The sequence below is a fragment of the Bradyrhizobium sp. genome (assembly GCF_004799445.1).
Taxonomy (GTDB): domain Bacteria; phylum Pseudomonadota; class Alphaproteobacteria; order Rhizobiales; family Xanthobacteraceae; genus Bradyrhizobium.
Window position 1 is genome coordinate 1 of record NZ_SSNA01000084.1, and the last position, 54,114, is coordinate 54,114.

General features: G+C 62.9%; 56 protein-coding genes. 23 read left to right on the forward strand and 33 right to left on the reverse strand.

Annotated features, from left to right (window positions below; genetic code table 11):
- The 6 genes from E8A46_RS11365 to E8A46_RS11390 form a co-directional block, all read right to left on the reverse strand.
- On the reverse strand, positions 1-1,080 hold a 1,080-nt coding region (locus E8A46_RS11365), incomplete at its 3' end, for a tetratricopeptide repeat protein (RefSeq protein ID WP_291560506.1).
- A gap of 352 nt (positions 1,081-1,432) precedes the next feature.
- Positions 1,433-2,509 carry a peptidyl-alpha-hydroxyglycine alpha-amidating lyase family protein gene (locus tag E8A46_RS11370; RefSeq protein ID WP_291560508.1) on the reverse strand — a complete coding sequence of 359 codons (1,077 nt, stop codon included), beginning with the start codon at positions 2,507-2,509 and terminating at the stop codon, positions 1,433-1,435.
- Positions 2,510-2,824: 315 nt separating this feature from the next.
- Positions 2,825-4,114: a phosphoribosylamine--glycine ligase gene (purD, locus tag E8A46_RS11375; RefSeq protein WP_291560511.1), complete on the reverse strand. Its 1,290-nt coding sequence runs from the start codon at positions 4,112-4,114 to the stop codon at positions 2,825-2,827.
- 285 nt (positions 4,115-4,399) lie between these two features.
- The gene (locus E8A46_RS11380) at positions 4,400-4,705 is read right to left on the reverse strand and encodes a transcriptional regulator (RefSeq protein ID WP_291560514.1); all 306 of its coding nucleotides are present in this window, start codon (positions 4,703-4,705) and stop codon (positions 4,400-4,402) included.
- 3 nt (positions 4,706-4,708) lie between these two features.
- Positions 4,709-5,269, reverse strand: a complete 561-nt coding sequence (locus E8A46_RS11385) for a hypothetical protein (RefSeq protein ID WP_291560517.1) — start codon at positions 5,267-5,269, stop codon at positions 4,709-4,711.
- Positions 5,266-6,255, reverse strand: coding sequence for an alpha/beta hydrolase (locus tag E8A46_RS11390; RefSeq protein ID WP_291560623.1), 990 nt, complete (start codon positions 6,253-6,255; stop codon positions 5,266-5,268). Before E8A46_RS11390 ends, E8A46_RS11385 begins: the two co-directional genes overlap by 4 nt.
- Before the next feature lie 141 nt (positions 6,256-6,396).
- Between E8A46_RS11390 and xseA the strand changes: the two genes are divergently transcribed.
- Positions 6,397-8,010 carry an exodeoxyribonuclease VII large subunit gene (xseA, locus tag E8A46_RS11395; RefSeq protein WP_291560519.1) on the forward strand — a complete coding sequence of 538 codons (1,614 nt, stop codon included), beginning with the start codon at positions 6,397-6,399 and terminating at the stop codon, positions 8,008-8,010.
- A 226-nt stretch (positions 8,011-8,236) separates the two neighbouring features.
- Here xseA and E8A46_RS11400 read toward each other — a convergent pair whose 3' ends face one another.
- Positions 8,237-9,073 (reverse strand): dienelactone hydrolase family protein, encoded by an 837-nt coding sequence (locus E8A46_RS11400; RefSeq protein ID WP_291560624.1) that lies wholly within the window; start codon positions 9,071-9,073, stop codon positions 8,237-8,239.
- Positions 9,074-9,265: 192 nt separating this feature from the next.
- Between E8A46_RS11400 and E8A46_RS11405 the strand changes: the two genes are divergently transcribed.
- Positions 9,266-9,484 carry a DUF2093 domain-containing protein gene (locus E8A46_RS11405; protein WP_291560522.1) on the forward strand — a complete coding sequence of 73 codons (219 nt, stop codon included), beginning with the start codon at positions 9,266-9,268 and terminating at the stop codon, positions 9,482-9,484.
- Between the two features lie 108 nt (positions 9,485-9,592).
- Here E8A46_RS11405 and lpxK read toward each other — a convergent pair whose 3' ends face one another.
- From lpxK to E8A46_RS11435, 6 genes are read right to left on the reverse strand one after another with little or no spacing between them, the layout of a single operon-like run.
- Complete coding sequence (lpxK, locus tag E8A46_RS11410) at positions 9,593-10,615, reverse strand: tetraacyldisaccharide 4'-kinase (RefSeq protein ID WP_291560524.1); 1,023 nt, start codon at positions 10,613-10,615, stop codon at positions 9,593-9,595.
- Entirely contained in the window at positions 10,608-11,945 is a 1,338-nt protein-coding gene (locus E8A46_RS11415; RefSeq protein WP_291560526.1) for a 3-deoxy-D-manno-octulosonic acid transferase, read from the reverse strand. Before E8A46_RS11415 ends, lpxK begins: the two co-directional genes overlap by 8 nt.
- Positions 11,905-12,621, reverse strand: coding sequence for a lysophospholipid acyltransferase family protein (locus E8A46_RS11420; RefSeq protein WP_291560528.1), 717 nt, complete (start codon positions 12,619-12,621; stop codon positions 11,905-11,907). The genes E8A46_RS11415 and E8A46_RS11420 overlap by 41 nt, the downstream gene beginning before the upstream one ends.
- Positions 12,618-12,866 (reverse strand): DUF4170 domain-containing protein, encoded by a 249-nt coding sequence (locus E8A46_RS11425; RefSeq protein ID WP_291560529.1) that lies wholly within the window; start codon positions 12,864-12,866, stop codon positions 12,618-12,620. Before E8A46_RS11425 ends, E8A46_RS11420 begins: the two co-directional genes overlap by 4 nt.
- A gap of 60 nt (positions 12,867-12,926) precedes the next feature.
- Positions 12,927-13,736 (reverse strand): 3'(2'),5'-bisphosphate nucleotidase CysQ, encoded by an 810-nt coding sequence (locus E8A46_RS11430; RefSeq protein ID WP_291560531.1) that lies wholly within the window; start codon positions 13,734-13,736, stop codon positions 12,927-12,929.
- Positions 13,723-15,123: a TldD/PmbA family protein gene (locus tag E8A46_RS11435; RefSeq protein ID WP_291560534.1), complete on the reverse strand. Its 1,401-nt coding sequence runs from the start codon at positions 15,121-15,123 to the stop codon at positions 13,723-13,725. The genes E8A46_RS11430 and E8A46_RS11435 overlap by 14 nt, the downstream gene beginning before the upstream one ends.
- A 295-nt stretch (positions 15,124-15,418) precedes the next feature.
- Here E8A46_RS11435 and E8A46_RS11440 point away from each other — a divergent pair, with 295 nt between their 5' ends.
- Complete coding sequence (locus E8A46_RS11440) at positions 15,419-15,943, forward strand: DUF6101 family protein (RefSeq protein WP_291560536.1); 525 nt, start codon at positions 15,419-15,421, stop codon at positions 15,941-15,943.
- Between the two features lie 163 nt (positions 15,944-16,106).
- Here the strand turns inward: E8A46_RS11440 and ubiA are convergent, their stop codons facing one another.
- Positions 16,107-17,045, reverse strand: coding sequence for a 4-hydroxybenzoate octaprenyltransferase (ubiA, locus tag E8A46_RS11445; protein ID WP_291560537.1), 939 nt, complete (start codon positions 17,043-17,045; stop codon positions 16,107-16,109).
- A 49-nt stretch (positions 17,046-17,094) separates the two neighbouring features.
- The gene (locus E8A46_RS11450) at positions 17,095-17,754 is read right to left on the reverse strand and encodes a hypothetical protein (protein WP_291560539.1); all 660 of its coding nucleotides are present in this window, start codon (positions 17,752-17,754) and stop codon (positions 17,095-17,097) included.
- A 207-nt stretch (positions 17,755-17,961) separates the two neighbouring features.
- Here E8A46_RS11450 and E8A46_RS11455 point away from each other — a divergent pair, with 207 nt between their 5' ends.
- The 6 genes from E8A46_RS11455 (at position 17,962) to E8A46_RS11480 (ending at position 24,116) form a co-directional block, all read left to right on the forward strand.
- Entirely contained in the window at positions 17,962-18,723 is a 762-nt protein-coding gene (locus E8A46_RS11455) for a 16S rRNA (uracil(1498)-N(3))-methyltransferase (protein WP_291560541.1), read from the forward strand.
- A gap of 149 nt (positions 18,724-18,872) precedes the next feature.
- Positions 18,873-20,048, forward strand: a complete 1,176-nt coding sequence (locus E8A46_RS11460) for an ATP phosphoribosyltransferase regulatory subunit (protein ID WP_291560543.1) — start codon at positions 18,873-18,875, stop codon at positions 20,046-20,048.
- Positions 20,045-21,022 carry an ATP phosphoribosyltransferase gene (hisG, locus tag E8A46_RS11465; RefSeq protein ID WP_291560545.1) on the forward strand — a complete coding sequence of 326 codons (978 nt, stop codon included), beginning with the start codon at positions 20,045-20,047 and terminating at the stop codon, positions 21,020-21,022. The genes E8A46_RS11460 and hisG overlap by 4 nt, the downstream gene beginning before the upstream one ends.
- A gap of 84 nt (positions 21,023-21,106) precedes the next feature.
- On the forward strand, positions 21,107-22,159 hold the full coding sequence (locus E8A46_RS11470) for a glycosyltransferase family 2 protein (protein WP_291560547.1): 1,053 nt from the start codon (positions 21,107-21,109) through the stop codon (positions 22,157-22,159).
- Positions 22,160-22,303: 144 nt separating this feature from the next.
- The gene (locus tag E8A46_RS11475) at positions 22,304-23,161 is read left to right on the forward strand and encodes a ChbG/HpnK family deacetylase (protein WP_291560548.1); all 858 of its coding nucleotides are present in this window, start codon (positions 22,304-22,306) and stop codon (positions 23,159-23,161) included.
- A gap of 175 nt (positions 23,162-23,336) precedes the next feature.
- Complete coding sequence (locus E8A46_RS11480; RefSeq protein WP_291560551.1) at positions 23,337-24,116, forward strand: DUF2076 domain-containing protein; 780 nt, start codon at positions 23,337-23,339, stop codon at positions 24,114-24,116.
- A gap of 72 nt (positions 24,117-24,188) precedes the next feature.
- Here E8A46_RS11480 and E8A46_RS11485 read toward each other — a convergent pair whose 3' ends face one another.
- The gene (locus E8A46_RS11485) at positions 24,189-24,977 is read right to left on the reverse strand and encodes a L,D-transpeptidase (protein WP_291560553.1); all 789 of its coding nucleotides are present in this window, start codon (positions 24,975-24,977) and stop codon (positions 24,189-24,191) included.
- A gap of 296 nt (positions 24,978-25,273) precedes the next feature.
- Here E8A46_RS11485 and E8A46_RS11490 point away from each other — a divergent pair, with 296 nt between their 5' ends.
- On the forward strand, positions 25,274-26,050 hold the full coding sequence (locus tag E8A46_RS11490; RefSeq protein ID WP_291560555.1) for a protein phosphatase CheZ: 777 nt from the start codon (positions 25,274-25,276) through the stop codon (positions 26,048-26,050).
- A gap of 228 nt (positions 26,051-26,278) precedes the next feature.
- Here the strand turns inward: E8A46_RS11490 and E8A46_RS11495 are convergent, their stop codons facing one another.
- Positions 26,279-26,794, reverse strand: a complete 516-nt coding sequence (locus E8A46_RS11495) for a hypothetical protein (protein ID WP_291560557.1) — start codon at positions 26,792-26,794, stop codon at positions 26,279-26,281.
- Positions 26,795-27,120: 326 nt separating this feature from the next.
- Between E8A46_RS11495 and E8A46_RS11500 the strand changes: the two genes are divergently transcribed.
- From E8A46_RS11500 to E8A46_RS11510, 3 genes are all read left to right on the forward strand, one after another.
- Complete coding sequence (locus E8A46_RS11500; protein ID WP_291560560.1) at positions 27,121-27,417, forward strand: co-chaperone GroES; 297 nt, start codon at positions 27,121-27,123, stop codon at positions 27,415-27,417.
- 167 nt (positions 27,418-27,584) lie between these two features.
- Positions 27,585-29,225, forward strand: a complete 1,641-nt coding sequence (gene groL / locus E8A46_RS11505) for a chaperonin GroEL (RefSeq protein WP_291560561.1) — start codon at positions 27,585-27,587, stop codon at positions 29,223-29,225.
- Positions 29,226-29,392: 167 nt separating this feature from the next.
- Positions 29,393-30,589, forward strand: a complete 1,197-nt coding sequence (locus tag E8A46_RS11510) for a hypothetical protein (RefSeq protein ID WP_291560564.1) — start codon at positions 29,393-29,395, stop codon at positions 30,587-30,589.
- A 100-nt stretch (positions 30,590-30,689) separates the two neighbouring features.
- On the opposite strand, the gene E8A46_RS11515 is transcribed toward E8A46_RS11510, so the two are convergent.
- Positions 30,690-31,106: an META domain-containing protein gene (locus E8A46_RS11515; RefSeq protein ID WP_291560566.1), complete on the reverse strand. Its 417-nt coding sequence runs from the start codon at positions 31,104-31,106 to the stop codon at positions 30,690-30,692.
- 156 nt (positions 31,107-31,262) lie between these two features.
- Entirely contained in the window at positions 31,263-32,927 is a 1,665-nt protein-coding gene (locus E8A46_RS11520) for an L-lactate permease (RefSeq protein WP_291560568.1), read from the reverse strand.
- Positions 32,928-33,236: 309 nt separating this feature from the next.
- On the opposite strand from E8A46_RS11520, the gene E8A46_RS11525 reads away from it, so the two are divergent.
- Positions 33,237-34,985: an ABC transporter ATP-binding protein/permease gene (locus E8A46_RS11525; protein ID WP_291560570.1), complete on the forward strand. Its 1,749-nt coding sequence runs from the start codon at positions 33,237-33,239 to the stop codon at positions 34,983-34,985.
- 144 nt (positions 34,986-35,129) lie between these two features.
- Here E8A46_RS11525 and E8A46_RS11530 read toward each other — a convergent pair whose 3' ends face one another.
- The 6 genes from E8A46_RS11530 to E8A46_RS11555 form a co-directional block, all read right to left on the reverse strand.
- Positions 35,130-36,134, reverse strand: coding sequence for a TorF family putative porin (locus E8A46_RS11530; protein ID WP_291560573.1), 1,005 nt, complete (start codon positions 36,132-36,134; stop codon positions 35,130-35,132).
- A 430-nt stretch (positions 36,135-36,564) separates the two neighbouring features.
- On the reverse strand, positions 36,565-36,999 hold the full coding sequence (locus tag E8A46_RS11535) for a hypothetical protein (protein ID WP_291560575.1): 435 nt from the start codon (positions 36,997-36,999) through the stop codon (positions 36,565-36,567).
- A gap of 77 nt (positions 37,000-37,076) precedes the next feature.
- Positions 37,077-38,393: a glycolate oxidase subunit GlcF gene (gene glcF / locus E8A46_RS11540; RefSeq protein ID WP_291560577.1), complete on the reverse strand. Its 1,317-nt coding sequence runs from the start codon at positions 38,391-38,393 to the stop codon at positions 37,077-37,079.
- Positions 38,390-39,628 carry an FAD-binding protein gene (locus E8A46_RS11545; protein ID WP_291560579.1) on the reverse strand — a complete coding sequence of 413 codons (1,239 nt, stop codon included), beginning with the start codon at positions 39,626-39,628 and terminating at the stop codon, positions 38,390-38,392. Before E8A46_RS11545 ends, glcF begins: the two co-directional genes overlap by 4 nt.
- A 216-nt stretch (positions 39,629-39,844) precedes the next feature.
- Complete coding sequence (locus E8A46_RS11550) at positions 39,845-40,528, reverse strand: winged helix-turn-helix domain-containing protein (protein WP_291560581.1); 684 nt, start codon at positions 40,526-40,528, stop codon at positions 39,845-39,847.
- Positions 40,529-40,714: 186 nt separating this feature from the next.
- Positions 40,715-40,864, reverse strand: coding sequence for a hypothetical protein (locus E8A46_RS11555; RefSeq protein ID WP_291560583.1), 150 nt, complete (start codon positions 40,862-40,864; stop codon positions 40,715-40,717).
- A 40-nt stretch (positions 40,865-40,904) separates the two neighbouring features.
- Here E8A46_RS11555 and E8A46_RS11560 point away from each other — a divergent pair, with 40 nt between their 5' ends.
- Positions 40,905-41,243 carry an antibiotic biosynthesis monooxygenase family protein gene (locus E8A46_RS11560; RefSeq protein ID WP_291560586.1) on the forward strand — a complete coding sequence of 113 codons (339 nt, stop codon included), beginning with the start codon at positions 40,905-40,907 and terminating at the stop codon, positions 41,241-41,243.
- A 292-nt stretch (positions 41,244-41,535) separates the two neighbouring features.
- Entirely contained in the window at positions 41,536-42,249 is a 714-nt protein-coding gene (locus tag E8A46_RS11565) for an antibiotic biosynthesis monooxygenase (RefSeq protein WP_291560589.1), read from the forward strand.
- Between the two features lie 119 nt (positions 42,250-42,368).
- Here the strand turns inward: E8A46_RS11565 and E8A46_RS11570 are convergent, their stop codons facing one another.
- Complete coding sequence (locus E8A46_RS11570) at positions 42,369-43,862, reverse strand: FAD-linked oxidase C-terminal domain-containing protein (RefSeq protein WP_291560591.1); 1,494 nt, start codon at positions 43,860-43,862, stop codon at positions 42,369-42,371.
- Between the two features lie 232 nt (positions 43,863-44,094).
- Between E8A46_RS11570 and cycA the strand changes: the two genes are divergently transcribed.
- Complete coding sequence (gene cycA / locus E8A46_RS11575) at positions 44,095-44,487, forward strand: cytochrome c-550 CycA (protein ID WP_291560594.1); 393 nt, start codon at positions 44,095-44,097, stop codon at positions 44,485-44,487.
- Between the two features lie 65 nt (positions 44,488-44,552).
- Here the strand turns inward: cycA and E8A46_RS11580 are convergent, their stop codons facing one another.
- Positions 44,553-45,515: an alpha/beta hydrolase gene (locus E8A46_RS11580; RefSeq protein WP_291560596.1), complete on the reverse strand. Its 963-nt coding sequence runs from the start codon at positions 45,513-45,515 to the stop codon at positions 44,553-44,555.
- 279 nt (positions 45,516-45,794) lie between these two features.
- On the opposite strand from E8A46_RS11580, the gene E8A46_RS11585 reads away from it, so the two are divergent.
- Positions 45,795-45,977 (forward strand): hypothetical protein, encoded by a 183-nt coding sequence (locus E8A46_RS11585; RefSeq protein ID WP_291560598.1) that lies wholly within the window; start codon positions 45,795-45,797, stop codon positions 45,975-45,977.
- 127 nt (positions 45,978-46,104) lie between these two features.
- On the opposite strand, the gene E8A46_RS11590 is transcribed toward E8A46_RS11585, so the two are convergent.
- From E8A46_RS11590 to E8A46_RS11605, 4 genes are all read right to left on the reverse strand, one after another.
- The gene (locus E8A46_RS11590; RefSeq protein ID WP_291560601.1) at positions 46,105-46,758 is read right to left on the reverse strand and encodes a tetratricopeptide repeat protein; all 654 of its coding nucleotides are present in this window, start codon (positions 46,756-46,758) and stop codon (positions 46,105-46,107) included.
- A gap of 141 nt (positions 46,759-46,899) precedes the next feature.
- The gene (gene ykgO, locus E8A46_RS11595; RefSeq protein WP_002718645.1) at positions 46,900-47,025 is read right to left on the reverse strand and encodes a type B 50S ribosomal protein L36; all 126 of its coding nucleotides are present in this window, start codon (positions 47,023-47,025) and stop codon (positions 46,900-46,902) included.
- 239 nt (positions 47,026-47,264) lie between these two features.
- Positions 47,265-47,702 (reverse strand): MaoC family dehydratase, encoded by a 438-nt coding sequence (locus E8A46_RS11600; RefSeq protein WP_291560603.1) that lies wholly within the window; start codon positions 47,700-47,702, stop codon positions 47,265-47,267.
- Positions 47,703-47,714: 12 nt separating this feature from the next.
- A complete protein-coding gene (locus tag E8A46_RS11605; RefSeq protein ID WP_291560605.1) occupies positions 47,715-48,191 on the reverse strand; it encodes a MaoC family dehydratase in 477 nt (158 codons plus the stop codon).
- A 104-nt stretch (positions 48,192-48,295) separates the two neighbouring features.
- Between E8A46_RS11605 and E8A46_RS11610 the strand changes: the two genes are divergently transcribed.
- From E8A46_RS11610 to E8A46_RS11630, 5 genes are all read left to right on the forward strand, one after another.
- Entirely contained in the window at positions 48,296-49,180 is an 885-nt protein-coding gene (locus E8A46_RS11610; protein ID WP_291560608.1) for an amidohydrolase family protein, read from the forward strand.
- 64 nt (positions 49,181-49,244) lie between these two features.
- Complete coding sequence (locus E8A46_RS11615; protein ID WP_291560610.1) at positions 49,245-49,628, forward strand: hypothetical protein; 384 nt, start codon at positions 49,245-49,247, stop codon at positions 49,626-49,628.
- Positions 49,629-49,660: 32 nt separating this feature from the next.
- Positions 49,661-50,578, forward strand: coding sequence for a hypothetical protein (locus tag E8A46_RS11620; protein ID WP_291560611.1), 918 nt, complete (start codon positions 49,661-49,663; stop codon positions 50,576-50,578).
- A 78-nt stretch (positions 50,579-50,656) separates the two neighbouring features.
- Positions 50,657-51,397: a haloacid dehalogenase type II gene (locus tag E8A46_RS11625; RefSeq protein ID WP_291560613.1), complete on the forward strand. Its 741-nt coding sequence runs from the start codon at positions 50,657-50,659 to the stop codon at positions 51,395-51,397.
- On the forward strand, positions 51,394-51,849 hold the full coding sequence (locus E8A46_RS11630) for a YbaK/EbsC family protein (protein ID WP_291560614.1): 456 nt from the start codon (positions 51,394-51,396) through the stop codon (positions 51,847-51,849). The genes E8A46_RS11625 and E8A46_RS11630 overlap by 4 nt, the downstream gene beginning before the upstream one ends.
- A gap of 541 nt (positions 51,850-52,390) precedes the next feature.
- Here E8A46_RS11630 and E8A46_RS11640 read toward each other — a convergent pair.
- Together E8A46_RS11640 and E8A46_RS11645 are read right to left on the reverse strand one after the other, a co-directional pair.
- Positions 52,391-53,380, reverse strand: coding sequence for a tripartite tricarboxylate transporter substrate binding protein (locus tag E8A46_RS11640; protein WP_291560619.1), 990 nt, complete (start codon positions 53,378-53,380; stop codon positions 52,391-52,393).
- A 135-nt stretch (positions 53,381-53,515) separates the two neighbouring features.
- Positions 53,516-54,114 (reverse strand): hypothetical protein (locus E8A46_RS11645; RefSeq protein ID WP_291560621.1); only part of this gene is annotated, 599 nt, incomplete at its 5' end.

Below are 54,114 nucleotides of genomic sequence, written 5' to 3' on the forward strand. Positions count from 1 at the left end.
GCCAGCAAAGAGATATGAACGCCCGCGGGCAAAGTAGGCCAAGGCGGATTTCGGATTGAGCCGGATCGCCTCATCGTAGTCGGCGATAGCGCGCTCGAAGTCACCCTTGTAGCTGAAGACGTCACCTCGACCGACGAAGGCCTTGCCGGATTTTGGATCAAGCCGGATCGCCTCATTGTAGTCGGCGCTGGCGCGGTCGAGGTCGCCCTTGGCGCGATAAGCGACACCTCGACCGTTGAAGGCGCTGGTATCTTCGGGATCGATCCGGATCGCCTCACTGTAGTCGGCGATGGCGCGGTCGTTGTCGCCTTTGTCGCTGTAGGCGTAACCTCGATGGTTGAAGGCCTTGGCGCGTTTGGGATCGATCCGGATCGCCTCATTGTAGTCGGCAATGGCGCGGTCGTTATCGCCCTTGTCGTGGTAGGCGCTGCCTCGATTGTCGAAGGCCATGGCAGATGTGGGATCGAGCCGGATCGCCTCACTGTAGTCGGCGATGGCACGGTCGTTGTCGCCCTTGTCGCTGAAGGCGATACCCCGACCGAGGAAGGCCTTGGCGTGTTTGGGATCGAGCCGGATCGCCTCATTGTAGTCGGCGATGGCGCGGTCGTTGTTGCCCTTGTCGTGGTAGGCGCTACCTCGATTTTGGAAGGCCATGGCGAATTTGGGATCGAGCCGGATTGCCGCATTGTAGTCGGCGATGGCGCGATCGTTGTCGCCCTTGTCGTTGAAGGCGTTACCTCGATTGGTGAAGGCCATGGCGAATTTTGGATCGATTCGGATCGCCTCATTGTAGTCGGCGATGGCGCGGTCGTTGTCGCCCTGTTCGTTATAAGCGGCACCGCGATTGTTGAAGGCCATGGCCAATTTGGGATCGAGCCGGATCGCCTCATTCAAGTCGGCGATGGCGCGGTCGATGTCGCCCTGTTCGTGATAAGCGGCAGCTCGATTGCTATAGAAAGCCGCCAGATAGCGTCCTTTCCATTTCCCCGAATTGATGCTCTGCGAACAGTCAATGATCGCAGCCTCGGGGTCTCGCGGACTATCACAGTCGGCGGCGGCTGAATAATTCAGGAATATCATAGCGGCAAAAAGCGCGCTGCAAAATCTCCAATCCGCGGGGCTCACGCAATCTCCTTGAGCGAACTTTGGTATCCTGAATATGTATCCGCATTTGCTGTTCTGGTTCACATTCGACTGGACAGGATCACTTACCAAGATGTTCTGCTGAGGGTACATAACTTGGCACTAATGAAAGAGGCCGCCTCATGCCGGCTGTGTAAAAAACGCGGATTGAGGTTGGCAGGCGTAGCAGTTGCCGCGGGGGAAGCAGGTTCGAAATGAAAGAGCCAAGTAGCCCGCATGCGCGCAGCGACATGCGGCAACCATAGCCAGACCCCGGATATCGCTTCGCTCATCCGGACCTACGCTCGCCTTATTCGGTGACGGGGCGAAGGATCAGCTTCTGTACCCGCCAATTGGCCGTTTCGGCGGCATAGATCAAATTTTCCGACGGGCACGCGAGCCCATGGGCACCGGAGAATTCCTTCAACTCGCGTCCGGATTTGCCGATCACCCCCAGCACCTTGCCGTCGAGCGCGACCTTGAAGATGCGTCCCGGGAAGGTCGTTTCGCCGACGAACATCACCTGGTTGGGTCCCGGCGTGATGCAGATCGAATTGGGCGCACCGATCACCTGGGTGAGGCGGTCGCCGGTCGGCGTGGCGCCGTAGACGGCGCGCGTGGTCGTATCCGGCGGCGCCGTGATCGCGAACATCCGCAGGAACTTGCCGTCGGTATCAAACACCTGGATGCGGTGGTTGGTGCGGTCGCCCACATAGACGTTGTCGTTGTTGTCGATTGCGATGGCGTGAGGCAAGTGGAACTGGCCCGGCTCGGTGCCCGGCTCGCCCCATGACTTCACCCATTTGCCATGCATGTCGTACTTGGCGACCCGCGAATTGATATAGCCGTCGCTGATGTAGGTGTTGCCCTTGGAGTCCCAGGCGACATCGGTCGGCTCGCGGAACAGGCCGTCGACCGGCGGCAGCGGTGGATTGAGGTGTTCCCACGGCCTGGTTTCGGCCTCGGCGGATTCTTTGCGACGGCCGAACACCCACTGTACGCGGCCGGCTGGATTAAACTTGACGATCATGTCCGAGCCCTTGTCGATTGCCCATATGTTGTCGTCTTTGTCGATGCGCACGCTGTGGGCGAAGGCCCAGGCGTAGAGGCCCTTGCCGATCTCGCGGACGAAATCGCCCTCCTCCGTGAATTCGAGAAGCTGCGCGGCGGTCGGCGCATAGGCCGGACCGCTGGCGCTGTTCGAGCGCGTGAACACGAAGACGTGGCCCTTGGAGTTCACGGCCACTCCGGGCACCTCGCCAAAATTCATGCCGTCCGGCAGCTTCGGGAAATCCGCCACGGAATCGAAGGGGATACGCGGAACGCTCTGCTGGGCGAGACACGGCGTTGCCATCAGCACCAAGCCTGCGATCAATAGCGCTTTCATGGAAACTCCTCCCTGTTTTCGATCGGGCACGCGGCCTAGCTTTCTACTCTATCACAACAGCCAAGTAGCCCGCATGAGCGCAGCGACATGCGGGAACCATAGCCAGACCCCGGATATCGCTTCGCTCATCCGGGCTACGCTCGCTCATTTCGAGGCTGCGATTCAGTTTAACCGTCATTGCGAGCCAACGGGTCGCACGAACGTGCGCCCGTTGACAAGCTCCGCGAAGCAATCCATGGAGCTAAGGATGGATTGCTTCGTCGCTGCGCTCCCTTGCGCAAACGCTTCGCGTTTGCCGCAGGCAATGACGGAAAATCAGCTTGTTGGCGGCTCCCGCTCCCGCTCCACCGCCTGCCAGCCGATATCGCGGCGACAAAAACCTTCCGGCCAGCGAATCCGGTCGACCGCCGCATAAGCGCGCGCCTGCGCTTCCGCGACGGTCTTGCCCGACGCGCAGACGTTCAGCACACGACCGCCATTGGCAAGAATGTTGCCGTCCTTCGCGACCGTGCCGGCGTGGAAGATTTCGACGCCCTCGACCTTGCCGGCCTCATCGAGCCCCTCGATGCGGCTGCCCCTGGCGTAGTCGCCGGGATAGCCCTTCGCCGCCATCACCACCGTCAGCGCGGGTTCTACGAACCAGCGCAGATCGAAATTCTTCAACTGGCCGTCGCAGGACGCCAGCATGGCGGGCACGATGTCCGACATCATCCGCAGCATCAGCACCTGGCATTCGGGATCGCCGAAACGGACATTGTATTCGAACAGTTTTGGCCCGTGCTCGGTCAGCATGACGCCGGCGTAGAGCACGCCGCGAAACGGCGTGCCGCGCGCCTTCATGCCGGCGACGGTCGGCAAGATGATCTTCGCCATGATCTCGGCGTGAATGTCGGGAGTCACGAACGGCGTCGGCGAGTAGGCGCCCATGCCGCCGGTGTTCGGCCCCTGGTCATGATCGAACACCCGCTTGTGGTCCTGCGCCGAAGCCAGTGCGATCGCGGTCTCGCCGTCGGACAGTGCAAAGAAGCTGATCTCGCGGCCGGCGAGATATTCCTCGATCACCACCTCCGCACCGGCCTGGCCGAACGCACCATCGAACATCATGGCGATGGCGGCTTCCGCCTCGGCAAGGGTCATGGCGACCACCACGCCCTTGCCCGCCGCCAGGCCGTCGGCCTTGACCACGATCGGCGCGCCCTGCTTGCGAACATAGGCCCGCGCGTCGGCCGCATTGGTAAAACGGCCATAGGCGCCGGTCGGGATGCCGAATTCGGTACAGAGCGCCTTGGTGAATCCCTTGGAGCCTTCAAGCCGCGCCGCCTGTTGGCTCGGGCCGAAGGCCTTGATGCCGGCAGAAGCGAGATCGTCGACGATCCCGGCGGCGAGCGGCGTTTCCGGACCGACCACGACAAGCTCGACCGCGTTCTCTCGGCAAAAATCGATCACCGCGGCATGGTCGGCGATGTCGAGCGCCACGCATTCGGCTTCCCGCGCGATACCGGCATTGCCCGGCGCGCACCACAGTTTGGTCAGCAGCGGAGACGCCGCGATCTTCCACGCTAAAGCGTGTTCGCGGCCGCCGGAACCGAGCAGAAGAATGTGCATGGAATGCAGCCAGAGCGAGGGTTGGGACGAATTTCGGTCGCACGAATCTCCCTCCGCCTGCAAGAGGTAAGCTGACCAAACGCCGTCATTCCGGGCGACGCGCAACCGAACTCGGGTTTGCCCGAGTTCGGCAATATCGTTGTCCAAGTCGGCAATAGCCGACTTGGATGCGCGCCGATCCGGAATCTCGAGGTTGCCTTGCGCGGGTACTCGGCCTGAGATTCTCCGATGTGCAATTGCACATCGTAGTTCGCTCGCGCTGCGAGCGCCCCGGAATGACGGCGATTAGTCGCCGCTCCCCGAGGCCGCGATGATCTCCTGCAGGGTCGCGACATGGCGGGCGAATGCGCCGCGCCCGACCGCCGTGGCGGTCACCGTGGTCTGCGGCCGCTTGCCGACAAAAGCCTTGTCGACCCCGACATAGCCGGCTTTCGACAGCGTCTCGATATGGGCGCCGAGATTGCCGTCGGTGGCGCCGGTCAGTTTTTTCAGCCGGGAGAACTCCAGTCCCGCACCGGCCGGCAGCGCGTTCAGCGCCGCCATGATCTTCAGCCGCAGCGGCTGGTGGATGATGTCGTCGAGCTCGGCCATCGGTCAGCTCCGGCGCATCCAGAGGCCGCCCAGGATCAGCCCGCCGCCGTTGACGGCGGCCATCCACAACAGAAAGGCGGCGCCGGTGACGAAGAAATAGCCGATCAGCGTCAGCACAGTGATGCCAAGTCCGATGGCGATAAAGGCGCGACCGAACCACAAGCCGGCCAGGCAGTAGAGAAACATGAAGTAGATCGGCCAGAACGCTCCCATCTCGCGCGGCCCGAAATGGCCGAACACCGTGCTGCACAGCAAGCCAAAGGCGAAGAACAGCAGGAAGGCTATCGCCATCCGAACGTCGAAGCCGGGGCCACCGGCTCCGGGAAACTGGAACACGCTCACGACAATCGACCCCACCGCGCCGATCGCATTGACGCCGATCCAGATGTAGCTGCCGAAATGCGGCCAGGCGAAAGTCGCGAGGTTGCCGGCCAACACCAGGACGCCCCACAGGATCATCATCAGGCTGGCAATATCGTAGGTCCGCGACTGCCGGACCCGTTCGACAATCCGCTCGATGTCACTCAATGCCTGCGCGGCATCCCGGGGATCGATGCCGGTCATGATCCGGCTCCCGCCTTGGCGACGTTCTCCGCAACTGCGGCGACGGCGCGCGGGTTGCCGACAATGCCCATGTGGTCGACGCCGTCGATCAGCTTGACTTCGACCGACGGCGCGACCGCGTGCACGGCGTCGGCATATTTGTCCGCGATCATCAATTCGTCATCGGCGCCCGAGATCAGCGCGAGCGGCATGGTCGCGGCGGCGAAATCGGCCTGGTAGCCGCGGGTGGCAAAATTGCGCATCAAGCGGTACGAATAGGTCGGGGCGAGGATCCGTTCGGAATTCGGCGGCACCGCGAAGGCCAGCGTCGGCAGCGCCTCGCAGCATTCGATGCCGAGCCGGTGCAGGGCCGCCAGCGCCAGGAAGCGCGGAATGTCGGGGCTGGCCCAGCCGCCGGAACCCGGCCGGTTGGTCGGCGCATCGTAGCCGAGATAGGGCGCGAGCAGCACGGTGCGCGTAAACAGCTTCTGGATCGGCGAACTCGCCACCCGAAGCGCAAAGCCGCCGCCCGCGGAGTGACCAAGCAGCGTCAGTGGCTGGCTGGGTGCGGTCTTGCGCACGACGGCGACGAGATCCTCGAGATCGTTTTCGAGCTGGCCGAGATAGCCGATGTCGCCACGCGTGCCGGAGCCACCATGCCCACGAATGTCGGGCGCGTAGGTTTCGACGCCCCGCGCCGCCAAAGCGTCGGCCAAGGCGTGGACGGCGATGCTTGATCCCGACGAGCCGTGCACGAGAATGGCGATCTTGTCGCTCGCCGGTCCCCGCGCTGGATAATGCCGGTACGCCAGATTGGTGCCGTCGCGGGCGAAAAAGCGCTCGAGGTCCGGCATGCTGGAGCGATCAACGGCGCGAGCCGCCTGCGAGACCGAGGACAATTCGGGCAGGCGAGCCAGCGGCGTCGCCAGCATCGCGGCGAGCACAAGGGTTGCCAGGCCCAGGAGGCTCAAGCCCCCTCGCAGCAGTCTCAGCGGGAACCAAACCATCCATTTCAGCATGATCTTGCCTCCGAATTTACTATTACAGATTACTCTGTAAAACAGAGCAATTGGAAATGCAAGGTCTGGATTGGCGGTTGGATACGAAAATCCCTAACTTGGGCGCCTACCCGAAAGAGCCGAATCGAGATGCCCCCAGCGGAAACCCTGATCAACGCGCCGGAATTCACGGTGTCCGAGCTGTCTTCCGCCCTGAAGCGGACGGTGGAGGATGCCTACGGCCATGTCCGGGTGCGCGGCGAAATCACCGGCTTCCGCGGGCCGCACTCCTCCGGGCACTGCTATTTCGCGCTCAAGGACGAGGGCGCCAAGATCGAGGCGGTGATCTGGAAGGGCGTCCACGGCCGGATGCGCTTCAAGCCGCAGGAAGGCCTTGAGGTCATCGCCACCGGCAAGCTCACGACCTATCCCGGCTCGTCGAAATACCAGATCGTCATTGAAGCGCTGGAGCCCGCCGGGATCGGCGCGCTGATGGCGCTGATGGAAGAGCGCAAACGCAAGCTCGGCGCCGAAGGGCTGTTCGACGAGGCACGCAAGCAACTGCTGCCATGGCTGCCGGAGGTGATCGGCGTCGTCACCTCGCCGACCGGGGCGGTGATCCGCGACATCCTGCATCGGCTGCAAGACCGCTTTCCGCGCCGTGTGCTGGTGTGGCCGGTGCGGGTCCAGGGCGAAGGCTCGGCCGAACAGATCGCAGCGGCGATCCGCGGCTTCAACGCGCTGCCGGAAGAAGGCCCGATCCCGCGACCCGATCTTCTGATCGTCGCACGCGGCGGCGGCTCGCTGGAAGACCTCTGGTCGTTCAACGAGGAAATCGTGGTCCGCGCCGCCGCCGAAAGCATGATCCCGCTGATCTCGGCGGTCGGCCACGAGACCGACATCACGCTGATCGATTTTGCCGCCGACAAACGCGCGCCGACGCCGACCGCCGCCGCGGAAATGGCGGTCCCGGTGCGTAGCGAGCTGTTCGTCGAGGTCGCCAGCCTGGCGCGGCGGACCATGCTGTGCTGGCAGCGCGGCCATGAATCCCGCCGCAACGAGTTGCGCGCCGCCGTGCGCGCGCTGCCCGCCGCCGGCGAACTCCTGGCGATCCCGCGGCAGCGGCTGGATGGCGCCACCGCCGCCCTGCCCCGCGGCCTGAAGGCCAATACCCACGCCCATTTCCGCCGCTTCGCGGGCGTCAGCGCCCGATTAACAATGCGGGTGCTGCGCGCGCAGTTGGCGCAGGCCCAGCACCGGCTGACCGCCTCCGGCGAACGGATGGCGCATTCGGCGCGAAGCCTGTTGCGAAATCGCCGGGATCGCTTTGCTGGACTGGCGATCCGGCTGAAGGCCTCGAAGCTCTCCAACGCGCAGGCGCAGCGCCAGATCATCGCGCGCGACCGTGAACGCACGCTTCGATTGGCCGAGCGGGCGCGCCGCGCGCTCGCCACCTCGACCCAGCGGCTGGCCGCGCGAGTCGCCCATAGCGGTCAATTGCTCGGCGCGCTGTCGTATCGCGGCGTACTGGCGCGCGGTTTTGCCCTGGTGCGCGACGCCGAGGGCCACGCGGTGCACGCCGCAGCCGGCATCGGCCCCGGGGTGCGGCTCAGCCTGGAATTCGCCGACGGACGGGTTGGAGCGACCGCAGATAGCGATCGGCCGGCGGCGACGGCAATGTCAGCAAAGCCGGCTGCCGGCGAGCCGAAGCCGGCCGCGCCCAAGCGCGTCGCCAAACCGGTCGGCCAGGGAAGCTTGTTCTAGGCTACTTCTTCACCCTCCCCTGGAGGGGGAGGGTCGGCGCGCATCGCGCGAAGCAAGATGCGCGACGGGGTGGGGTGATCCATCCGCGAGCGAGACGCTGACACACCGACGAGGACGAGAGACCTTCACCCCACCCCGCCGCTCATTGCATTCGCGTCGACCCAGAGAGCGAGCTTCGCTCGTCTCGCCCCCTCCAGGGGAGGGTAAGTGGCTGCATTCGGGCTCTCTACCGCGCCAGCCATTCCGCGACGCGCTTTTGCGAATCGGCGCGCGCTTCGGCGTCGGTGCCGAGGTGGCCCTTTTCGGGGTCGGTCGCTTCAGCGGTTGGGTCAATCGCGTGAAGCGGCAAATTGGCGCGGTCGAAGTCGTGATAGGCGCTGGGATAGACCACGATCCGCGCCAGCGCGCTGCGCCCGTGCGCGCCATCGATCATCTGACGACAGGCGGGCGGCGAACTGACGTCGTCCTTGGCGCCGATCAGCACCAGGGTCGGAACGCGCGCGCTCCATCCAAGCCCGGACGAAAGGCGGCAATCCGGATAGAACGCGATCGCCGAGCGGAAATCCGGCTCGACATTGCGCGACGCCAATTGCGGACGCACCGCCCACAACAGCGCGCTCGCGCCGTTGGCCCAGCCCAACAGGCTGATGCGATCATGCGCGGCCCAGGGCTGTTGCAGCAGCCATTGCCGCGCCGCCAGGATGTCGGTCACCCGCTCGCGCCGGGCCAGCACGCGGCGTTCCTTGACGTGGCATTGCGGGCCGAGTTCGCGCGACCCGTAGCTGTCCGGAAACAAAACGGCTTTGCCGTCTTTGAAGAGTTGCTCCGCCCAATCGCGATAGCGCGGCTGGACCGGCTCGGAATGGCCGCCCAATCCGCCGCATCCGTGCAGCGCGATCACGACCGGAAACGGACCATCCCCGTCGGGCTTGTAAAGCTGCGCGCGCAATACCGCGCTGCCCGAGGGAATCTCGACCGGGTGCGGAACGGGCAACGGCGCCGCATCCGCCGCAAATGCCACGGCAAATAGTGCCAGGAAGATAATGGCCGCCAGAGAGCGCATCGCGTTTTGCCGGGTCATGGTGGCGCTGGGACAACAGCGATCCATTCTCGGCAAGGCTAGCATGCGGCAAAGACCGCAATTCATCACAAATCGGTGGGTTTGACTGGCGGACAGCCCGGCCTATTTATGCTAGGTTGCATATGGAAACATCTGGCCCGGCCCAACCGCCGGGAACGATCGGAGAACCTAACCGTGCTGAACAAATTCGGCCCCTCGGGCGGCGAAGCACAACTGCAATATCTGGATGGCGATTTCCGCGTGATCTCGCCGGGAACCTATGTGCGCTGCGCGGTGACCGAGGCGCGGATACCGCTCGACGAGCTGAAATACTGGAGCGTCGATCTGCAGGAGGCCTATGCGCTGCCGAGCGCGGTGCTGCAGCGGCATTTTCCCGCCGCGCTGAAGACCTGAGCAGGGTGGACAAAGGCGCGCCTGCGCTGTGGCCACCAACTTCGGCACGTCATGGGGTGGGCAAAGCCAACGGGCGCGCATTCGCGCGACCCGTTGGCTTTGCCCACCCTACTTCTGAAATTTCTTCTCGCGCGCCCTGAATAGCCGCTCCGATACCAGCTTCCTCACGTCTGCGGCGTTCTCGAATTGAAGTGTTACCGCGAACGGCACGATTTCCTGCGCCCAACCTGGAAGCCCCTTGAGGCTACGCAGCCGCGCCATGTCCTTTTCCGTCGTCACCAGTGTCAGTGCGTCGCGTCTGGCTTGCATGATCAGGGTTTCGATCTCGCCTTGCGAAAATTGGTGATGATCGGCGAAGGCCCGCTCCAGGACAACCTCGACGCCGCTGGCGCGCAGCGTCCTGAAAAACCTGGCGGGATCGCCGATCCCGGCAAAGGCCAGCACGCGCTTGCCGCGAAGCGATGCTACCGATGCGTCGTCGGCCTTCAGATGCGCCGGCATGACCTGCTTGCCCCGCCCCGCGACTGCGGCAGCAACCTTCGCGGCCGCGGCGCCGTCGCCGATCACGATCAGTGCATCGGTACGGTCGATCTGCGGCGGCAGCGGCGCGCGCAAGGGGCCGGCGGGAAACACGCAGGCATTGCCGAGGCCGCGGCGAGCGTCGATCACGATCAGCGAAGCATCCTTGGCGATCGCCGGATTCTGAAAGCCATCGTCCATCACGATCACGGTGGCGCCCTGCGAGCGCGCCAATGCGACGCCATCGACACGATCGCGCGCGACTGCGACCGGAACCGTCCGCGCCAGCATCAGCGGCTCGTCGCCGACGTCCGCCGCCGCGTGGCGATCCCGATCGACCATCACCGGCCCGCGCAATCGTCCGCCATAGCCGCGGCTGAGCACGACCGGGGTCTCGCCGAGTTCGCGCAGCAGCCTGGCCAGTGCCAGCACCGTCGGGGTCTTGCCGGCGCCGCCGACATGATAGTTGCCGACACAAAATACGGGAATGCCGGCGTCAAACCCGTTACGCTGCAATCGATGGCCTGCGATCACGCCATAGACGGCAGCGAGCGGCATCAGCAATCGCGACATCCATGATGATGGCCGGTACCAGAACGCCGGCTCATGCATCCGACGCCCCCATTTCGATGCGCAACTGCAACAGATAGGGCTCAAGCGCAGCCAGCGTGCGATCGAGCGCGCCGCCGAGTTGCGAGACCACCCGCTCGGCGGCCGCGACCGACAGATTGCGCGCCGCGGGATCGGCCAGCAACTTGCCCAGCTGCTTTACCAGCGCTTCCTGGGTGTCGGCCCGCTTGGCGCCGCCGGCATTGTCGAGCGCCTCGTAGACGTCGGCAAAATTGAAAACATGAGGTCCGTGAACAATCGACGCGCCCAGCTTGACCGCCTCGATCGGATTCTGCCCGCCATGTTCGACCAGCGATCCTCCCATGAACACGATCGGCGACAGCCGATAGAACAGCCCCAGCTCGCCCATGGTGTCCGCGACATAGATGTCGGTGGCCGCGGTCGGCAGTTCCTCGCGCGAACGCAGGCCGACATGCAGACCGGCGGCGGCAATCGTGCGGGCGATCGCTTCGCCGCGACCGGGATGGCGCGGCACGATCACGGTCAGCAGCGTTGGAAAAAATCCAGCAAGGGTGCGGTGGACCTCAAGCAATATCTCTTCTTCGCCGGGATGCGTCGACGCCGCCACGATCACCGGGCGACCGCGCGTCACCGACATCAACCGTTCCAGTTTGGCGAAATCGGCAGGCGGTGCCGGAACATCCAGTTTCAGATTGCCCGTGGTGACGACGTTGCGGCTGCCCAGCGCGGTAAAGCGCTCCGCATCGATCCGCGATTGCGCCAGGCAGACGTCGAACCGGCCAAGCAGCGCCGAGATCGTGCCGCTCACCCGGCGCCAGCGCGGAAACGAGCGATGCGACATCCGGCCGTTGATCAGCACCATCGGCAGGCGCCGCGCCGCGCTCGACAGGATCAGATTCGGCCACAGATCGGACTCGATGAACAGCGCAAGGCTTGGCCGCCAGTGATCGAGAAAACGCTCGACGTAGCGCGGCGAATCGTAAGGCACATATTGATGGATGATGTCGGCGGGAAACCGCTTGGCGACGATCGCCGCCGAGGTCACCGTGCCCGAGGTCACGAGGATGCGAATATTCAGCGCGCGCAATTTCTCGATCAGGGCCGCGGCGGCCAGCACTTCGCCGACGCTCGCACCGTGAATCCACACCAGCGGGCCATGCGGCCGGATATCCCGGCTCATGCCGCGGCGCTCGCCGACGCGCGCGGGATCCTCCTTGCCCTGTTTCAGCCGCCGCTTGATCAGCGCCGGCGCCAGCGGCGCGGCCGCGGCGGACAGCCGCTGATAGACGCGGAGCGTCATCGGCAAGGGGTTAGCCATGCCCCGCCTCTTCCGGACGGCCGACTTGCGCATAAGCGCGCGCTGTCACGTCGTTCAGTGTCGCTTCCAGCCGCACGCGCAGTTCTTCCATCGTCTCGGCACTGGCGTCGGGTGGAACCATGATGATTTCGCCTCCCACCAGCGCCCCTCGCCCGAATGGCAGATTGATCGTGGTGCGATCCCAGTTTTTCAGGCGCAGAAAGCGGCTGGTCGCCATCGCGAACGGCATGATCGGCCGCCCCGATTCGCGCGCCAGCATCATGATGCCGAGTCCGGCTACTCGCGAACGCTTCGGCACGTCGGCGGTCAGCGCGACGTTATAACCCTGTTCAAGCGCCCGCACCATCTCCTTGAAGGCGCCGACGCCGCCCTTGCGGTGAAACGCCGAGCCATGATCCCCGGAGCCGCGGATGGTGCCGATGCCAAGCCGCTCGGCGGCGATCGCGTTGAATTCGCCGTCGCGATGCCGCGAGATCAGCACCTTGCCGCGATGGCTTTCCTTGGTCTTGATAAACGGGGTCATGAAATGCTGGCCATGCCAGAACGCCAAAATCGCCGGCATCTGCGGCTCGACGATGTCATAGACCTCGGGCGGATCGAAACTGAACCTGTTGGTCAGCCAGACCAGCCGCAAGAACTCGGCCGCGAGAATACCCACAGCGCGCTGGAGCCAGCTGCTGCGCAGCACATCGCGAATCAATTTCTTCAACGGGCAGGCTTCGCGTCGTGACTAGGATCGAGCAGCCGGTGGAGATGGACGATGAAATAACGCATGTGGGCGTTGTCCACGGTCTGCTGCGCCTTCGCCTTCCAGGCCGTGTACGCGGCCGCATAGTTGGGGAAGACGCCGACGAATTCCACCTGGGCGAGATCCTTGAACGTCGTCTGTTCAAGGTTGGTCAGTTCACCTCCGATGACGAGATGGAGCAACTGCAGCGGGGCACTATCTGGCATGATCTCTTTTCCTAATGCGGTGCCGGTCGAACAAAGTTTCCGGCACTCACCGGGGAGCGCTCATGGCAAGGGGCGAGCCCGAAAATGCTCGACAATGCTTGCATGACGATCGCGTCCCGCTGCCACCAGCACCCCGTGCGTCACCTCCCTGCAATTATACAGGATGGTGTCCCCCGAAAGCGCGGTCATGTTACCATTCGCTTCCTGCACGATCAAATCGGCCGCGGCAAGGTCCCAGTCGCGGCTTTGACCGCCGGCAAAGGCCGCATCGAGCCTTCCCTGGGCAACCCGGCACAGCCGAAGCGCCAATGATCCGATTCGGGGATGGAGGATAATCTCACCGGTTGAGCGGTTGAGCCGCTCGACCAGCGGCTTCGGGCCGGCAACGCGAGAAAAGTCGAGCTCCGCACCGGACGCCGCATGAACCGGCAGGCCATTGAGCAATGAGCCCTGGCCACGCTCGGCGAAGAAAAATTCCTCGCTGGCCGGCGCGAACACCGCCGCCAACAACGGCCGTGTGCCCTCGACCAGCGCCACGCTAACGCACCAATCTTCGCGGCCGGCGAGATAACCGCGGGTGCCGTCGATCGGATCGACAATCCAGACCAGCGGTTTGCCGAGACGTATCTCGTCGTCGGCGCTCTCCTCCGACAGCCAGCCATAGCCCGGCGTCGCCGATCGCAGCCTGTCCGCGATCAGGTCATTGACCGCGATGTCGGCCTCCGACACCGGTGACGAGGCGCCCTTGGTCCAGTTTTTCAGTTCGGTGCGAAACAACGACAGCGCCAGCGCGCCGGCCTCCCGCACCGTCTCCTTCAGCAAAACGGCATCGCGCGCCAATATCCCGTCATGCACGCTAGCGTCCGCCAAGCGTCAATCCCTCGATCCGCAGCGTCGGCGCATTGACGCCGTAACGAAATGTCAGGTCGTTGGCCGGCACCAGCGATTTGAATATTTCGAGAAGATGACCCGCGATCGTCACCTCGCTCACGGCATAGGTAATCTCGCCGTTCTCAATCCAGAAGCCCGACGCCCCGCGGCTGTAGTCGCCGGTCACGCCATTGACGCCGGAGCCGATCAGGTCGGTGACGTAGAATCCCTGGCGAATATCGGAGATCAGCTCGGCCGGGGTCGGCTCGCCGGCCTCGAGATGAAGGTTATACGATCCCGGCGAGGGCGACGACGATACGCCGCGGTGGGCGTGACCGGTCGTGACCAGCCCGAGTTCGCGCGCGGTCGCGCAATCCAGCAGCCATGAGGTCAGAACGCCCTGATCGACGATCGCGAGCTTTTTGACCTTGACGCCCTCGGCGTCGAACGTCTGCGACCGCAGCCCCCGCACCCGCAACGGATCATCGATGATGCGGATATTCTTTGCGAACAGCTGCTCGCCGAGACGGTCCTTCAGGAAAGAGGTCTTGCGCGCGATCGAGGCGCCATTGATCGCGCCGACGAGGTGGCCGACCAGCGAGCCGGACACGCGGGGATCGAACACGACAGGCACCTTGCAGGTCTCGACCTTGCGCGGATTGGCACGCGCAACCGTGCGCTCGCCGGCGGTGCGGCCGACGCTTTCGGGTGAGGCGAGATCGGAGGCATGCGGCGCGGTGGTGTAGTCATAATCGCGTTCCATCGCGGTGCCGTCGCCCGATATCGCGGTCATCGAGATGCCCTGGCTCGAACGCAAATAGGAGCCATGAAAGCCGGTGCTGGTCACCAGCACCATGCCGCCGATGCCGGTCGAGGCCGAGGCGCCGCCGGACTTGGTCACGCCCTTGACCGCGAGCGCGGCCGCTTCGGCCTCGCAGGCGCGGCGTTCGAGTTCAGCCGTTGTTGGAATATGGGGGTCGAGCAGATCGAGATTGGGGAAATCGCGCGCCAGAAGTGCCGGGTCGGCGAGACCGACATATTTGTCGTCGGGCGCGACCCGCGCCATCGCGACCGCGCGCTCCGCGAGCCTTGCGACGCCATCGCCGCTGATATCGTTGGTCGAGACCACCGCCTGGCGCTGTCCGACCAGCACGCGCAGTCCGACATCATCGCCTTCGGAGCGCTCGGATTCCTCGACGCGCCCGTCGCGCACCTCCACGCCCTGCGACACACCGCGCACCGCCACCGCGTCAGCGGCGTCAGCGCCGGCGCGCCTGGCGGCCTCGACGAGGCGTTGCGCCAGCGTGGTCAGGGCGGATTGATCGAACAGGTTGGAGGCAGCCGCGTCAGGCGAAAGCGGCGATGTGGTCGATGGTGAAGATATCACGAATAAAATCCCGAGGATTCAAGAGGGATTGGAGAGGTTGCGAATGCACCTCTGCTCTTACATCAGATGTGCCTGATTCACAGGGATTTCAAGCAATTTCACCGGGCAAGAACCAAAGATTTTCGCGTTCGCCGCAACCTCCCGTCAATCATGTGAGCCAAGCTCTTGTCAATCATGCGCAGCGATGCAGGGCGAGTGACGCCTGATTAACCAGCCTTTTTAAGCCAATTCGCAACGCGCTCTGGCATCGTCTCGCTATCGACCGGGAACATAATCCCGGCGGGGAGACAAAGCCGTGAGGCGTCAAACAGCAACAGGCGGGATCAATCCCGCCGGGTCGAGCCGCGCCTTGCGGCTCGACCCTCTCTCTCTGCCCGTCAGCTTCGATGCGCAGGACGTCCGCGCAGATGGCGGCGTGCGCAGGATAGAACTTCACCGCGAACGCGTCGTGCTGCGCCGTGCCGTCCACGGCATGCGGATGGCGATCAACGTTCGCGTCAGCGATTTCCTCGGCATCGCGCTGCGCGGCATCGACGATGCCCAGATGCTGGTACTGGTTCACCGCGATCCGTCGCTGACGATCCCGCTCGGCGCAAGTTCCGACCGCGACGAGATTTCGGCGGCCTGGCAATTGTGGAGCGATATTTTTGCGCTTCCGCAATTGACCGAAGACAAGGCGTGCGAACCGGCGCCGCGGCGGCGGCGGCGCAACGCGATCAGGGCACGGCGTCCGAAATTCCTGGTGCGGCGGCGCGGCGGCGGCGCGCTCGATCCCGCCAATGTGCATCGCGACGAGCGCGAGATCATCGCGCGGAACTAACCGCCTATTCTCGAAACGGTCGTCATGTAGGGTGGGCAAAGCCAACGGGTCGCGCGAATGCGCGCCCGATGACAGGCTCAGCGTGCCTACCGATTCAATCCATCGAGATAAACTTGCCTCGACGAATAGGCCATGGACAGGCGTAAAAACGCCTTTGCCGACCCTACCCGCTGCTCGCCCGCATCACCGCATCCGCGAGCAGCCCCACAAACAGCAGCAGCCCGGCGTCGCGGTTGGACCTGAAGATGCGCAGGCACAGCGCGGGATCGCCGATCTTCAGGCGTCGAATTTGCCAGGCGAGATGCGCGGCGAACGCGGCAAGTCCGAGCCACGCCGGCAAACCGGCGCCGGCGAGCCACATCGCCAGGCCGATCAAGACCACCGCCAGCGCGTAGAAAACGATCAGCGCCTGATGGGTGTGCGCGCCGAACAGCCGCGCGGTCGATTTGACCCCGATCAGCGCGTCGTCGTCGGCGTCCTGATGCGCATAGATGGTATCGTAGCCGATCACCCAGGCGATCGAACCGGCATAGAGCAAAAGCGCCGCCGCCTCGATCCGCCCGAGGATGACGGCAAATCCCATCAGCGCGCCCCAGGAGAAGGCAAGGCCAAGCACGACCTGCGGCCACCAGGTGATGCGCTTCATGAACGGGTAGACCGCAACGATGACGAGCGAGGCGATGCCGGTCGCCACCGCGAAGCGGTTGAATTGCAGCAGCACCAGGAGCCCGATCAACGCCTGCGCGGCCAGGAAGACAAGCGCTTGCCGCACGCTGACCTGTCCGGCCGGTATCGGCCGCGACCGCGTGCGTTCCACCTTGGCGTCGAGATCACGATCGGTGATGTCGTTCCAGGTGCAACCGGCGCCGCGCATGGCAAAGGCGCCCACCAGGAACAGCGCAACGACGAGGGGCAATCGGCTGACGTCGCAGGTGACGCCGGCCGCGAGCGCCGCCGACCACCAGCACGGCATCAGCAACAGCCAGGATCCAATCGGCCGGTCGAGGCGGGCGAGCCGCAGGTAAGGCCGCGACCATGGCGGCGCCAGCGTATCGACCCAGTTGCCGGTCGCGTCCGCAACGCGCGCCGCAGTGCCGCTCATCCGAGGACGGTGTCCTGTTTCCGAAGTTCGTTCAGATCGGTGGCACCGATCATCGCGCGAGGGCGTTGCCGTTCAACGTATCGAACGTGCCGCCCTTCTTGCTGGCCGTGGCCACCGGGAGCGACGTCGCCGAACCCAGCACCTCGCTCAGGCTCGGACCTGTGGGTGCCTGCGTTTTCATCTGCTCGGCCACTGCACAGACCTTCTGCTGCATGGCCTCGGTGCCCTTGTGACCGCTCTTCAGCTGATCGCCGATCTGCTGCGGAATCCCGCATTTGGTCGCATGGGTTTCGATGTATTTGATCATCTTGATCTCGGACTGGGCGAAGTTTCCGATCAGCTTGCAAGCCTCAGCCGGAGGGGCATGCCGGTCGCTGGCGGCCTTGATCAGCTTGCCGCGTTTCTCTGCCTCATCGCGCAACGGCATGAATCCGTTCATGCAGTCATCCGGGGGACCCGCCTGGGTCGGAGGCGCGGCGAACGGTGAACTGGCAAAGGGAGTTGCGCCGGCAGCCGGAAACCCACCGGCCGCGGGGGCGGCGCCAAAGGAGGGCGCGGGCGCAGCGCCATTCACCGGCGGAAATGCCGGATCATTGGCCGCACCGGCCTTGCCCGGCAGCGGCGCCGGAAAGGCGCCTTGCGCAAAAGCCTGGCCGGCATGGAGCGTAACGATGGCCACGGCGAGTGGCACGATCAGGCGACGGATCATCAAAGCTATTCCCTCAGGCAAGGTCCAAAGGCCCCTAGCGTCTTCCCGATAGAAGAGCGACTCCGAGGGTACATTTTACGATTCCTGCCAGTCCTTAACAACCCGTGGAATTGGGCAACAGCGCGGCGTTGGGCCGCGCCGGACGGCCGATAATGGCGTAAATTCTCATCCTTTGGGCTAAAAGGCCCCAGGATCGGAACCTTGCCCATGCCCCAACTCGATTTTCGCAAGCCGCGGCTGTTTGTCGACGCCGCCCTGGCACCGGATGAAACCGTCACGCTCGCGCGTAGCCAGAGCAATTATCTCGGCAACGTGCTGCGGCTGTCCGCGGGCGAAACCATCCTGGTGTTCAATGGACGCGATGGCGAGTGGCAGGCTTCGATCGCCGGGGGCAAACGGCCCGATGGTCTGAAGATCGTCGCCCGGACCCGGCCGCAGGATCGCCTCCCTGACCTCGCTTACGTCTTCGCGCCGCTGAAACATGCCCGTCTCGACTACATGGTGCAGAAAGCGGTCGAGATGGGAGCATCGTCATTGCAGCCGGTTTTGACGCGCTTCACCCAGGTCTCGCGGGTTAACGGCGAACGGATGCGGGCCAATGTGATCGAGGCGGCCGAGCAATGCGGCATTTTGAGCATCGCCGGTGTCGCCGAGCCGGTGCCGCTCGATCGCTATCTGAGCGGACGCAACGGGCGGCGCCTGCTGGTCTTCTGCGACGAAGCCGCGGACGTCACAAATCCGCTGCAGGCGCTGCGAAGCGCGCAGGACGCCGCAGAGGGGATCGACATCCTGATCGGCCCCGAAGGCGGATTTGCCGAGGAGGAGCGCAGCCTCCTGCTGCGGCAGCCGCGAATTTTGCGGCTTTCGCTTGGACCGAGGATTCTGCGCGCCGACACCGCCGGCGTGGCGGCGCTGGCCCTGGTCCAGGCCGCGCTCGGGGACTGGACTGCCGACGGCGTGCCCGGATAGGTTCCGGCCTTAACCAATCCTCCTTGGCCCTTGTTAAGGCACTTGTATTAAGGCACTTGGCCGATCCCGGTCGAAACCCCGCCCGGGCCGTGCTAAGGGGCTGCGCCGACTAGCCCTTTAATGCCGCTTTCGGGATATTGGACTTCGAGATGACCCTGACCGCCGCCCCTCGTGCGACCGGATCCGCCGCATGGGCGGAGGCGCTGCTGTTGTCGTTCGCGCAGGCCGGCTACACGCTGGCCGAACCGGCGATCCTGCAGCCTGCCGACCCGTTTCTCGACCTCTCGGGGGAGGACATCCGCAAGAGCCTTTATCTGACCACCGACGCCGGCGGCGAGGAACTGTGTCTGCGCCCCGATCTCACCATTCCGGTCGCCCGGGATTATCTCGCCTCCAGCAACGCGGGGCAGCCCGCCGGGTTCAGCTATCTCGGACCGGTGTTCCGCTATCGCGGCGGCCGGCCCAGCGAGTTCCTGCAGGCCGGCATCGAATCTTTCGGCCGGCTGGATCGCCCGGCGGCGGATGCGGAAATGCTGGCGCTGGCGCTGGAGGCCACGGCCGCGTTCGGCTTGACCGAGGTGGAGATTCGCACCGGCGATGTCGCACTGTTCATCGCGCTGATCGATGCCCTCGATCTCTATCCGGTCTGGCGGCGGCGGCTGATCAAGGATTTCAACCGCAAGATCAGTCTGGAGCAGGATCTCGAGCGGTTGACGCTCGCAACCGGATCGACCCGCAACGAATATGAGGGCGTGCTCGCCGCGCTGGCCGGCTCCGATCGCAAGGCGGCGCTGGCGCTGGTGACCGATCTGATGTCGATCGCCGGCACCACCAATGTCGGCGGCCGCTCGGTTTCGGAGATCGCCGATCGCTTCCTCGAACAGTCGACCCTGAAGGGCGGCGCCCTGCCGCGTGACGCCCTCGATCTGATCAAGCGGTTCCTCGCAATCTCGGGCGACCCCGACGATTCGATCGCGCGATTGCGCGCGCTCGCCACCGACGCAAAACTCGACCTCACCGCCGCGATCGATGCGTTCGAAAGCCGCGTCGGCTTCATGGCCGCGCGCGGCATCAATACCGGTTCGACGCGCTTTTCGACTTCGTTCGGCCGCGGGCTGGACTATTACACCGGCTTCGAATTCGAGTTGCATGCCAGGGGCAGCGGCGTCGAGCCGCTGGTGGCGGGCGGCCGCTATGACGGGCTGATGACCCAGCTCGGCGCCAAAACCCCGATCCCCGCGGTCGGATTCTCGGTCTGGGTCGAGACCTTGACCCAGCTTGTCGGCAAGCCTGCCGCGAGCGGCATCGGCGGGAGCGCGTCATGACGGCGCCATTCGTTCTCGCGGTTCCGTCAAAGGGGCGTTTGCAGGAAAATGCCGAGGCATTCTTCACGCGTGCCGGACTTGCGCTGGCAAAGCCGCGCGGCGCCCGCGACTATCGCGGCACCATCACGGGGCTCGACCATGTCGAGATCGCCTATCTCTCGGCGAGCGAGATCGCCTCGCAACTGGCGCGCGGCACCGTCCATCTCGGCGTCACCGGCGAGGACCTGGTGCGCGAAAGCATTGTCGACGCCGACAGGCGCGTCTTGCTGATCGACAATCTCGGCTTTGGCAGTGCCAATGTCGTGGTTGCGGTCCCGCAGGCCTGGATCGATGTCCGGACCATGGCCGATCTCGACGACGTCACCACCGGCTTCCGCGCCCAGCATAACCGGCGGATGCGGGTGGCGACCAAATACATCAACCTGACCCGGACCTTCTTTGCCTCGCACGGCGTCGTCGACTACCGCATCGTCGAGAGCGCGGGTGCGACCGAAGGCGCGCCGGCGGTCGGCACCGCGGAGATGATCGTCGATATCACGACGACCGGCGCGACCCTTGCCGCCAACGGCCTCAAGGTGCTCGACGACGGCGTGATCCTGCGCAGCCAGGCCAATCTGGTGGCCTCGCGCGACGCCGACTGGTCGAACGAGGCGCGCGAGGCCGCACGCGTGATCCTGGATCATATCGCCGCCCGTGCCCGCGCCAGCAAATACCGGGAAGTCCGCACCCGCTTTGCCGGGTGCGACGCGGCGCTATTGGCCGAGGCCCATAACCGCTTCGGCGTGGTGTCGCCGTTCGGCGGGCCGACCTCTTCGGGAATGGTGACGCTGCACTGCCCGCCGGCGCAGCTTTACGCGCTCGGCAGCTTTCTTCGCGCCCGCGGCGCGGAGACGGTTTCGGTGGCGTCACTCGACTACGTGCTCGACCGCGACAATCCGCTGTTCGCCAGGCTCGAGGCATTCCTGCGGCGATAAGACAAAGCGCCGCGGCCGGTCCCCGTGGCGACAATTCACCGCGATTGCCATATGCTGTTTTTTCGGATGGTTGGAAGCTGATCGATGATGCTGGGTACGGATGTCTCGAGCCTGTCGACGACCGCGGCCAATGCTGCGGCGCAGGGGCTATCGATCGTGGTGCCCGTCTATAACGAGGCGGCCGGGCTTGCATTGCTGCACCAGCGGCTGGGCGGCCAGGCCAGCGCGCTGCGGGACCGATATGGCCTGGCGTGCGAGGTCGTCTATGTCGATGACGGCAGCAGCGACGCGACGCCAGCGATCGCGCGCGGACTTGCCGCCGACGCACTCGATGTTCAGGTAGTGTCGCTGTCGCGCAATTTCGGCAAGGAAGCAGCCCTGATGGCGGGACTGGACCATGCCCGGCGCGGTGCCGTCCTGTTCATGGACGGCGATGGTCAACATCCCCCTGACCTCGTCGAGAAGCTGGTCGGTCACTGGATCGATGACGGCTACGACGTGGTCTATACCGCCAAGGCCCATCGCGACAACGAACCGTTGCTGCGGCGGCTTGCCGTGCGCGGCTTCTACGCGCTGATCAATTGGGGCGCACGACAGAAGATTCCGGAGGATGCCGGCGACTTTCGCCTGCTGTCGCCGCGCGCGGCGGCGGCCCTGCGGCAGCTCCCCGAGCGCAATCGCTTTTTCAAGGGCCTGGCCAGCTGGATCGGCTTCCGCCAGGTCCGCGTCGACTATGAGCCCGCGGCCCGCGCGCACGGTATCACCACGTTCAGCGCCGGACGGCTGGTCGGGCTTTCGATCGAAGGGCTGACGTCGTTCTCGGTGGCGCCGCTGCGATTTGCCAGCCTGCTCGGGGTCCTGCTCGCAACAGGCGCCTTCCTGTTCGGTCTCTCGATCCTCTGGGAGACCTGGGTGGATGGAAAGTCGGTCCCCGGCTATCCCTCGCTGGTGGTCGGCCTGATGACCATTGGCGGCGTGCAGCTCATCATGATCGGCATCGTCGGCGAATATATCGGCAAGATCCTTTCAGAGCTGAAGGCGCGGCCGATCTATTTCGTCGCCGAGCACAGCGAGAAGCGCACCGAGGCGAAGGCAAAAGCCGATCTGGGAGCCGGCAAAAGGACCGCCGCCGAATGAACGATGCCGCCCAGTGGTCCGATTCCAACATTCGCCTCCCGTCTGTGGGGCACCTAGCGAATGTTGGAATCCTCAGGACTACTGGCAAATCATAATTGCTGGTGGAGCTTTGGATTTGACGTTCGCATCGAGGAATCGCGGCAAATGGTAGCGAACGTCAAATCCGCGCCACCAGTGCGCCGCATTTGGTTGTGCGCCGATGATTACGGTATCAGTCCCGGCGTCAACCACGCCATTCGCGACCTGATCGAGCGCGGCCGTCTCAATGCCACATCGGTCATGGTGGTCGGCCCGGCGATTGGCCGCGCCGAAGTGAGCGCGCTCAAAACCCTGGCTGCGAACAGTCCGCGCTGCGCCATCGGCCTGCACGTCACCTTGACGGCGCCTTTCCGGCCGCTGACGATGCACTTCAGGCCGATCGACGGCGGCATGTTCCTGCCATTTCCTGCCCTGCTGCGCGCCGGCCTGATGCGCAGGCTCGATCCCGAGCTCATCCACACCGAATTGATGGTGCAACTTTCGACCTTCGGCGAATTGTTCGGCCGAGCCCCGGACTTTGTCGACGGCCACCAGCATGCGCAGTTGTTTCCGGGCGTGCGTGACGCGTTTCTGGCGGCGGTAAATGAAGCTGCGCCAAACGCCTGGGTTCGCCAGGGCGGACGCAATCAACCTTTGACCCGGCGACTCGGCACGCCCAAGGCTTTGGTTCTCGACGTCCTGAGCGCGCAGTTTCGCCGCCGCGCCGCGCGCGCCAACATCGCATTCAACCCTGGATTCGCCGGCGCCTATGATTTTTCCGGACAGCCCGATTTCGGGGCCTTGATGCAACAATTTCTCGATGGTCTGCCCGATTCTGGCGTCATCATGTGTCACCCGGGGGTGGTGGATGATATCCTTGTCAGCCTCGATCCGCTGACGGTTCAGCGCGAACGCGAATACGCTTTTCTCGGCGGCGAGCATTTCCCGCCCCTGTTGGCCGCGAACAAGGTTACATTGGGCTGAAGCTCCCGGGAAAGCGCGGCGTATTTTCCGGCTTGCGATCAAACATTTGCGCACATTTCGCGCGCTGGCGCCGGTGGCCCCTTGTCGCCTACGGAAATTTAATTCCCGACAGCACTACTTGCGACACAAAAGGCGCCTACATCTGCCCCGCGCTGTGAGGCGAGGGAGAAGCTCCATGACACCGCAAGAACGCCAATTGGTTGACGATCTTTTCGACCGGCTTTCAAAAATGGAGAGCGCGCCGCGCGATCCGGATGCCACTGCCACGATCGCGCAAGGCTTGCGTACCGCGCCCAGCGCGGTTTACGCGCTGGTGCAAACGGTTCTGGTCCAGGACGAGGCGCTCAGGCGCGCCAACAGCCGCATCCAGGAACTGGAGGCGGCAACCGCCCCCGCGCAGGATCGCGCCGGCGGATTTCTCGATTCGATGCGCGATACCATTTTCGGACAAAATCAGTCGCGCGGCTCGGTGCCGAACGTCCGGCCTCCGGACATTGGCAGCCGTCCGGTGTGGAACAGCGGCCAGGTGATGCAGCAGGCGCAGTCTCCGGGACAGTATGATCAGGGTCCTTACGGGCAGCCCTACGGCGCACCGCAGGCGCCGATGGGCGGCGGCGGATCCTTTCTGGGAACGGCCGCAGCCGCCGCGGCCGGGGTAGTCGGTGGATCGCTGCTGCTCGGCAGCATCCGCTCGATGATGGGGGGCGGCCATCAAGCCTTCGGCAATATCCCGGCGACCGGTGACCGAGTCGCGAGCCAAAATCCGTGGACCGATCAATCCGGCAGCAGTCTCGCCCGCGACGCCGGAGTCAATGATATCGCCTCATCCGGCGATCGCGCCGATGACAGTTCGCGCACTGGGCTTTTTGATTCCGCCTCGAACGACGACGATCATGACGACATGGATCTCGATTCGGACGACTTCAGCGGTGACGGAGACAGCGACCTCGCCTGAGAGGCCCTTGGCCGCAACAAAGAACGGCCGTCCTCACCGGACGGCCGTTCTTCATTTTGATCCAGCCGTGGATCAGATGACGATGACCCGCGCGCCGACATTGACGCGGCCATAGAGGTCGATCACATCCTCGTTGCGCATCCGGATGCAGCCTGACGACACGTTGGTGCCGATGGTCCAGGGTTCGTTGGAGCCGTGAATGCGATAGAGCGAGGACCCGAGATACATCGCGCGGGCGCCGAGCGGATTTTGTGGACCGCCTTCCATGTGCCGCGGCAGATCAGGCCGCCGCACCAGCATTTCCGCAGGCGGCGTCCAGTCCGGCCATTCCTTCTTGGCGGAAATCTGCTTGACGCCCGACCAGGTGAAGCCGGGGCGGCCAACGCCGATACCATAACGCATCGCCTTGCCGTTGCCCTGCACCAGGTACAGGAACTTGTTGGGCGTATCGACGACGATCGTGCCGGCGTTCTCCCTGCCGTCATAGTCAACGAGCTGCTTCTCGAATTTCGGATCGAAAGCAGGATGCGCGGGTTCGCCCATTTCCGGCTGGCGCGCGGCTTGCTGCGGCTCCAGCGGACGCTGCGGTGGGAATGTCGGCTGCTGTTGATAGGGTTGCTGCCGATAGCGATCGCCTTGATTCTGGCCATCGCCGAACAGGAACTCGATGAAGCCGCCGCCCATATTGGCGCGTTCGGCCGAAGCCATTCGCATCGGCGCGGCAGGCCGCTCGGCGGATGGCGCGGCGTAGATCACGGTGGGTTCGGAGACAAACTCGGCCTCGTTCGCCACCGCCTGATGGAGGCCGGTGCTGAAAAAAGACGCGCCGGCAAGAAGTGCAAGATACTTTCTGTTGGACATCGACGTACTCTGTACTGTTTCGTCGTGGGAGCGCCGGAGCGGCGCCTCTGCACACCACCAGCTAAGACCAGAACCGCATCGGTTTGGTAAACAGAACCGCCGTTTCGATTCACCACGTCGTCAATTGCGCGCGGTTTTATCCGGTAGCGTTTATTTTCGGTGAACGCCGACAGCGCATGGTTAATCGTTGGTATGCGGCATTCGAGATGCGCTCCGCAATCGATTCCGCCGTGAACTCCATGTTAAATCGAGTCTGCTTTAAACGCGATGAGTGAAGCTCAAGGACAAAGAATCTCATGCCGATACATCGCAGACGTTTTCGTGTCGAAGAAGCCATTGTCGGCGACATGCCGTCGCTGCCGGAGTTTGACGGCGAGGTCGGTCCCATGCACCACGAGATCATGAGCGAATTGCGCGCGATCCGGGCCCAGATGGCCGCCCCTGACCATGGCACGGCCACGGCATCCACTGCGATCGGCGTGTCCGTCAGCAACGAAGTCGCCGAGACCCAGGCGCTGCTGGAAACCTATCGCGCCCAGATCGAGCAATGCGAGAAACTCAAGGTCGAACTCGATCTCATCTACGATGCCATCACCCGGACCAAGCGCGAAATCGCGGTGCTGCACGGCAAGAGTTTCAACGGCGAGGAAATGGCCAAGGTCAACGGCGAACTCGGCGCCGTGGTCGGCGGCACCGAAGAAGCCACGCAGCAGATTCTGGAAGCCGCGGAAGCGATCGATAACGCGGCGACCGCCCTGAGCAGGGTGACCTCGCCGGATCAGCAAAAGCTGCTCAGCGAGGAAATCCAGGAACGCGTCGTTTCCATCTTCGAGGCCTGCAATTTCCAGGACCTGACCGGTCAGCGCATCAAAAAAGTGATGACCACGATGAAGTTCATCGAAAACCACATCACCGTCATGATGGATATCTGGGGCGGCGTCGACGCCATCAAATCGCACGCCCCCCCGGTCGTCGACGCCCGCGAGGGCGACGCCAAGCTTTTGAACGGTCCGAAGCTCGACGGCGACGACGGTCATGCTTCTCAGAACGACATCGACGCGTTGTTCGATTGACGACGGTTTTCCCTGGCCAGTAAGACAAAACGCCGGCGCAAAGCCGGCGTTTTTGTTTTCGCGTCATTGCGAGCCAACGGGTCGCGCGAATGCGCGCCCGACGACAGGCTCCGCGAAGCAATCCACAGAGCCACAAAGAAAGTTGGATTGTTTCGTCGCTTGCGCTCCCTTGCGCAAACGCTCTGCGTTTGCCACAGGCAATGACGGTAACAGCCTAGTCAAATCAGATCAGGCGCGCGGCGCGCAGCGCACGTAGACCATGTTGCCGTAGCGGGTCGCCGCATCCTTGTCGATGAAGCGGGTGATCAAGACGCGCCCATCGAAGGAAACGATCTCGCGGTCCTGTTCACCCCCGGCCGGTCCGGGAGGACCGATATAATTCTTTCCGCTGGGGCTACCCTTGAGGCGCAATTCCTGGGGCGTCGCCTGATCCGCCAGATGCATGATGACGCCGCCGGTAGCGCCCGCTCCGATCACATAGGGCTGTTTGCACTGCGCCCGCGCCGCGGCTTCGGTGCGGGCGCGGTCATTGGGATTCTGGAATGACGCAAGGCCCCACCGGCCGACAATCTCGTCGGCGCGGATCGTGGCGGGCATTTCGGGCGCCGCGCTGGGCTCCGGCGGCGCCGAAGGCGATGACGAGAAGGACGGCAGGCTCATGCTCCCGCACCCACCCAGAAATATCGTGAGCACCGAGGCGATCCCCAGATTGGCAACCGTCCGCGCGCTACGTGACCCGACCATGTTCTCCCCCAAGCAAATCCGCGGCCCCACCCATCCCGCAGCCAAGCGCAAAACTCCTGCCGGAGCAATGACGTCCAGCCAATTACGCTGGCGCTCCGATTTGGTTTCCTTAAGCATGCTATATCCGCCTCACCAAGGCCTTAACCCCCCGATTGCTTGACAGGCTCGGCGTCAAGCCATATCCCCGACGCACAATTGGCACTCCGGGAGCGCGATTGCCAAGGATGCGAGCTGTTCGACCCTCGACGGCGTCGAATACGCCCGTGTTCCGATCCACTTTCGATGACAAACCCAACTCGAACACCAAGCCTTCAAAAGGAACCGTCATGGCTAAAACCAAATTTCGTCCGCTGCATGACCGTGTCGTGGTCAAACGTATCGACGCCGAGGCAAAGACCAAGGGCGGCATCATCATTCCCGACAGCGCCAAGGAAAAGCCCTCGCAAGGCGAGATCACGGCGGTCGGTCCGGGCGGCCGAGACGAAGCCGGCAAACTGATCCCGATCGACCTCAAGGTTGGCGACCGCGTGCTGTTCGGCAAATGGTCGGGCACCGAAGTCAAGCTCGACGGCGAGGAACTCCTGATCATGAAGGAGAGCGACATCATGGGTGTGCTCGTCTGAGCTCACAGCCGCTGCATACACCATAGTCGTCATGCCCGGGCTTAACCCGGGCATCCATCGTCCTCGGAAGAGTCTCGCGAAGGCAGATGGATTGCCGGGTCAAGCCCGGCAATGACGGTAGGCTTCGCGGAGATCGACCGCATCAAATCCATCAGGAGTAAATTCAAATGGCTGCCAAGGACGTCAAATTTTCCGGAGACGCGCGCGATCGCATGCTGCGCGGCGTCGATATTCTCGCCAATGCGGTCAAGGTGACGCTCGGTCCCAAGGGCCGCAACGTCGTCATCGAAAAGAGCTACGGCGCGCCGCGCATCACCAAGGACGGCGTCACCGTCGCCAAGGAAATCGAACTCGAGGACAAGTTCGAGAACATGGGCGCGCAGATGCTGCGCGAAGTCGCCTCCAAGACCAACGACACCGCCGGCGACGGCACCACCACCGCCACCGTGCTTGCCCAGGCGATCGTGCGGGAAGGCGCCAAATCGGTTGCCGCCGGCATGAATCCGATGGACTTGAAGCGCGGGATCGAGATTGCGGTGCACGCCGTGGTCAAGGACATCGAAAAACGCGCCAAGCCGGTCGCCTCATCCTCCGAAGTGGCCCAGATCGGCACCATCTCGTCCAATGGCGATGCTGCGATCGGCAAGATGATTGCGCAGGCGATGCAGAAGGTCGGCAATGAAGGCGTCATCACCGTCGAGGAAAACAAGTCGCTGGAGACCGAAGTCGACATCGTCGAGGGCATGAAATTCGACCGCGGTTATCTGTCGCCTTATTTCGTCACCAACGCCGAGAAGATGACCGCCGAGCTCGAGGACGTCTACGTGCTGCTGCACGAGAAGAAGCTGTCCGGCCTGCAGTCGATGCTGCCGGTGCTGGAAGCCGTGGTGCAGTCTGGCAAGCCGCTGTTGATCATCGCCGAAGACGTCGAGGGCGAGGCCCTGGCCACGCTGGTCGTCAACCGTCTGCGCGGCGGGTTGAAGGTCGCCGCCGTCAAGGCACCCGGCTTCGGCGATCGCCGCAAGGCGATGCTGGAAGACATCGCGATCCTGACCGGTGGCCAGTTGATCTCGGATGAACTGGGCATGAAGCTCGAAAGCGTCACGGTCAACATGCTCGGCCGCGCCCGCAAGGTCGTGATCGACAAGGAAAACACCACGATCGTCAGCGGCGCCGGCAAGAAAAAGGACATCGAATCCCGCGTCGGCCAGATCAAGGCGCAGATCGAGGAGACCACTTCGGACTACGACCGCGAGAAGCTGCAGGAGCGGCTTGCCAAGCTTGCCGGCGGCGTCGCGATCATTCGCGTCGGCGGCGCGACCGAGGTCGAGGTCAAGGAGAAGAAGGATCGCGTCGAGGACGCCCTCAACGCTACCCGCGCGGCCGTGCAGGAAGGCATCGTGCCGGGCGGCGGCGTGGCACTGCTGCGCGCCAAGAAGGCGGTCGGCCGCATCCACAACGAAAACCCCGACGTGCAGGCCGGCATTAATATCGTGCTGAAGGCGCTGGAAGCGCCGATCCGCCAGATCGTGGAAAACGCCGGTGTCGAAGGCTCGATCGTCGTCGGCAGGATCCTGGAGGAAAAATCCGAGACCTTCGGCTTCGACGCGCAGACCGAGGAATACGTCGATATGGTCGCCAAGGGGATCATCGACCCGGCCAAGGTGGTGCGCACCGCGCTGCAGGATGCGGCCTCCGTGGCGGCCCTCCTGGTGACGACCGAGGCCATGGTCGCCGAACTGCCGAAGGAATCGGCGGCGCCGATGCCCGGCGGCGGTGGCGGCATGGGTGGCATGGGCGGCTTCTAGACTATCCCTTCATCCGCCCAATCAATCGACGAAGGCCGCCTCCGGGCGGCCTTCTTTTTTGGCGATTTGTGCAGAGCTTTTGCTAGGAATGACCAGGTTCCGATTCACCCGTGGCCAATATAGCTCTACCCTGAAGCCCGATTCCATCCTTCCCCGGAAAAACTCATATGCGCGCCCTTTTGTTCTGTCTGGTCGGACTGATGACGGCCTCGACCGGTCTGGCCTACGGCCAGATGAAGCTCTCACCGAAAGCCGCGCCTGGCGCGAACGAAACCCGATACTTTACCGCCATCGATGGATTGATGGACAACAACGCCGACGTCATCCTCAAGGAAACCCGGCAGGGCAAGACCGTCACCGCGGCGGTGCTCGACGTCTGCTATCCCGTGGCAAAGGGCTCCGATCGCAAGGATCGCTTCGTCGTCAACCTTGCCGTCAACGGCCAAACCATGACCGGCACCACGCAGAGCGTCGGCGGCAAATTGCCGGTCACGGTGAAGCTTGTGCGCAAGCCGTCGGGCGACGGCTTCGAGTTCAAGGGCCAGATCAGCATCGGCCAGGCCGTGACCGAGGTCAATTCGAGCGACAATTCCGACATCAGCGAGAAGGAATTTCAGGACAATCAGACCACCGATGACGGCATCACCGCAGCGCCAAAGGATTTTACCGAAGTGTCTCCGGAATCGATCGGCGTGAGGGTAAAGCTCGATGCGGCTTCGGATTTCCTGAAGGGCCTGAAGGGACAGGATGTCGAGGTTTCCCTGAGCAGCCTCGCCGTTACCTGCGATGCGCTGCGGGCCGGCGAACAGACCATCAGCCTCAGCGCCGATCCGGATCGCGCCGCCGCGCTGATCGAGAAATTCAAGTCGTCGCCGGGGGTGGCGGCCGCCGGCTGGACCACCGGAGTGGTCGAGATGGAGCGCACCGTCCGTTTTCCGGCCGCCGAATGGCGCGACGGCGATCGGCTCAACAAGGACAAGCTCACGGCGAAGGTCTCCAGCGTTCTGGCCGTAACGCTCTCGGCAAAGCCGGCGGCCGCGGCATGGAGCACCAGCACCGGAAAGCTGAAACTAACGTTCAAGCGGCCGAGCCGGTCGTTCCCCGCGCTCGACCTCACCGAGATAATTGAAGTGACCGCGCTGGTGGCGCCGGACAAGCCCGGCGCGTCCGACCGGGTGATGCTGTGGATCGGCAATCCGGTGGTTTCAACCACGGACGAGGCTGCGGGCCCAAAACTCAATCTGGCCAACGATACCAGCGGCGACGAGGAAGGCGATCAACGGGACGACAATGGCTCCGTCGATGCGCTGGCTAGGGAATTCAGGGGACAACGCTGGGACGCCGACAAGTCGGCCTGGAAATAGCCGATTGATCCCGCGCCGTACGATCGCAAAATCCGATCGAGTGATCCGGAAAAAAGTGGCTTTCCGGTTGGGCCATGCCCGATCGGTCCGGCCCGAAACTTCAGTTGGTGTTGATTCGGAAACGCAGCGGCCTGGCTCCGATGAACGACACCAGATCGCCCCGCCGCTTCCAGGTTGCGGCCTCGCTCAGCGCCGCGACCAGTTCATCGTCAGCCTGCGCCCGCGCCGGCGGGCAGTCGCGGCCCTGTAGCGGACCGGGAACAAAAATCACGGTATTGCCCGCGACCGAAAACTGGCCCTTGCCGGCCTTGCACCACAATTCGAGCCTCGCCTCGCCGTTGTCGCCGATCTCGAGCGTCGGAATCCGCTTCGATCCGCCTTGAGGTGCCGCCTCCAGCGTCATCTCGAAGCCGAACGGAAATCCGTCATCGGCGCAGGCCGGAATCGCCGCGAAGGCCACCGCTGCCAGTGCTGCAGCAGCCGCGGCTTGCCTCAAAAAACCTGTCGCTGAAAACATCAAGTTCCCCGAACTATCCGGATATTCCCGGCCGCGCGCCGTTGTAATGGCCGAACGCGGCATTGACCAGATTGGCGGTCATACAAATTTCGCCTCGCAAAAAAATCCCCGCGTCGCGGGACGCGGGGATTTTATCGACGAGATCAGGCCGGTGTCCTACTTCAACACCATGGCCGTGAACGGATAGACATAGGCCTGCAGCATGACAAACAGGCCTACCAGACATGCCAGCGCGATCGAGTGTTTGAACACGAAGCGCAGAATCGTGCCTTCGTGTCCGTACCAGTTGGTGGCGGTGGAGGCGACAACGATCGACTGCGCGTCGATCATCTTGCCCATGACGCCGCCGGATGAGTTCGCCGCCCCCATCAGGACCGACGACAGGCCCAGTTGCTCCGAGGTGATCTTCTGCAGATTGCCGAACAGAATGTTCGACGCGGTATCCGATCCGGTCAGCGCCACGCCCAACCAGCCGAGCAGCGTGCCGAAGAACGGATAGAGCACGCCGGTCGCCGCAAACGCCAGACCAAGCGTTGCATCAACGCCGGACAGGCGCGTCAGCGTGCCGATCGCCAGCATCGCCGAGATCGTGATCAGCGAAATCGCGCACAGTTTGATGGTGCGGCCATACTCCGCGACCATCTTGGCCGGCGAGAATCCCATCAGGACACTGGAGATAATCGCCGCGATCAGCATACCCGTTCCGGTGAACGACAGGTAGGTGAACCCGAATACCGCACCCTCCGGCGTCGGCTTCGCCGCCACCGGCGGCACCTTGTTGATCATGTTGTGCAGATCGGGAACGGGGTAATTCCAGGTGAAGATCGAGTTGGCCCAGGTCTTGAACCAGCCGCTGCCCCAAATCAGCATCACGATGCAGACGATGATCCACGGCAGCAGGGCACTCCAAAGCTGTGCCTGGGTCAGCGGCGTCTTGTCCATCGGCTTGGCGGGCGCCATCGTCGCGGCGGATTCGTCATTGCCACGCAGCGCCGGCGACAGCCAAAGCTGCTTCGGCTGCCAAACCTTGAGGAACAGGATCAGGCAGCCCATCGAAATCAGCGAGGCGCCGATATCGACGATCCAGGGGTTGATATAGTTGGAGATCACGAACTGCGGAATCGCGAACGACAACCCGGTGACCAGCACCGCCGGCCAGACGTCCTTCATGCCCTTCCAGCCGGCGAACGCCCATACCACCCAGAACGGCACGATCAGCGAAAACACCGGCAACTGCCGCCCGACCATCGCGCCGAGAATATAGGGATCGAGACCGGTCACCGAAGCGAGACCCTGAATCGGGGTACCGAGCGCGCCGTAGGCAACCGGCGCGGTATTGGCGATCAGCGACAGGCCGGAGGCGGCGAGCGGCGAGAAACCGAGGCCGATCAGGACCGCACCGGTCACGGCAACCGGCGTGCCGAAGCCCGACGCGCCTTCGAAGAAGGCCCCGAACGAAAACGCGATCAGCAGCAATTGCAGGCGACGGTCTTCGGTCACACCACCGACGGCACGCTGCAACAGGTCGAAACGGCCGGTTGCGACCGTGATGCGGTAGAGGAAGATGACGTTCAAGACGATCCAGCCGATCGGGAAGAACCCGGCCACCACCCCGAGCAGCGTCGCGCGAATCGACATGCCTGCGGGCATCGTGAAGATGAAAATCGCAATCAGATTGGCGGCAATCAGCGCAATGATGGCGGCGATATGCGCCTTGACCTTGCCGCTTGCGATCAAAACCAGCAGCGTGACGACGGGTATCGCCGCGGCGATGGTCGAAAGCACCGTGTTGTTAAATGGATTGTAGACTTGATTCCACATTACGATTCCTCCCCACGCGCTTATTCGGCGCCCAGACCCGCGTGAACGGTCGGTGCGCCTGGCGCGATTGCCGGGGGTGTCTTTAGCAAAGCAAAGCGCGAAATCGAAGGCGAATTTGGCCGTGCCAAACCCGCTCACAAACACGCGACGTGCAAAGGCCCCCTGCCCCTCACCATTACCGGCATGCTAGAGTTGACTTCGAGGCCGGGACAAGCGAACGCAGACCGCAGCAATTACGACTTTAGTCTAGGCCCGCCGGATTCCCCCGCTTTTCAGGCCTTGCCGCCATCGTCCCGGAGACCGCAATCTGTGAACAACATCCGCTTGACGCCCGCGACCGTATGGCGGATCGCTGCTCCCTATTTCCGGTCGGAAGACAAATTCGCAGGCCGCCTGCTGCTGGCGTCGGTGATTGCCATCGAGCTGACCGTGGTCGGGATCAACGTTCTCCTGAACCAGTGGAACAACCGCTTTTATACCGCGCTGCAGGAGAAGAACTGGGACGGCTTCGTCAGGGAAATCGGCATCTTCTGCATCCTGGCCACGTGCTACATCGCGCTTGCCGTCTATCAGCTCTATCTCAATCAGTGGCTTCAGATTCGCTGGCGGCGCTGGCTGACCAGCCGCTATTTGGGCGAATGGCTGCACGACGCCAACCACTATCGCATGCAGCTTCAGGGCGATGCGGCCGACAATCCGGACCAGCGCATCACCGACGACGTGAAAATGTTCGTCGATCAAACGCTGAATATCTGCGTCGGCCTTTTGAGCGCGGCGGTGACGCTGGCGTCCTTCGTGGTCATCCTGTGGGGCCTGTCGGCTGAGGCGCCATTGACGATTTTCGGCAACGAGTTCGACATCCCCGGCTATCTGGTATGGGGGGCGCTGATCTACGCCGTGTTCGGAACCGGGCTGACGCACTGGATCGGCTCGCCCCTGGTGCAGCTTGATTTTCAACAGCAGCGCTACGAAGCCGACTTCCGCTTCAACCTCGTGCGGGTGCGCGAGAACTCCGAGCAGATCGCGCTGCTGCGGGGCGAGAGCGCCGAACGGGGGCGGCTGTCGGAGCGCTTTGGCCGCGTCGTCCAGAACTGGTACGCGATCATGAGCCGGACCAAACGGCTAACCGCATTTACCTCGAGCTACACCCAGGCCGCGGTGGTCTTCCCCTATATTCTGGTCGCGCCGGCCTATTTTGCCGACAAGATCCAGCTCGGCGGCATGATGCAGACCGCATCTGCGTTTTCCACCGTACAACAATCGCTGTCATTCTTCGTTTCGATCTATCGCGCGCTGGCCGAGTGGCGCGCGGTCATCGCGCGTCTCGACGGATTCGAGGCGGCAATCGCCGGCGCCACCGCGCTGACGACCGGCGCCGGTTCGATCGACGTCGTGGCTTCCACCGGCAGCGACAATATCGAGCTGCGGCAGCTTCTGGTCCGGCTGCCCAGCGGAACCCCGCTGGTTTCAGCCGATGGCTTCAGCATCCACAGCCATGAGCGCACCCTGGTCACCGGTCCGTCCGGCGCCGGCAAGTCGACCTTGTTCCGCGCCATCGCCGGCGTCTGGCCGTTCGGAACCGGCACGATCGCGATCCCGGCCAAGGCCACGCTGATGATGCTGCCGCAGCGGCCGTATTTTCCGGTCGGTTTGCTGCTGGCTGCGATCGTCTATCCTGCCGAAACCAACGCATACACCCCCGAACAGGTGGGGAATGCTCTCATCGCCGTGGGTCTGCCCAAGCTCGTATCGCGGTTAGAGGAGGAAGCGCATTGGAACCGAATGCTCTCGCTTGGCGAACAGCAGCGTCTTGGGCTGGCACGCGCGCTGTTGCACGCGCCGCAATATCTGTTCCTGGACGAAGCGACCGCGTCGCTCGATGAGGCCTCCGAAGCGGCGCTGTATCGTCTGCTGGCGGAGAAGTTGCCGGCAACGACAGTGGTCTCGATCGGCCACCGGAGCACGCTTGAGGCCTTCCACCAGCGCAACGTCGTGCTGGCCGATGCTGGCGATCGGTTTGAGCTGCAGGACCAGGATAAAGGCGGCAAGCCGTCATAACGGCTTACAGGCCAATCCGACCGCGGCGGCAGCCGTCGCGCGTTGGGCAGCCGGAACACCTCGCCAGTCAAGGCATCCGGTTCGCCGAAAAACAAAAGGGCGGCAGATTGTGCTGCCGCCCTTTCCGCAGTCTCAAGAGAACGATTACTTCAGATTGGTCATCGCGGTCAGGTCAGCCGAGAGCTTGACGATACCGGCCGCACCGCACCAGTTGGAACCTGCGCCGGCTGGATTGATCGATGTGACGTTGGTCGTTCCGGAAGCGTTGAAGGCACTGGTGAAGGCGTTGCAGTTACCCTTCGACAGGTCGGAGTCGGAATAGCGAAGATCGAGCGTGAACACCTTGTAGGTGAAGCCGATGCCGATGTTCCAGGTGTCATAGCTGGCGTAGGGGATGCCTCTCGCGAAGTTACCCAAGGCGCTGACGACGCCGTAAAATGCATCCGATGTACCGAGCCACTGCCGGCCGACCTCGGCGGACACATACATGCCGACGCCGCTGGTGCCGAAGGTGGTGCTCGGCGCGGTGTACTTGCCGGTAATCGACGCGTAATCGCCCCAGGCGCCGGAGTTCAGGAAATTCGGCGAGTAGTATTCGTTGACGCCGAACTGCCAGTTGTCGTTGATGGTGTAGTTAGCCTTGCCGTAGACTTCGACGAAGCTCACGTCCTTCTTCATCACGTTGCCGTTGGCAAGGAAGATCGTGCTCGTGCTGACCGGGCAAACATTGCCGCCGGGAAAGCCGCCCGTGAGGAAGTTGTCGGCGCAATTGCCGCCCGGATAGAGGTAACCCCAGACACCGAAATCGAACGCGAAAGCACCGAAGGTCGGTCGAATACCGCCGTAGACATCGACTTCAGCGGCAGCACGGTTCGCGAAGGAAATGCTCTCGACAGAGGTGCCGATATACAGCTGCAGGTCCTTGGTCACATTGTAGCGCGGCTCGAAATAGGCCGCGACCGAAGGGTTGTGATTGGACTGGGTGACTCCGCGGAAGATGTAGTCGCTCATGACGGCGCTGCCGAACGCGATATCCCAGGGATCGAACGGCGCCGGGGGTGGTGCTTTGACAGCCTTAAGGGGCATGTCCGCCGCAAAAGCCGAACCCGACATTGCCAACACCGCAGCAACCAGCACCATCTTCTTCATCAGGATCCCCAACGCATTTTCAAAGGTCCGTCCGGGTCTGGCCCCCCGAAAGACAGGGCGGCAGCCGACTGGGACCAAATTCATCAATCCGAGAGGCAATCTGGTACGGGTTGCCGGTTGCGGGAAGCAAAAAAGATGATCATCTGCATACGTTTTAGGCGTTATTGCAGTCACCAGAAGCTTTGTCCCGCAACTGTTGCAATCCAACAACAACTTTTGCGGAGTTTCGAATCGGCGCGGCAACTTTTCGGGGCTGCTCTTGCGGAGGATCCCCTGAGGGCCCGGTCGGCGACCGACAAGAGCGAATCAGCGGTCGTTCGCTCCCCGCACCTTTCCCTCGATTCACCCCAAGGGGAGCTCCCCAAAAAAAGGCCGCAGCGAGGAGCGCTGCGGCCTTCCAATGTGACCGGATCAGACCGGACGCGACTTGCTATTGGCTGTCGTCACCGCCGGAAGACGAGCTCGACGGATGCCCCCATGACGGCGCGGGACTTGAAGGAGCGTGACTTGGCGCAGCCGGACTTGGCGTGGCCCAACTCGGTGGCGATGCAGCCGGCGCGGGTGCCGGCGCTGCCGCGGGCGGCGGCGCCGGTTTGGGCGCGGCTGGCTTTGCTGGAGCTGCCTTTTTCGCCGGGCGCTTCTTGGCGCTGGCCTTCTTGGCCGACTTTTTCGGGGCCACCGCCTTGGACTTCTTGGCCGCTTTCTTCGCCGACTTCTTGGCCTTCTTGGCCGATTTTTTGGCCGATTTCTTTACCGATTTCTTGGCGGATTTCTTCGCAGACTTCTTGGCGGATTTTTTCTTCGCCGTCAGAAGCTTTTTGCCCTTCTTCGCTTTCTTGCCCTTTTTCTTTTTGCCTTTAGCCATCGTGGTCCTCCTGTTGCCGCTGAGCCGTGTCTATCGAGCGCTTCAAGTCGTCCGCTTTTTCGCGTCAGGCCAATCGATCAGTTCAACCCTGGCCGGGGACCGCCTGTCGCCCAATCGAGAAGCTCAATCGTGTGCACCACAGGAACTGACGTACCGCCGGCAATCTGCACCATGCATCCAATATTGCCCGCAGCAATCATGTCCGGCTTGACCATCGCAATATTGGCGACCTTCCGGTCACGCAATTTGTTCGCAATGTCAGGCTGGAGAATGTTGTACGTCCCCGCCGAACCGCAGCACAAATGGCTCTCGGGTACATCTTTCACCACGAATCCGTTCTTGGAAAGCAATTCTTTCGGGGCTTGTGTGATTTTCTGTCCGTGCTGCAGCGAACAGGCCGAGTGATAGGCGACGACGATGTCGCTGTGTTGCTGCGCCGGCTGCAGATCGAGGCCGCTGACATACTCGGTGATGTCCTTGGCCAGCGCCGAAACCTTGGCGGCGGCGGCAGCGAAATCCCGGTCCTCGCGCAGCATGAAACCATAATCCTTGATCACGGTGCCGCAGCCCGACGTCGTGATCAGGATGGCGTCGAGGCCACCACGCTCAGCCTCCGCGAGCCAGGCGGCAATGTTGGCGCGGGCCAACGCCAGCGCGGCGGCCTCGCGGCCGAGATGATGGGTCAGCGCACCGCAACATTGCTCATCCTTGACCAGCACGACCTCGATACCGTGACGCGTCAGCAGGTTGATCGCCGCCTGATTGATGCGCGGCGCCAGCACCTGTTGGGCGCAACCTTGCAGCAAGGCGACCCGTCCGCGCTTTTCGCCGATGGCCGGGAACACGCTGCCGCCGGCGGGTCCCGGCGCCGGCAGGCTGCGCGGCGCAAGCGCCAGCATCGCCCCGATCCGCCGCAGCAAGGTCGGCGTGCCCGATGCCGCCTTGGGGGCCGGCAGCAAGCCGATCAGCGGTCGGCCAAGCCGCGCCAGGATCATGCCGGCGCGAAATAAAACGGGTTGCGGCAGCACCAAAGCGAGCGTCGCACGCAACAACCGCTCGGTCAGCGGCCTCGTATAGTCCCGTTCGATCCTCACCCGCGCCTGATCGACCAAATGCATGTAGTTCACGCCCGACGGGCAGGTGGTCATGCAGGCGAGGCATGAGAGACAGCGGTCGATGTGCTTGACCACTTCCGCGGTAGGCGGCCGATCCTTTTCCAGCATCTCCTTGATGAGATAGATCCTGCCGCGCGGGCTATCGAGCTCGTCGCCGAGCAGCACGTAGGTCGGACAGGTCGCGGTACAAAATCCGCAGTGCACGCACGCGCGTAAGATCTTGTCCGCTTCGGCGATATCGGGATCGGCGAGCTGGGTGAGGCTGAATTCGGTCTTCATGCCGCGGACCCCCGTATCATCCGGCCGCGATTGAGGATGTTTTTCGGATCGAAGCCGTGGCGAACGCGCTCGCTCAAGGCAGCAACGCCGGCCTTTTGCGGATGGAACACATCGATATTGCGCCGCACTTCGTCGGATCCGCGCAGCAGCATCGCGTGGCCGCCGATGGCTTCGACCCGTGGCCGCACCAGTGCCACCTGGGCATCGGCCTTGGGCGGCAGCGCCGCCCAGATCAGGCCGCCGCCCCAATCGTAGATCACGTCGCCGCCGGTATCGCGCGCCAGGGCCTGGCCAAGGGCGCCGCCGGAGGCCGGCGGGCAGACGATCCGCCACACCGGCCACGCTCCGAGCGCGCCCTTGGCCGCAAACGGCCCGACGTCGCGAACGGAACTCCAGATCGCTGCCGAGGACGCATCCTGCAGAATTTCAGTCGTCCCGAACGGTGCGAGCAGCTTGGCCAGCGCGGCCGCGCGGTGGCTGGCCGATGCCGTGATTCCCTCGAGCCGCAACAGCGTGACCGCCTGGCGCGGAGATCCGACATCGCCGAGGCCACCCTCTGCGGCTCGAAGCGCCGAATTCGGGACATGAGCGGCACCGGACACATCGAACGGCGAGCCCAATGCCGCCGTCATCGCCCGGTTGGCCGAAATGTCATCCAGTCCGCGCAGCACCAGCGTCCGCTCGCTCTCGGGCCTTGGCATGACCTTCAGCGTCACCTCCGTCATCACCGCGAGCGTGCCCCATGACCCCGCAAGCAGCTTGCAGAGATCATAACCGGTGACGTTCTTCACCACCCGGCCGCCGGCCTTGAAACTGTCGCCGAAGCCGGATACCGCGTGGGCGCCGAGCAGATGGTCGCGGGCGCCCCCGGCCTGAACGCGGCGCGGCCCGGCAAGGCCGGCGCCGATCATGCCCCCGATGGTCCCCTCCCCCGACGTCCCCAGCAGCAGGCTGGTGTCGGCCGGTTCAAAGGCAAAGTGCTGGTTCTTCGAATCGATCAGCGACTTGACGTCGGCGAGCGGCGCGCCCGCCTGCACGGTGATGATCAGCTCGTTCGGTTCATAGGAAGTCACCGCGTTGAGCGCCGACAGATCGAGCAGCGCGTTGGTCGCCATCGGCTGGCCGATCAGCCGCCTGGAACCATGGCCGATGATCTCCAGCGGCTGCTCGCCGGCGATCGCCGCGCGCACCGCCTGCTCGACATCCCTGGCGTCACGTACTTTCAGAGTGTCCACGCCAACCGCCTAGCCTTCATCGCCGTTCCGCCCTCGGCCAAGCGCTACGCCGCCAGCCGCAATCCATGGCACCTTCTAAAGGCGTGGATGCCGGACACAAGACCGGGAGTGGTGGCTCGGCATCCCCTGCCACAGGCGAGGCATACCCTCAAAGTCGGGGTCGGCAGCATCCGGACGGATGGATTCAATGGCGGGTAGTCAATTTCGCGCCCGAAATCAAATTCGCGCACCGAACAAGGTTCTGAATGCCACGACACCGCTTTCGGTAATTTCGACCGACCGGCCCAGACGCCGCCTGCGAATCCAGTCACGCGCGAAGCCCAGATCGGCAATCGCCGCCCCGACCCTGCCGGCCAGATGCGGGCGCCGTTCGCTCCAGTCGAGGCATGGCCGGCAGAACGCGCGGCGGCTGCGAACGGGTGCAGTGAGGTCGATGCCAACATTGACCAGGAAGTCCGATCCTGCCGCAGTCAATTCCCCGGCATCGGCGTCAAGCGCGAGATACCGACGTTCGATCATCGCGTCGGTGAGCGCGACGCCAAGCTCCCCGGCCAGATGATCATAGCAGGTTCGCGCCCGCCGCATGTCGCTGTCGATCCGGGACGGCGGCCGAAACCTGGTCGGTCCCGTCACGGCCACATTCATGATGCCTTCGAGCATCTGGGCGACCAGCGGCGTTGCCAGCCGGTAGAACCGGCGCGGTCCGCGCTTTTCCACGGTCAGAAGCTCACGTTCGACGAGTTTGGCCAGGTGCGAGCTTGCGGTCTGGGCCGTTACGCCGGCGACGGTTGCCAACTCCTTGGCGGTGAGCGTCCGTCCATCCATCAATGTCGCCAGAATGTTGGCGCGTCCGGGATCCCCCACCAGTTGGGCGACCTCCGCCAGCTGCGGTACGACCATCGCGGACCTCCCTGTTCGATCGGCGGCAACGCGCGGCTTGGCACGCCGTTCCCCGCAAACGCTTCGATGTCAATCGAACTTTGCTTGCATCGGCCGGGTCGGCAGCGCTGCGCGGTGCCGGAACCTGAACGAGATACTTCGGCCGCGGTCGAACTGAAACCGCTCAACCTTCGACGCGAAGCTGCGTTACCAGTCATCGACATCGAACGAATGGAGAAAAATCGTGCGGCATTCGAAAATCCCGACACCGCAACCGTGGTCGACCGGCCCGGTTGCGAGACGGACAGCCATCGCCGCGTTCGGCGCGGCGACGATGTTGGCCAATCTTTCGGCCATTTCACAATCCCGATCACAGCCAATCGAAGGAGCAATGACCATGGATCAATATGCAATGAACCCGAAGACTGTAAGCCAAGCCACAGCTGGTGGCGGCCTGCTGGTGGTAGCCCAGTGGGAAGCCAAGGAGGGGCAAGCCGACAGGGTTGCCGACATTCTGCGGCGCTTTCTGCCGGAGGCACAAAACGATCCGGGCGCGAAACTGTTCCTGATAGGCAGGGGACGAGAAAACCCGGCGCAGTTTCTGTTCTATGAGCTGTTTGTCGACGAGGCGGCTTTGAAGGCGCATCAGGAAAGCGCGTATTTCAAAACCTACATCGCCGGCGAAGCGCTTCCGCTTCTTTCCAGACGCGAGCGGGCGCAATATTCGTTGCTTTAGCCGTCTCGGAAAGGCTCCGCCTGGCTGTTCAATATTGCGGCCAGGACGTCAAGCGAGGCAAAGCAACGAGGGTCGCGTGACGAGTTTTTGCCCTCGTTTGTTTTTGCCCGCTTGACGCGGACCTGCGCAATTCACTCAATCGCCGGTAAAGCGCGACATCAAGATTGGCCGTGGTACTCATTTGATGCATCTCGAAACCATGCGCATGGCGCTTTGGCAGGAAAGCATCAACTTCCTGCTCGCCAACGATGCCGCGCCGATCCCAAACTGAAGCAAACTGGAAGGAGAGACCATGTTTTCCGTGATCTTCGAAGTACTCCCCGCCGAGGGCAAAAAGGACGAATATCTCGGCCTCGCCAAGCATCTGAAGCCGATCATCGAAACCATCGACGGTTTTGTCGACAACGAGCGCTTCGAGAGCCAGCGCCGGCCCGGCTGGGTCTTGTCGCACTCCACCTGGCGCGATGAAAAGTCAGTCGTGCGCTGGCGCACCGAAGGCGAGCATCACGCCGTTCAGGGCAAGGGCCGGTTCGAGATATTCCAGGATTATCATCTGCGCGTCGGCGACGTGACCGCTGATACCGATCCGCCCAGGGAGGCGCCGATTCACGAACGCCGCCTCGATGAAACCGAAGTCGGTGCCGCAAAAATCGTGACCTTTACCGAGATTACGCCGGACAAGGGCGCCGGGTTTGCAGCCCAAATCGATCTGCTGCCGGCCCATCTTGGACTCGATCTCAAGAACGGCGCCGTCATTGATCACGACGTGTTCGCCAGCATCTACAATCCGGGAAAGCTGGCGCTGCTGGTAGGCTGGATCGGTCCGGAAGCGGCCAACGCGTGGTCACCGAAGAAGGTCGACGGCATCGAGCAGCTCCGGCACCGCCAAATCCGCGTCGTGCGCGACTACGGCCGATTTGACCGGCGCGAGGCGCCACAATTCTATCCGGATATCAAGGGGGCGGAGACCAGGCATCCCGAGCCCGCGCACCGCAAGGGCGCGTGAACGCAACCGGGGACAAGCCTAGAACCTCCGTTCCGATTGAATCGGAACGGGAGGCTCTAGTTTTTTGTTTTGACGCGTTTTCTTTGCGCGAACCGGGGCCCACTTCGCTGGAAAACGCTCTAGAACCGCGGCAGTTCGGGGAATGCGAGCTTGCCGCCATGGACGTGCATGCGGCCGAGTTCGGCGCAGCGGTGCAGAGTCGGAAACACCTTGCCGGGATTGAGCAACCCTTGCGCATCGAAAGCGCATTTCAGCCGCTGCTGCTGGTTGAGGTCGATCTCGCTGAACATTTCCGGCATCAGGTCGCGCTTTTCAATCCCGACGCCATGTTCGCCGGTCAGCACGCCGCCAAGCTCGACGCAGGCCCGCAGGATATCGGCGCCGAAGGCCTCCGCCCGCTCCATTTCGCCGGGCTTGTTGGCGTCGTAGAGGATCAGCGGATGCAGATTGCCGTCGCCGGCGTGAAACACGTTGGCGCAGCGCAGATCGTACTTCTTTGACAGCTCGCGGATTCGCGCCAGCGCCTGCGGCAGCGCGCCGCGCGGGATGGTGCCATCCATGCACAGATAATCCGGCGAGATCCGCCCGACGGCGGGAAAGGCCGCCTTGCGGCCGGCCCAGAACAGGTTGCGTTCGGCTTCCGAATTGGAGATCTGGCAGGTGGTCGAGCCGCAGCCCTGGGCGATCGTCTCGACCCGCTTGATCAGTTCGTCGACCTCGACGCGAGGGCCGTCGAGTTCGATGATCAAAAGTGCCTCGACGTCGAGCGGATAGCCGGCATGGACGAATGCTTCGGCGGCATGGATCGCCGGCTTGTCCATCATCTCCATGCCGCCGGGGATGATGCCGGCGCCGATAATCCGCGCCACGCATTCGCCGGCCGCCTCGACCTCGGCGAAGCCGACCATCAGGGCGCGCGCGGTCTCCGGCTTCTGCAGGATTCGCACGGTGATTTCGGTAATGACGCCGAGCAGGCCTTCGGAACCGGTGATGATTCCCATCAGATCGTAGCCGCCGGCCTCGGCGGACTTGCCGCCGATCCTGACGATCTCGCCGGTGATCAGCACGATCTCGCAACCCAGCACATTGTTGGTGGTCATGCCATATTTCAGGCAATGCACGCCGCCGGAATTCTCCGCGACATTGCCGCCGATCGAGCAGGCGATCTGCGACGACGGATCGGGCGCATAATAGAAGCCGGCATCGGCGACGGCCTGGCTGATGGCGAGATTGGTCACCCCCGGCTCGGTCACGACCACGCGGTTGTCGAAATCGATCTCGCGGATACGCTTGAATTTGCCCAGCCCCAGCAGCACGGCGTCCGCGAGCGGCAGTGCGCCGCCGGACAGCGAGGTACCGGAGCCGCGCGGCACCACCTTGATGCCCTCCTCGAAGCAATATTTCAGGACTTGCGCCACCTGCCCGGTGGTGTCCGGAAGCACCACCACCATCGGCGGCTGCCGGTAGGCCATCAGGCCGTCGGACTCGTACGGCACCATTTCGGCCGCACTGTCGATCACGCCCTCGCCTGGCACGATGGCGCGCAACGCTTTGACGATGGCGTCGCGGCGAGCCAAAACCGCCTGATCCGGCGCGGGCATCATGATGGTCACGTCAATTTCTCCTGCCGGGGCCGGGAAGCCCCGTGACTTTGCCGATTTGTCATGACGAATCAAGCACGTCTGGGTCGCGTTGGGTAGGCCACCGGGCGATCAGCGCGCCTTCAATATCCGAAAGGCGTAGGCGAGAAGGTGGAAACCCGAGAGCCATTTCGTGGCTTGTCGATCATGCGCGGCCTATGCAACAAACAGCCGTGGAGAACCCCCAAGCAACGAAGAGCAGATAATGAAAAAATTGACTTTAAGCGCGCTGGTTATCATCGCATCGTCGGCGGCCGTATCGGCGGCGCTGGCGCAGGACGCCGCAGCCGGCAAAACGTCATTCAACAAGTGTCTTGCCTGTCACGCGATCGGGGAAGGCGCCAAGAACAAGGTCGGCCCGGAGCTCAACGGACTGGACGGCCGCAAGTCCGGCACGGCGGAGGGTTATAATTACTCGGATGCCAACAAGAACTCCGGCATCACCTGGAACGAGGCCCAGTTCAAGGAATACATCAAGGATCCGAAGGCGAAGGTTCCCGGCACCAAGATGGCCTTTGCCGGCATCAAGAACGAGAAAGAGATCAACGATCTCTGGGCGTATGTCTCGCAATACGACAAGGACGGGAAGACCAAGTAAGAGCAGGCTGGCACGGGTTGGGGCTTGAGATAGCCCCAACTCGCTCCGCGTTGCGTGCTTACCCTCTAATTCGCCGCAGCAGCCGTGCCGTGCGCGGTTTGGCCGATCAGGGCGTCGATCTCGGAGATCACAAGGTCGGGGACGGCATTCTGGATCATGTGACCGACGCCGGGCAACACGATCAGTTTTGTGCCCGGCACCGCGGCTGCGAACGGCCGTGAATGGATGCCGGTCGACACGATCGTGTCGGCGTCACCTGAAATAACCACCGTCGGCACTCTGATTTCGGGGTAGCGCGGCGCCTGCTCCCCAACCGCGGCCTTCAACGTCACGAGATCGCGGGCGTTGGCGAGGAATTCGCGCGGACGCAGCAATAGCGGCGTCGCGGTGTCCGTGACGAAATTTTCCGGCGCGGTCTGCGGCAAGAACGCCTTGCGGGCGCCGGAATCCGCCAGCAAGAAGCCGAGCGGCAGCGTGATCGTATAGGCCAGCAGCGGACCGACCACGGGCGTGGTGACGACCTGGTTATACCAGCCGACGCCACCGGGCCATGGATAGGCCACCGGCGCCAGCATCACCAGGCCCGCAACGCGCCCAGGATAGTCGAGCGCCATCCGCGCGCCGAGCGCCCCGGCCCATGAATGCCCCACCAGGATCACCTTGCCGACGCCCAGTTTCTCCAGTGCCTCCTCGATCATTCTGCCCTGGATTGCCGGCGTCGAATCGCCCTGGCGCGCGCGCGTACTCCAGCCGTGACCGGGCCGGCCGATCAGGATCACCCGGTGCTTGCCGGCCAGCCTATCGCCAAGCGGCTTGCGCATCGCCTCCAGATTGGCGCTGGCGCCATGGATCAACAGAACGGCCGGACCGGGCGCGTCGCGCGGCCCAATATCGACGACGTTGAGGGTCGCCCCGGCAACCTCCACCATCTCGCCTTGCGCGGGATAGATGCGTTGCAGGACCATGACACCGGCCCGCGTGATCAGCGCCAGCATCACCAGCGCCGTCACTAAAACGACTGGTATCATTGAAGGAATCCGGATCGATCTGGGCACAACCAAGTTACGGTTTGACTAGGGCCGGGTTTCGCGGAGCGGCGAACCCCTTGCAAGTTTTCCACCGTGCGAAGCCTGCGCGAGGCCCGTCTTCATACAACCGTCATCGGCAGCTTTCTATAAGCGTAAGCGGCACTTTTGCGATCCGAAGGGTTCGCGCCTTCGGAGCTTTCGCAAGCTGGCTATCCACATAATCCACAGCAACCCGTGGGGCACCAGAGGGTTATTTCACGGGAAAATTGGAGGATTTCGATGACTTCCGGATCAAATGAAGCCGCCATCGACGAAATCGTCGCCAGATGCAACGGTGACATTCGCGGCGCCTTGAAGGCACTGCTGCTGGTCAACGAGCAGCTGGAAGCGGAGCTGCAACAGCTCCATGCCGTGGTGGCGCATGGCCGACTGACAGGACAGGGCAGCAGCGTTCTGCACTAAAGCGTTTTCAAGCGAAGTGGAGACCGGTTCGCGTCAAGAAAACGCGTCAAATCAAGAATCTAGAGCCCCGTTTCGATTCAATCGAAATGGAAAAGGCTCTAGTCGGCCTTGTTGAAGGGCGGCGTGGTCAGATGTCGCGGCCTTCGACCTTCTCGGTCAGGGTCTTGACCAGTTCCGGCACCTTTTCAAGATGCGGATTGACCGCGAGCGCCTTGCGGAACGCGTCAAGCGCGCGTTTTTCGTCGCCGAGGTCCTGCATGATCATGCCAAGTCCCGCCAGCGCGCCAAAATGGCGCGGCTCGCGGACCAGCACCTGCTCGATATCCTGCAGCGAATGGGTGTAGTCGTTCCTCAGGTAATACAACGTCGCACGCCGGTTCCAGGCCTCGACATAGTCGGGACGCAGCTTGATCACGGCATCGAGCAGCTTCAGCGCGACGTCCATCTGCTGGGCGTCCATGGCGGTCTTGGCGCGCATCATCAGCAGCGCCGCGGTGTCGCTCGGAGTCTGCATCCACAGCGCCCAGATCCGGGACTCGACGTGCTTGGCGCTGGCCTCATCGGGGGCGGCCTTCAGCGCGCCGAACAGGAAATCCAGACCGCGTGTCTTGTCGGCGCCGACCTTCGGCAGTTTGCCAGGGGCCTCCGGGAGCTTTTTCTGCTGCTTCGGCGGGGCGCCCTTTAAATCCTGCGCGGGCGCCGAAATCGGCACCACAGCGCCCATCGCGGTGAGGAGAACAAATATCCGGTAGCTGCGCGCGGCAGGGAATCCCAGAGCCATGGTCAAAGTCTAGACACAGCAAAAGCCGCTTGCAAAGCAGCAAGACGTCAAAGACCCGTGATGACGATAAAACCGCATATCCAGCCCGAAAGGGACCAGATTCAAGCCCGGCTCAGCCGTGCCGGTTCCGCGCGTGCAAGTTCATCCTTGGCGCGCCTTGAAGCGACGCTGGACCTTGTTGATCACATAGACCCGGCCCTTGCGGCGGACCAGACGGTTGTTGCGGTGACGACCGCGCAACGATTTCAGCGAGTTACGGACCTTCATGGGACAATCCTGATGCTTTGAAAGGCCGCGTTCGGCACGATCGTTCGGGGAAACCCGAAAATGGCAAAATAGGCTTTATCCCGCCGGCGGCCGCGCCGCCCGGGACTACGCGCGATCTCTAAGCCATAGATCGGTCGAATGTCAATCCGAACCGGCCATTTTGGGCCTTTTTTGGCCGCCAGGCCCAACCCGCCGGGAATCACCCCCACCCGGGATCCCCGATTGAAATCGCTGGCGAATCAACGCACCGGGAATTCGACCATGGCTTCCCCGGCCGCGACCTGCTCGCCCACCTGGTTACGCACCAGGACGTCGATCAGGACCCAGCGCGAATTCGCGGTGGCCTGCTTGGATTTCACGATGCCGGAGGGCTGGATGGTGTCGCCGGGCCGGACCGGCTTGACCCAGCGGGTCTCGAGACGGCGGTGAACGGCCCCTCGCGGATAGGCCCAATCTGTCATCATCCGCGAGATCAGCCCGAAATTGCTCATGCCGTGCATGATAATGCCGCCGAAATTGGTCTTGCCGAAATTGCCTTTCATGTAGTCGTCGTCGAGATGCAGCGGGTTGTAGTCGAGTGAGGCGTCGCAAAACAAACGGATCGATTCGCGGCTGACCGCGAATTTCGGCCCCTCGATGCTGTCCCCGGACTTCAGGCTTTCAAACGTCGTCGTCATGATCGCGTTCCCTTACGCCGGCCGGATGGTCCAGCCGCGGCCCGAACAGATCACCGCGCCATGCTGGTTGAAGAAGACATTGTCGTGGACCACGAACAACCGTTCGCGCTTGATGAACTTGTCGAGCGCGCGCGCCTCGAGCGTGATGACGTCGTTCGGACGCACCGGAATATGGTAGCTCCATGATTGCCCGGCATTGACGGTGCCCGGGCTGCGCATCCAGTCGTCGGCCGGGGTGCAGGCGAACATCAGCAGGATGTGGATCGAGGGCGGCGCGATCAGCCCGCCATAAAGCGAGGCCCTGGCATAATCCTCATCGAAATAAAGCGGATGATCTTCGCCCACCGAGGCACAATAAAGTTCGATGGCGTCTTTCGTCAGTGTGTAGGGAATGGTCTTGCGCGGCTCGCCGGGAACGATGTCGTCCCAGACTTTCCGCAAATTGGCATGCTTCCAGAAGTCGGTCTCGAAGGCATCCGGCTGCGCCATCTCATCCTCCCCGTTTTCCGTTTTCCGCTGTTTCGCGAATTTGTTATATGGTATAATCAATTTTCCAGCCTATACAATCGGAGCAGCCGCGTCGAGAACCCAAAATGTCCCAATTGAAGCTGCCCAACATCGAAGACGTCGTGGCGATTGACATCCACACCCATGCCGAAGAGCCCTGCGGCATGCATGGCGACGACGGCTATGACGACTTCCAGGCGCAGATGGCCGAGTATTTCAAGTCGCCCAACAAGCATCCGCCGACCGTGCCGGAGACCGCGGCCTATTACCGCGCCAAGAAGATCGCCGCGGTGATCTTCCCGGTCGACGCCGAACGCGAAACCGGATTCCGCCGCTACAACAACTACGAAATGCTGGAAGTCGCCGCCGAAAATTCCGATGTGCTGATTCCCTTCGTCAGCATCGATCCGCATAAGGGCAAGCTCGGCGTTCGCGAGGCGAGGAAGCTGATCGAGGAATTCGGGGTCAAGGGCTTCAAATTCCATCCGACCATGCAGGGCTTCTATCCCAACGACCGGCTGGCCTATCCGCTTTACGAAGCCATCAACGATGGCGGCGCGATTGCGCTGTTTCACACCGGCCAGACCGGCGTCGGAAGCGGCATGCCCGGCGGCATGGGGATGCGGCTGAAATATTCCAACCCGATGTACATGGACGATGTCGCGGCGGACTTCCCGGATCTGAAGATCATCCTCGCGCATCCTTCCTTCCCCTGGCAGGAAGAGGCGCTGTCGGTCGCGACCCACAAGCCGAATGTCTATATCGATCTGTCCGGCTGGTCGCCGAAATATTTCCCGCCGATCCTGGTGCGCTACATCAACTCCATTCTGCAGGACAAGATGCTGTTCGGCTCGGACTGGCCGGTGATCACGCCCGATCGCTGGATGGCGGATTTTGCCAAGCTCGAGATCCGCGACGACATCAGGCCCAAGGTGCTGAAGATCAATGCCCGCAGACTGCTCGGAATCTGAGCCTTTCCGGGTGCCGTCAACACGGCTACCATACAGCGTGGCCCTTCAGTGGAGGAACGCAGCCGTGATCAATTCCAAAGATGCCGTGGTCTGGATTAACCGTTCGACTCGCGAGGTCCGTGTTCTAGCAAAGGGCCAAAATCGCAGTGAAACTCCAAGTACGGAGTGGGGCGATCCTATCGGGGCCGCCTATTCCGAATGGCAGGATGCGAGTGACCATGAGCGTATTTTGCTGATGTTGGAAACGGCGATTGATCTGGCGATGCAGGGCTTTGATCTCGGCAATGTTCTCCGCGCGTTTGCAGAGGTGAAAGAATTCAGGGCGCTGGGATCAGCCAGCTTTCCCATGTGCCGGGCGCTGACATCAGCCCTGGTCGGCCGGTGCCTTGAACCGAATACGATGAGCTTTGAAGAGTTGTTGGAGCGGTATCGGCCCGGTCGCGGCTAAAGGCACTGCAAAGGACAAAGACCTCAGGTTGCTTGGATCAACTTTCGTGGCGACATCATCTTCGCGCCATCATGGGCAGTTTTCACATGGATATTGGAGTCGTCAAGAACGCGCTTGGCTCCCTGGATAAGTTACTGAGCAACGCGAAAAGCGCCCTTTGGGACATCGAGAGAGGAGCATGGGGCGCTTCGGGTTTCGGCGAAGGTGGAGGATACGAGTTTCCTCGCTCCGCGATGGCAACGTTCTTGGAAGAGCTTCATGATATCCTCTTAGTGATTTTGGAGGCGGCCAACCTGCCCGGCACACGCACCTCTCTTGTCGAGGCATGGCGTGGGTTTTTGAATCAAGGTCTTCAACACACTGACAACAACCAGGACCTCCAAACCTGTGAGAGCCCAGCCCTGACGTATTTCGAGCGCCTGATACAAGGCTTGCGAATGGCCGTGAGCAAAGAGATGTCGAGCGAGGAAGCGTGGACCTTGGGTAGGCTAGAGGCTATGCTGCGCGGTACCTCGGCGCTCGTGCACAGGAGGGGTCCTGCACCGGCAAAGGAGGCTGAACTCCAAGCAACTATGCACGACTATCTTTCGGCGTGCTTTTCCGGCGACTTCATACGTATCCCGATCATCGGCGGGGTCCTAAAAAACTTTAAACCTGATTGCGGGATCAGGAGTGTCGGCGCTGCCATTGAGTTCAAGTTCGTCCGCGATAAAAAGGATGTGAGCATCGCCTCTAGCGGCATTTTCGAGGACACGGCCGGATACAAGGGTTCAAAGGATTGGACGCGTTTCTACTCTGTGATCTACCAAGCTGAACCATTTATGATGGAAAGCGAGCTTGAGGGCGATTTGAAACGCATTGGCGCCGTAGCCTGGAAGCCAATCGTCGTAAATGGACAAGTCAAAGGGTCCATTAAAGGTCAGGCAAAAAGAACGAGTAACAAGGCGTAGCCCATTTAGAAGATAAAAGGGATACCACCTTTGAATCGACCGGGTCCTTCGGGCTGAGGTAACCATAAGAATAATCCCATGACGATCAAAGCCGTTGTATTCGACGCCTACGGCACGCTCTACGACATTCAATCGGTAGCGGCCGTTACCGAGGAGGCGTTTCCCGGGTACGGCGAGTTCATCACCCAGATCTGGCGCATCAAGCAGCTCGAATATACCTGGCTGCGCTCGCTGATGCGGCGCTATCAGGATTTCTCAGTCATTACACGGGACTCGCTCGCCTATGCCATCAGAGTGCTCGGGCTGAAACACGATGCGGCGACGTTCGAGCGCATCATGGACAAGTATCTGCACCTCGATCTTTATCCGGATGCGGTGACCGCGCTTGTGGCGATGAAGGGCCGCAAGCTCGCCATTCTTTCCAACGGCTCTGCCGGGATGCTCAACGCGCTGGTGCGCAACAGCGGTCTCGACCGCGTGCTCGATGCCACCATCAGCATCGACTCCCAAAAAATCTTCAAGCCTGCGCCGGACGCCTACACCCTGATCGAAACAACGCTTGGCGTGCCGCCGGCCGAAGTGCTGTTCGTGTCGTCGAACCCGTGGGATGCTTGTGGCGCCAAGTCCTTTGGACTAAACGTCGCCTGGATCGAGCGGGTGATGCCGGAAGCGATGGCGCTGGCCTGCGTCAAAACTGACATGGTCGCGCCGCTCACGATGTTCAAGGCGATCCGCACGCAGATGGACGAACTCGGGATCCCGCCGGACTATCGCATCCATGCCTTGTCAGAATTGCCCGAGCTAGTCGCCCGCCCATGAGCCTTGAATCCGTCCGCGCTTTTTTCGCCGAGAACGCGCCTGATATCACCGTGATCGTATCGCCGATGAGTTCGGCCACCGTAGCGCTGGCCGCCGAGGCCTATGGCGTCGAACCGGCGCGGATCGCCAAGACGCTGAGTTTAAGGGTCGGCGAACAGGTGATCCTGATCGTCGCCAGCGGCACCGCACGGATGGACAACAAGAAGGTCAAGGCGCGCTTCGGCGGCAAGCCGAAGATGCTCGGCCTTGACGAGGTCGCCGACATCACCGGCCACGAAGTCGGCGGCGTCTGCCCGTTCGGCCTGAAGGCGCCGTTGCCGGTGTACTGCGACGTTTCGCTGAAGGCATTCGACGAGGTGGTGCCGGCGGCAGGCTCGATCCACAGCGCCGTCCGAATCGCGCCGGCGCGAATGGCCGAGCTGGTCGAAGCCGAATGGGTCGATGTCTGCTGAGGATCAGCCTATTGGAAATCCCGTCGCCTCGGCACGCCCTGCGGGGCCGCGCTCGGTTGAGGTGCCCCCGTATCCGAGCTTGCACTCGAATCGAATACCGCACGGCAAGGCCCGCTCAGCTGCGACGTATTTTGCTGCAAGCAGGCAACGATCCGATTGACGTCGGGAATCTGTGCACCGCAGAGCCGGAACACGTCAGGCGTGCAGGCCATCTGTTGTTGCATGGTTCCCCGATACTCCTGCGAAAAAGCGAGCGTCTGACAGCTGACGCCGCAGGCAATTGATATCGCAAGAATCAGGAAATTTCGGCGCGCTGACATATCCGATCCTTCCTATTGGCGTGCATGTTCATTCAGACAAACCGGTCTGCCCACGGTTCAAAATAAATGGGGCCGCTGAAGGTTCGCTCCGAACAACAAAATGTGAGGCCAGCCGCTTCGTGCTCGGCGGATTGCATCATTCCTGGGCACTTCCAGCGGGTCCGCGCAAAGCCCGACCCGATGGATGGCTCCAAGGCGGACCCTGAAAATGACGAGTTCCCCTACTCCACCTTGCCGATCTTCTTCACCGCCGCGACCAGGCGTGCGCTGTCGGTTTCGAAAAATTTCGAGAATTCCGGCGCGTCCATGTAGGCGACCGGGCTGCCCGCGGTTTCAAAGGTCTTGATGACTTCCGGACTTTTCACGGCCTGCGCCATCGCCTCGCGCAGCCGCATCATGATCGGCGCCGGCAGCGCCTTTTGTGCGAACAGCCCCGCCCAGATGTAGAACTCGACATCCTTGTAGCCGAGTTCCCTGAACGTCGGCAGATCGGGGAAGCTCGCGATCCGCTCTGCGCCCCAGTTGGCAAGCACGCGCATCTTGCCGTCGTCGACCTGCTGCTTCAGCGTGCCCGGCGCCGACGCCAGCGCCTGCACCGTCCCGGTCAGGATCGCGTTGAGCGCGGGACCGGCGCCGCGAAACGGGATGTGCAGCAATTTGATGCCGGCGGAGGCCGCAAACATTTCCATCGCCACATGCAGCGTGCCATAGGGTCCCGATGAACCGTAGGGAATTTCGCCGGGGCGCTTCTTGGCGTCGTCGACGAAATCCTGCAGCGTCTTCCACGGCGCCGAGGCCGGCACCGCGAGCAACGTGGGATCGGCGAGGACGCGCGCCACCGGCGCGAATTGCGAGACTTCATAAACCGGCGGACGGTCGAACAGCCGGTCGGCCTCCGGCAGCACCGCCAGTGACGACAGCGTCATCAGCAAGGTGTGGCCATCCGGCTCGGCGCGCGCGGCCGCGGCGTTGCCGATCGCTCCACCGGCGCCGCCGGCGCGGTTGTCGACGATGACGGACTTGCCCAGAAGCTTCTCCAGCGCCAGCGCCACGGGCCGCGCGGCGAGATCGGCCTGGCCGCCGGCCGGAAACGGCACGATCATGGTGATGGTGTGGGCCGGCCACGCGGCTTGCGCGACGACGGGAGTCGGGCGCGCGACCTGCAGCAGCGGCACCACGGCAGCGGCCTTGAGAACTTCACGTCGATTCATCGGCAGCTTCCCCCCGGAGATTTTTATTTTTCGTCATTGGGTGCAGCCTATAGCCTGAACCAAAGGATCGGCAAAGGCGCTTGGCGACACGGGCGGGGCGCGTTTGGACCGTGCCCAAACCGCGTTGCCATGACCTTATCGGGCGAGAAATTCCGGCAGGCTCTTGTCGAGAACTTCGCCAAGGAGTTTCCGCGTCGCGTCGCGCATCGCCGGCGTGTTGGCCGCCTCGGGCGGTTCAGGCCACCAGGAGTCATCAAGATCCCTGGTCACCGGCCCCGATAGAAAATTATTTCCGCCAAGCGACCCGGTCCCACTCTTGAGCACAGCGAAGGTTTGGCCGTCGTGGACATGGATGCGCACCACGGCGTGGAGTCGGGTACTGCTCAGAATCGGGCGTCCGCTGTTGACGATGCCGAGGCCAAAGATCGATTGGTTTCCGACATATTGGCTAACGGCCCTCGTCACGACGACGTAACGCTCGCATTGCGTCTGCGCCGCGGCCTGTCGAACGATGGCCGGCGCTTTCGTGTCGAGGTTCTGGAACATTCCGATTCCCGGAACGTAGCCATCGAAGGCGCCTTTGGCATACGCGATCCTGCGCACGGCAATGCCCGAACCGACGGCGGCGCGCACGCGCTCGACGACGAGATCATCGAGCCCCCAATTATCAACGGTAATTTCCTTGAATTCGTTGCCGAACACCGTGATCCCGATCTTCTTGACCCCAAAGCGGT

Bases quoted from the DNA above. Each gene is read 5' to 3' on its own strand.
- E8A46_RS11370 (WP_291560508.1), bottom strand. From the start codon at position 2,509: ATGAAAGCGCTATTGATCGCAGGCTTGGTGCTGATGGCAACGCCGTGT.
- purD (WP_291560511.1), bottom strand. From the start codon at position 4,114: ATGCACATTCTTCTGCTCGGTTCCGGCGGCCGCGAACACGCTTTAGCG.
- E8A46_RS11380 (WP_291560514.1), bottom strand. From the start codon at position 4,705: ATGGCCGAGCTCGACGACATCATCCACCAGCCGCTGCGGCTGAAGATC.
- E8A46_RS11385 (WP_291560517.1), bottom strand. From the start codon at position 5,269: ATGACCGGCATCGATCCCCGGGATGCCGCGCAGGCATTGAGTGACATC.
- E8A46_RS11390 (WP_291560623.1), bottom strand. From the start codon at position 6,255: ATGGTTTGGTTCCCGCTGAGACTGCTGCGAGGGGGCTTGAGCCTCCTG.
- xseA (WP_291560519.1), top strand. From the start codon at position 6,397: ATGCCCCCAGCGGAAACCCTGATCAACGCGCCGGAATTCACGGTGTCC.
- E8A46_RS11400 (WP_291560624.1), bottom strand. From the start codon at position 9,073: ATGCGCTCTCTGGCGGCCATTATCTTCCTGGCACTATTTGCCGTGGCA.
- lpxK (WP_291560524.1), bottom strand. From the start codon at position 10,615: ATGCATGAGCCGGCGTTCTGGTACCGGCCATCATCATGGATGTCGCGA.
- E8A46_RS11415 (WP_291560526.1), bottom strand. From the start codon at position 11,945: ATGCGCAAGTCGGCCGTCCGGAAGAGGCGGGGCATGGCTAACCCCTTG.
- E8A46_RS11425 (WP_291560529.1), bottom strand. From the start codon at position 12,866: ATGCCAGATAGTGCCCCGCTGCAGTTGCTCCATCTCGTCATCGGAGGT.
- ubiA (WP_291560537.1), bottom strand. From the start codon at position 17,045: ATGAGCGGCACTGCGGCGCGCGTTGCGGACGCGACCGGCAACTGGGTC.
- E8A46_RS11450 (WP_291560539.1), bottom strand. From the start codon at position 17,754: ATGATCCGTCGCCTGATCGTGCCACTCGCCGTGGCCATCGTTACGCTC.
- E8A46_RS11455 (WP_291560541.1), top strand. From the start codon at position 17,962: ATGCCCCAACTCGATTTTCGCAAGCCGCGGCTGTTTGTCGACGCCGCC.
- E8A46_RS11460 (WP_291560543.1), top strand. From the start codon at position 18,873: ATGACCCTGACCGCCGCCCCTCGTGCGACCGGATCCGCCGCATGGGCG.
- hisG (WP_291560545.1), top strand. From the start codon at position 20,045: ATGACGGCGCCATTCGTTCTCGCGGTTCCGTCAAAGGGGCGTTTGCAG.
- E8A46_RS11470 (WP_291560547.1), top strand. From the start codon at position 21,107: ATGATGCTGGGTACGGATGTCTCGAGCCTGTCGACGACCGCGGCCAAT.
- E8A46_RS11475 (WP_291560548.1), top strand. From the start codon at position 22,304: ATGGTAGCGAACGTCAAATCCGCGCCACCAGTGCGCCGCATTTGGTTG.
- E8A46_RS11480 (WP_291560551.1), top strand. From the start codon at position 23,337: ATGACACCGCAAGAACGCCAATTGGTTGACGATCTTTTCGACCGGCTT.
- E8A46_RS11485 (WP_291560553.1), bottom strand. From the start codon at position 24,977: ATGTCCAACAGAAAGTATCTTGCACTTCTTGCCGGCGCGTCTTTTTTC.
- E8A46_RS11490 (WP_291560555.1), top strand. From the start codon at position 25,274: ATGCCGATACATCGCAGACGTTTTCGTGTCGAAGAAGCCATTGTCGGC.
- E8A46_RS11495 (WP_291560557.1), bottom strand. From the start codon at position 26,794: ATGGTCGGGTCACGTAGCGCGCGGACGGTTGCCAATCTGGGGATCGCC.
- E8A46_RS11500 (WP_291560560.1), top strand. From the start codon at position 27,121: ATGGCTAAAACCAAATTTCGTCCGCTGCATGACCGTGTCGTGGTCAAA.
- groL (WP_291560561.1), top strand. From the start codon at position 27,585: ATGGCTGCCAAGGACGTCAAATTTTCCGGAGACGCGCGCGATCGCATG.
- E8A46_RS11510 (WP_291560564.1), top strand. From the start codon at position 29,393: ATGCGCGCCCTTTTGTTCTGTCTGGTCGGACTGATGACGGCCTCGACC.
- E8A46_RS11515 (WP_291560566.1), bottom strand. From the start codon at position 31,106: ATGTTTTCAGCGACAGGTTTTTTGAGGCAAGCCGCGGCTGCTGCAGCA.
- E8A46_RS11520 (WP_291560568.1), bottom strand. From the start codon at position 32,927: ATGTGGAATCAAGTCTACAATCCATTTAACAACACGGTGCTTTCGACC.
- E8A46_RS11530 (WP_291560573.1), bottom strand. From the start codon at position 36,134: ATGAAGAAGATGGTGCTGGTTGCTGCGGTGTTGGCAATGTCGGGTTCG.
- E8A46_RS11535 (WP_291560575.1), bottom strand. From the start codon at position 36,999: ATGGCTAAAGGCAAAAAGAAAAAGGGCAAGAAAGCGAAGAAGGGCAAA.
- glcF (WP_291560577.1), bottom strand. From the start codon at position 38,393: ATGAAGACCGAATTCAGCCTCACCCAGCTCGCCGATCCCGATATCGCC.
- E8A46_RS11550 (WP_291560581.1), bottom strand. From the start codon at position 40,528: ATGGTCGTACCGCAGCTGGCGGAGGTCGCCCAACTGGTGGGGGATCCC.
- E8A46_RS11555 (WP_291560583.1), bottom strand. From the start codon at position 40,864: ATGGCCGAAAGATTGGCCAACATCGTCGCCGCGCCGAACGCGGCGATG.
- E8A46_RS11560 (WP_291560586.1), top strand. From the start codon at position 40,905: ATGGATCAATATGCAATGAACCCGAAGACTGTAAGCCAAGCCACAGCT.
- E8A46_RS11565 (WP_291560589.1), top strand. From the start codon at position 41,536: ATGTTTTCCGTGATCTTCGAAGTACTCCCCGCCGAGGGCAAAAAGGAC.
- cycA (WP_291560594.1), top strand. From the start codon at position 44,095: ATGAAAAAATTGACTTTAAGCGCGCTGGTTATCATCGCATCGTCGGCG.
- E8A46_RS11580 (WP_291560596.1), bottom strand. From the start codon at position 45,515: ATGATACCAGTCGTTTTAGTGACGGCGCTGGTGATGCTGGCGCTGATC.
- E8A46_RS11585 (WP_291560598.1), top strand. From the start codon at position 45,795: ATGACTTCCGGATCAAATGAAGCCGCCATCGACGAAATCGTCGCCAGA.
- E8A46_RS11590 (WP_291560601.1), bottom strand. From the start codon at position 46,758: ATGGCTCTGGGATTCCCTGCCGCGCGCAGCTACCGGATATTTGTTCTC.
- ykgO (WP_002718645.1), bottom strand. From the start codon at position 47,025: ATGAAGGTCCGTAACTCGCTGAAATCGTTGCGCGGTCGTCACCGCAAC.
- E8A46_RS11600 (WP_291560603.1), bottom strand. From the start codon at position 47,702: ATGACGACGACGTTTGAAAGCCTGAAGTCCGGGGACAGCATCGAGGGG.
- E8A46_RS11605 (WP_291560605.1), bottom strand. From the start codon at position 48,191: ATGGCGCAGCCGGATGCCTTCGAGACCGACTTCTGGAAGCATGCCAAT.
- E8A46_RS11610 (WP_291560608.1), top strand. From the start codon at position 48,296: ATGTCCCAATTGAAGCTGCCCAACATCGAAGACGTCGTGGCGATTGAC.
- E8A46_RS11625 (WP_291560613.1), top strand. From the start codon at position 50,657: ATGACGATCAAAGCCGTTGTATTCGACGCCTACGGCACGCTCTACGAC.
- E8A46_RS11630 (WP_291560614.1), top strand. From the start codon at position 51,394: ATGAGCCTTGAATCCGTCCGCGCTTTTTTCGCCGAGAACGCGCCTGAT.
- E8A46_RS11640 (WP_291560619.1), bottom strand. From the start codon at position 53,380: ATGAATCGACGTGAAGTTCTCAAGGCCGCTGCCGTGGTGCCGCTGCTG.